Source organism: Janthinobacterium foliorum, from assembly GCF_978021625.1.
This window is the reverse complement of sequence record NZ_CDXDQE010000004.1, coordinates 56,483-112,598: the sequence shown is the minus strand read 5'-3', so window position 1 is coordinate 112,598 and position 56,116 is coordinate 56,483. Positions and strand designations below refer to the sequence as shown.

Genomic DNA, 56,116 nt, shown 5'->3' with positions numbered 1-56,116 from the left:
CCAGGCACGGCGCGACGGCAAGCGCGTGCTGTACCGTCTCGGCAGTGGCCCCATCGTGCAGTTGCTGGCCGCGCTGGACGTGTATGCGCAGCATCAGCGCAGCGAGCTGCAGGCGCTGAGCCGGGGCGATCACGTGGAAGCAATCTCGGGCGACGAGTTGCTCGCGCGCATGCACGAAGCCAGCATCACCGTGCTCGACGTGCGCCCGACGCAGGAGTTTGCCACTGGCCACTTGCCCGGCGCGCTCAATATTCCGCTGGACGACTTGCAGCGCCGCCTGGCGGAATTGCCCGTCAACCAGGAGATCGCCGCCTACTGCCGTGGTCCCTATTGCGTGCTGTCCGTGCAGGCCGTGGCGGCCCTGCGCCGGCACGGCTTGCCCGCGCGCCGTCTCGACAGCGGCTACGACCACTGGCAGGCGGCGGGCCGGCCAGTCGCGGGAGGGGCGTGATGGCCATCCCCGGCAGCAAGCAGGAATTGCTCGACGCCATCCACAGCAGCTACGCGAAGTTGACGCAGGAGCTGGCGCGCGTGCCGCCTTCCCTGGCGCGGGTCCCCGTGCTGGAAGGCCAGGTGCAGGGCACGCGCATGAGCGTGTGCGATCTGCTTGCGTATCTGCTGGGCTGGAATACGCTGGTCCTGCACTGGCACGCGCAGCTGCGCGATGGCAAACGCATCGAGGAGATCGCTTTTCCCGCCGAAGGTTTCACGTGGAACGCTCTGGGGAAACTGGCGCAGCGCTTCTATGCCGACTATGCTGAACTCAGCATGGACGACTTGCAGCAGCGTCTGGAGGTAGCCAAGAACCAGCTGCTGGCGCTGATCGACGCGCACGACGATGCGCAGTTGTATGGCCAGCCGTGGTACACGCATTACACGATGGGACGCATGATCCAGTTCAACACGGTCTCGCCGTATGCGAATGCGCGCGCGCGCCTGCGGAGCTGGCTGCGTACGCTGTAGCACACGGAGCGTCAGGCTCGCACGATTGCATCAGTGCGTTCAGGAACATTTCAGGCAGGATAGTGGTTTCAAGCGCAACCAACTGAAGGATCGCCATGCTGACCATCGCCCTCGCCCAGCTCAATCCCACCGTGGGCGACTTCGACGGCAATGTCGCCGCCATCGCCGCGCGCATGCAGCGCGCCAGCGAAGACGGCGCAGACTTGCTCGTGTGTCCGGAACTGTCGCTGTGCGCGTACTACCCGGGCGACCTGTTCGAGGATCCCGCCTTCTTGCGCCAGCTGCAGCGGGCGCTGGACGCCCTGCTGCAGGCGTCCACGCGCTGGCCGGCGCTGGTCACCGTGATCGGCACGGCGCGGCCCAATCCGGGCATCGGCAAGCCCCTGTACAACGCCCTGCTGGCGCTGCGCGACGGGCGCATCGTGGCCGAATACTACAAGCAGCTGCTGCCGACGTACGGCATCTTCGACGAGGGCCGGCATTTCGAGCCGGGACCGCCCGGCGCCTGCACCTTGACGATCGCCGGCAGCAAGGTGGGCTTCATGATTTGCGAGGACGGCTGGAATGACGATGGCCGCGCCTATGCCGTCAACCCCTTCGACACCCTGCAGGCGGCGCGGCCCGACCTGGTCGTCAGCATCAATGCCAGCCCGTCCGACATCGGCAAGCGCGCGCAGCGCCACGCCGTGTTTGGCGCCGCCTGCGCGCGCGTCAACTTGCCCCTGCTGTTCGTCAACCAGGTGGGCGGCCAGGATCAACTCGTGTTTGACGGCGCCTCGTTCGCCATCTCGCCGCGCCACGGCGTGCAGTTCGAGGCGGCCCGCTTCGTCGAGGATTATCAGCTGCTGCGCTTTGCCGATGGCGTTTTTCGCCGCAGCGACGGTGCCGCCTTTCCCGTGCCCGACCCGGACGGCATCCCCGCCGTGGAGTTTGCCCGGCGCCAGATCGTGCTGGGCTTGCGCGACTATGCGCGCCGCTGCGGTTTTACACAAGTCGTCATCGGCTGCTCGGGCGGCATCGATTCCGCGCTGACCCTGGCCCTGGCCGTGGAAGCACTCGGTGCGGATAACGTCGTGGCCATCACGATGCCGTCGGTGTTTTCCAGCGCCGGCTCCGTCACCGATTCCGTGGCCCTGTGCGCCAACCTGGGCATCGCCCTGCATACGCACCCGATCCGCGACATCGTGGCGCAGTACGAGTCCGGCTACGCGGCGGCCTTCGACGCCAGGCTGCAAGGCCTGCCGCTGGAAAACCTGCAGGCGCGCGTGCGCGGCACGATCCTGATGGAATACTCGAACGCCTTTGGCGCCCTGCTGCTCACCACCGGCAACAAGAGCGAAATCTCGGTGGGCTACTGCACCCTGTATGGCGACACGAACGGCGGCCTGGGACTGATCGGCGACTTGTACAAGACGGAGGTCTTCGCCCTGTCGCGCCACCTCAACGCCAGCGCCGCGCGCGAACTGATCCCCGCCGCCGTGCTCGACAAGCCGCCGTCGGCGGAACTGGCGCCGGGCCAGCGCGACACGGACAGCTTGCCGCCCTATCCCGTGCTCGATGAAATATTAAAGTGGCATATCGAGGGCCGGCGCCTGCCGGCCGCGGAGAGCGCGCAAGCGTCGGCCTTTGTCGCGCAGCTGCGCCAGGCGGACGAGGGCAAGCGGCTGGTCACGCGCATCCTCGGCATGGTGGCCCGCAACGAATACAAGCGGCGCCAGGCGGCGCCCATCATCCGCGTGCGTTCGCGCGCCTTTGGCAGCGGCCGTCAATTGCCGATCGCCGCCCACTACCCCACCGGAGACGACGCATGACACTCGCCTATCCAGCCGACGCGGCCATCCTGATCGGCCGCTTCCAGCCTTTTCACAATGGCCATGCGGGCTTGCTGCAAAAGGCGCTGGCCACCGCCGCGCAAGTGGTGGTGGTGCTCGGTTCCGCCTTCCATGCGCGCAGCCCGAAGAACCCGTTTACCTGGCAGGAGCGGGCCGCCATGATCGCCGCGACGCTGCCCCAGGCGCAGCGCGAGCGCGTGCACTATGTGGCCGTGCGCGACTACTACGATGACGGCCTGTGGGCCGACGCCGTGCGGCACGCCGTGGCGGGCGCCGTGCCGCGTGCCCAGCGCGTCACCCTGGTGGCCTGTTTCAAGGACGCCACCAGCTATTACCTGCACCACTTCCCCCACTGGCAGCTGCTGAATTTGGAGATCGATCCCGGCGCACCCATCGGCGCGACGGCGATCCGCAACGTGCTGTTCGAGGCGGAGGATGTCGACGTGTCGCTGAGCGCCGTGGCGCAGCTGCTGCCCGCCGCCGTCGGCCAGTATTTAAAGGCGTGGACCTTGCTGCCGTGGTACGCGCCGCTGGTGCAGGAATACCGCGCCATCGAAGCGTACAAGGCGCGCTGGCGCGTGGCGCCGTATCCGCCCATTTTCACCACCGTCGACGCGCTGGTGCAGACGGGCGGCCACGTGCTGCTGGTGCGCCGTGGCGGCTATCCCGGCAAGGGCCTGTGGGCGCTGCCCGGCGGCTTCCTGGAGCCGCGCGAACGCCTGCTGCAGGGCGCCATCCGCGAACTGGCGGAAGAAACGCAGCTGGGCGTGCTGGCGCCCACCCTGGTCGAGGCATTGATCGGGGTGGCCGTGTTCGACCATCCCGACCGCAGCCAGCGGGGGCGCACCATCACGCATGCGCATTATTTTGACTTGAAGACGCGCCAGTTGCCAGCCGTGACGGCGGCCGACGACGCGGCGCTGGCGCAATGGGTGCCGGTGTCCGCCCTGCCGGCCATGGAAGAGGAATTCTTCGAAGACCACTTCCACATCCTGAATCACTTCCTCAAGCTCACGCACGAGGGGCGCTGACGGGCGCCGCCGTCGAATCCAGGCTCAGGACGTGATGCGTTCCCAGCCATGCTTGACGGCCGCCTTGAAGTCGTCCCACGCCGACTGCGGATACGTGTGTTCCCAGTTGCTGCGCAGCTCGGCTTCCACCTGCTCCCAGCTTTGCCCCCGGTAGCTGGCGCTGCCCGCCATCGAATGGCCATAGCGGTAGGCGGGATCGTAATCCTCGAAGCGCGCGCCGCTGGCCGCGTACTGGCTGCTCCAGTGGTTGCGGTAGTACTGCTCTTCGTCGTAGCTGGCGCCGGGCAGGTTGTCGGCGCCGGGATAGCGGCGCACGGTGGCGCCCGCGCCGGACGATGGCATGCTGCCTGCAAACTGCTGCGATGCCGCCGCCTCGTGCAGCGTGCCGGCGCTGCCGGCGGACGTGCCCTGCTGCGATGGCGCGCCGGATGCCGACTGGATGCTGGCGCCGTGGCGCGGCGTTGTATCCTGCAGTGGCGCGCCTTGCCAGCCGCCGCTGCGCCAGTGCTCGGCGTGCGCGTCGATGTCGATGGGCGCATAGCGCTCGACGATGTCGGTGGCGCGCTGGATGTCGGCGTCGCTGGCGTCTTCCAGGGTCAGCACGATATGCCCGCGCCGCACGGCTTCAGCATACACGTGGCGGTCGGCATGGCTGCCGAACAGGTCGGAAAAGAAATGCTTGACGCTGTCGAGCAGGCTGTCGCCCTCGTCGCGGCGCGCCTCGTCCGCGACGGCGCCCGTGTCACTGCCAGCGTCGTGCAGGCGGATATTTGCGCTGGGAAAGCCTGCCGTGATCAGGTCCTGCCGCGCGTGCCCGGCCATGTCGCGCTGGGCGAAAACTGCTGCCAAAGTGTGTGCCATGATGGTCTCCAATCGATGAACAACGTCCTTGCAGTGTAGGCCGTGAAAAGCGAAATGGGCGCCCGTTTGCCCTTTGGAAATCATTGTCTCGACAACTGTTTACAGGGTGATATGGGCGCCATGGCGCCACGTGAAACCTCAGTCTGCCGTCCCCACGAAGGCGCGCAGGAAGTCGATGAAGGCGCGGACTTTTTCCGGGATATGCTGGGTGTTTGCATACACGGCATACACGCCCTGCCCGGGGAAGACGACGTGCGGCAGCAGGTGGTGCAGGCGTCCCGCGCGCACCTCGCCTTCGACCTGCCATTGCGGCAGCAGGGCCACGCCGCAGCCGCCCAGGGCAAAGCCCAGCAGGGCCGAGGCGGAGTCGGAATGGATGACGGCTTCGTCCTGCGCGGCGAAGACGGCCGGGCCATCGGGCGTCTGCACGTCCCAGCGCAGGGGAGAACTCAGGCGGCTGTGCGCCAGCCAGCGCGCCCGTTGCAGCTCGTCCAGGCTGGCGATGCCCTTGTGGGGCAGGCTGGCCAGGTAGGCGGGCGAGGCCACGGGCCAGATGGCGTACGGCTCGATCAGCGCGGCGCGGTAGCTCGAATCGTTGAGTGAACCCATGCGGATGGCCACGTCGTAGCGCCCGGCGATCAGGTCTTCATGCGAGGATGAGGACGAGTGCTGGACCCGCAGCTGCGGGTGGGCGGCGGCAAAGGCGATCAGCGCGGGGACCACCGTGCGGCTGCCGTATTCGACGGTGGTGGTCAGGCGCAAAGTGCCGCGCAAGCCCTGGTGGCCCTGGCGCGCCGTTTCGATGGCGCCATGCGCCTCGCTGAGCACGCGCTGGCAGTCTTCATAAAAGCGCCGCCCCACGTCCGTCAGCGCCAGGCTGCGCGTGCTGCGCGTCAGCAGCGACACGCCCAGCTCCGCTTCCAGCTGTTTCAGGTTGAAACTGACGACGGCCTTGCTCTGGCCCAGCACGGCGGCGGCGGCCGTCAGCGAGCCGGCGTCGACGATGGCGATGAAAATACCCAAACGGTCAAGACTGATCATAAATAAATATGAGGATACATGCGGGTTACGGGAGTTTGTCAAAATTTATTTGACAGTGTAATCGGGGCTGGCCCGTTACGCAAATGGCGTGTGGCGCTTAAGCTGGCCGTTTGCCATTCGGAGCACCATGGACTACCGCAAAAAGGTCGCCGCCATCTATCTGCTGGGGTTTTTCGTCGACCTGATCAACATGTTCATCACCAGCGTGGCCTACCCCGACATCGGCCATGGCTTGCACGCCTCGGTGGCGCAGCTGGCCTGGATCAGCACCGGCTACATCCTGGGCCTGACCATCGTCATCCCCGCCAGCGCCTGGCTTGCTGCCTATTATGGCAGCAAAACCGTGTTTATGGCCTCGTTGCTAACTTTTTTATTCGCCAGCGTGGGCGCCGGCCTGGCGCCGTCGATCGAGGCGCTGATCGCCTGGCGCTGCGTGCAGGGCCTGGGCGGCGGCTTGCTGATCCCGCTGGGCCAGAGCATGACCTACCAGCTGTATCCGCCCGCGGAGCGCCCCGGGCTGTCCTCCGTCATCATGCTGGTGGGCTTGCTGGCCCCTGCCCTGTCTCCCGCGCTGGGCGGCGTGATCGTCGACAGCCTGTCGTGGCGCTGGATTTTCTACCTGAACGTGCCCTTCGCCGCGCTGGCGCTGCTGCTGGCCGCCTGCTGGCTGCGTCCCGACCCGCCGCGTGCACACGTCCCCCCGCTCGACGCGGGCGGCCTGCTGGCGGGCTGCGTGGCCATCCTGCTGCTGTTGCTGGGCTTGACCATGCTGGGCACGCCAGGCGATGCCTGGGCCGGCGCCGGCGTGCTGGCGCTGGGCGGCGCCTGCGCCTGGGGCTATGTGCGCGGCGCGCTGCGCAAGTCCGCGCCGCTGCTCAACCTGCGCCTGGCCAGCGAGCCGCTGCTGCGCGTCTCCATGCTGATGTATCTGCTGGTGCCCGGCGTCTTCATGGGCGTGAGCCTGCTGGCCATGCTGTACCTGCAGGGCGTGCTGGGCATGTCCGCGTCGACGGCGGGAGCCCTGATGCTGCCGTGGGCTGTGGCCTCGTTTGCCGCCATTGCGCTGACGGGCAAAAGCTACCGCCGCGTGGGGCCGCAGCCCCTGTTCATCTGTGGTGCGCTGCTGCAGGCGGCGGGCATGCTGATGCTGCTGCGGGTGGATGCGGCGAACCAGTGGTTCTGGCTGGCCGGCGCGTACGCCGTGATGGGTTTCGGCGGCGGTTTATGCAGCAGCACGGCGCAAAGCACGGCCTTCCTGCGCACGCCCGATACGCAGCTGAGCCAGGCCAGCGCCGTGTGGAACATCAACCGCCAACTGGGCTTTTGCCTGGGCGTCGCCCTGCTCAGCGTACTGCTCAACAGCCTGCTGGCGGCGCATGGCGTTGCATCGCTGGACGACCCCGCCCAGCAGGCGCGCGCGGCACGGGTTTTTCACTGGTGTTTTGCCCTTGCCGCTTGCTCGTGCGTGCTGCCCTTGATGCTGTGCGCGCGCATCGACAACCGCGCCGTGCTGGCTCTTTTTTCTCACCCTCAGGAAGGTAAAAAATGAACGAAAACAAGCGTTATTTTGACGACGTGCTGTCCACCCATGTGCTGATCCGGCAATGGCTCGGCGGCGAGGCCACGGCACCCGCACATTGCGCCGATCTGCTGGCGCGTTTTTCCCCCGATTTCACCATGATTTCGCCCGGTGGCAAGCAACTCGACGCTGCCGGATTGACGGCCTTTTTTCAGTCCGCCGGTGGCAGCCGCCCGGGCTTGCAGATGCATATTTCCGACCTCGTGCTGGTCCAGGAAAGCGCCGCCGGCGCCAGCGTGACGTACCGCGAATGCCAGACGCTGCCCGGCGGCGCCAGTACGGAACGATTGTCCACCGTTGTGTATGACACCACGCCCGCCGGTACCCTGCTGTGGCGTCATTTGCATGAGACGTGGGTGGTGCCGGCGCCCGTGTAAAGCACCGTCGTGTGCGGCATGTTCCTACAGGCAGGCAATCCGTGCACCGGCTGTGGCGCCGGTGTTTTGGGCGCAAGATGGGTTTTTATCCACCGTTACCAGGAGAAGCGCGATGAACGATATTCCATCCACCGCCACGGACCAAGGCCGTAACAGCCGTATGGACAAGACCGATGCCGCGAAAGCGGACGGCGACGCCTACGCCAACCAGGGCGGCGGCAAGCCTGCCAGCGGCAATGTCGCCAGCGGACACTGGGCGAATAACGTGATCACGCCGCAGAATCCGCCCGACGCCGTGGAGCAGGAAAACCTGCCCACCCTGGGACAGCCGGAGCACCGGGAGCACGTCAAGGGAGTTGCCCAGCAGCCACACAGCGAAGCGGGCAAACTGGCCGACGACAGGCCGGGCCGCAACGAATCGAAAGACGTGCACCGGTCGCTCAATCAGCATGAATGAAGCGGCACGACAATCAGCACGAAATCAGGCAAAGAAAAGCACAAAGCAGGCTTAAAAACAGGCGCGGATCCGGCCTGCATAATCAGCTCAAATCGTGCAAGTCTTTTTGCAGCGCCGGGCCGATGGACAACTGCGAAAAGACCACCTCCAGGCCCCCGCGTTCCGGCGTGCAGCACATGGGTCCCGCCAGGTAGCGCGGGGCGACGGGAAACGGCGCCAGGCGCAGCAGCGGCCAGCGCAATCCATCGGTGGAATATTGCACGCGGATGGCGCCTTGCGCCACCGTCACGCGCAGCCAGAAGCCGTCCGGCATGGCGGGCGCGAGGCTGACGGCCCAGTCGGAGGCGCCCACCGTCAGCACGCTGCTGAGCAGCAGCTGGCCGTCGGAAAATTCGACGCCGCATTTGATCCAGTTTTCCGCATCGATACGCACCATCAATCCGGCCTGGTCATACAGCGATGCGTACTGCGCCGCCACGTGCAGCTGCGCCGTGAAATCGCCGGCGATGTCCGTGCCAAAAAAGTGGCCGCTGTCGCGGATAAAACCATACGAAGTCTTGCGCCAGAAATCCGTGTTGGCATCCGTCGTCACCCGCAATTGCGCGCCGTCGGCGGACCAGGTTTCCGGTGCATTCAGCCAGCTGCCTTGCGTGAACATCGCTTCTCCCTGTGATCGAAAAATGCTACATAGTGTGCCCCCATCCCAGCGCCTTGTACAGGGCGATCGCGTCGATGTAGGACGCCGTTTCTGCCTGCAGCGCTTCGCGCCGGATATCGAACAAGGCGCGCTGGTTTTCCAGCACCGCCTGGTAGCTGCCGGAGCCGCCCTGGTAGCGCGTGCTGGCGATGTCGAGCGCCGCGTTGCCATGGCGCGCCGACTGCAGCAGGGACGCCAGGCGCGCCTGGTTTTCCGCCAGCTGCGTGACGGCGTTTTCCACCTCTTCCTGCGCCACCAGCATCGCTTGTTCGTAGCGCGCCAGCGCGCCTTGCGCCTCGGCCTGCGTGCCGCGCCAGCGCGCCCGCACGCTGCCCAGGCGGAAGGCGGGATAACTGACGGATGGCGCCACGTCGAAGGCGCGCGCGCCGCCGTCAAACACGCCGCTGCCGCGCAGCGCAAAGAAGCCCAGGAAGCCACCGAGACTGAGGCGCGGATACAGGTCGGCCCTGGCGGCCCCCGCGTCTTCGCTGGAGGCGGCCAGCAGGCGCTCGGCGCGCACCACGTCGGGGCGTTGCTTGATCAGCCGGTTCACGTCGCCCAGCGGCAGCCGGCCCGCCAGCGGCGCCTGCTGCCATGGCGTGGCGGCCAGCCAGATGGCGCCCGCCGCGTCCGTGCCAGGTCGCTGGCCGCGCAGCACGTCGAGGCGGTACTGCGCCTGGCGCAGGCCCGCCTGCAGGCGTGGCAGCGCCGCCTCGCTGCGCGCCAGGTTGGCCAGCGCGTTATGGCGCTCTTCCGGCAAGCCGCTGCCGGCGCGGATGCGCGCGTCGATCAGGGCCACCGTGCCCTGCCAGCTATGCACCTGCGCCTGCGTCAGCGCCAGGTCTTGCTGGTAGCCCAGCGCCTCGTAGTAATTGCGCGCCACCTCGGCGGCGATCGTCAGCTGCACCTGCTGCAAATCCGCCTGCGCCGCGTCGGCGCGCGCCTGTGCGGCACGCGTGAGATGCGCCAGGCGGCCGAACAGGTCGATCTCCCATTGCGCGTCGAATCCCACCCGCGTTTGCGCAGTGGCGGCGCGGCTATTGGGCGTGTCTTGCTGGACGCTGCGTTGCCAGCCCGCCCGGCCCGTGACGGCCGGCAGTTCATCGAGGCGGCGCTCGTCGAAGATGGCGCGCGCGGCCAGCAGACTGGCCTGCGCCTGCGCGATATCGAGATTGTGTTCGAGCGCGCTGGCGATCAGCTGCGACAGGCGCGCATCGTCGAAAAACGTCCACCAGTCAGCCTGCGCAGACTGGGCGGCCACGCGGGCGAATTGCGCTTGCTGCGGGCTGGCCAAGGCGATGTCTGGCGTGCCCGGCGTGACATGGGCGGGACTGACGGCGCAGCCGGCCAGCACGGGGAAAAGAGCGACAAGATAGCGGTAATTTTTCATATGGATTCCTCCAGCGCCTGCGACAAGTCGCGCGCGCGCGGCGTGGCAGCATCGGCCGTGTGGCGGCGGGCCAAAAAGGTGTACACGGTGGGCAGCACGAACAGCGTGAAAAAGGTGCCGATCACCATGCCCGAGACGATCACCACGCCCAGGCCAAAGCGGCTGTTGGCGCCCGCGCCGGAAGCGAACAGCAGCGGCACCAGGCCCACCACCATGGCCGCCGTCGTCATCAGGATCGGCCGCAGGCGGATCTGCGCCGCCTTGCGGATGGCGCTGAGGCGGTCGAGCCGTTCATGCACCTGCAATTCATTGGCAAATTCCACCATTAGGATGCCGTGCTTGCTGATCAAGCCGATCAGCGTCACCAGGCCGATCTGCGTGTAGATATTCACGGTGGCGTAGCCCAGCGCCAGCGGGATCAGGGCGCCGCAGATGGACAGCGGCACCGTGATTAGGATGATCAGCGGGTCCGTCAGGCTTTCATATTGCGCCGCCAGCACCAGGTAGATCACGATGACGGCCGCGAGGAAGGCCAGCAGCAGGGCATTGCCTTCCGTGGCGAACTGGCGCGCATCGGATTGCCAGTCGTAGCTGAAGCCCGGCGGCAGGGTTTTCGCCACGCCGTCGAGGAAGGCGACGGCGTCGCCCAGGGTTACGCCGGGCGCCGGCACGCCCTGGAAGGTGGCGGCATTTTGCTGGTTGAACTGCGTCAGCATGTTCGGCTCGACCGCTTCGCTCACGGAGACGACGGCGGACAGGGGCAGCAGGCTGCCGTCGTCGGCGCGCACGTACTGCTGCGTCAGGGCTTGCGCCGTCAATCTCTGTTCGCGCGGGCTTTGCGCGATGACGTCATACGCGCGGCCATCCATGCCGAAGCGGTTCAGATAGTTTTCTCCCACCAGCACGGCCAGCGACTCGCCGATGTCCTGCATCTGGACGCCAAGGCTGTTCGCCTTGGAGCGGTCCACGCGCACCTTGACGACGGGGTTGTTGTAATCGAGGTCGCTGTCGACGACGGCGAACAGGCCGCTGGCGCGCGCCCGCTGCTTGACGTCTTCCATGGTGCGGAACAGGGTGGCGTAATCCTGCGCGCTGCGCAGCACCATCTGCACGGGCAAGCCGCCGCTCGACCCGGGCAAGGGCGCCAGCTGGAAGGCGAAGATGCTGGTGCCTTCCACGTCGCCCACGGCATGCTGCAACTCGGCCTGGATGACGGCCGCGTTGCGTGAACGCTCGGCCCACGGCGTGAGGTTGATGCCGCCGATGCTCGATGCCGGCCCTTCGCCGCCGTTGATGATCCAGCGCGAGGCCGTTTCGGGCACGTTTTTATAAATCTCATCGAGCTTGTACGAGAAGCGCTCCACGTAATCGAGGTTGGCATGCTGCGGCGCCTTGATCGCCGTCAAGACGCTGGCCTGGTCTTCCGACGGCGCCAGTTCGCGCTGCGGCAGCAGGTACAGGAACGGCAGGCTGACCATCACCAGCGCGGCGAAACCGGCACTGAGCCAGCGGTGGTGCAGGGAGCGGTCCAGCAGGCGCGCATAGCGGCTGGTGAGGCCCTCGAAGAAATGCTCGGCGGCGCGCGCCATGCGCCCTTCCGATTGTTTCGGCTGCAGCAGCAAGGAACTCATCACGGGCGACAAGGTCAAGGCCACCACGCCCGACACCACCACGGCGCCGGCCAGGGTCAGCGCGAATTCCTTGAACAGCGCGCCGGTGAGCCCCCCCATCATGCCGATGGGCGCATACACGGCGGCCAGGGTGATGGTCATGGCGATGACGGGGCCGGCCACTTCGCGCGCGCCCACCAGCGCGGCCGCCACGGGCGTCTTGCCTTCCTCGATATGCCGGTGCACGTTTTCCACCACGACGATGGCGTCATCGACCACCAGGCCCACGGCCAGCACCATCGCCAGCAAGGTGAGCAGATTGATGCTGAAGCCGAAGGCCAGCATCAGCGCCGCCGCGCCCAGCATCGACAACGGGATCGTCACCACGGGGATCAGCACGGAGCGCAGGGAACCCATGCACAGATAGATGACGATGACGACGATGAGCAGCGCTTCGAGCAGGGTATGCGCCACCTCGTCGATGGAAGACTGGATGAAGCGCGCCGTCTCGAATGCCAGTTCGACTTGCACGCCGGGCGGCAGAGTTTTCTGGATTTCCGGCAGCAGTTTTTTGATGCCGTCGACGATCACCAGCGGGTTGCCGCCGGGCGTGGGCGACAGGCCCAGGTACACGGCCGGCACGCCGTCCATGATGCCGCTCGTTTCCGTGGCCGCTGCCCCCAGTTCCACCGTGCCCACATCCTTCAAGCGCACGAGGGCGGCGCCGTCTTTCGCATCTGCGCCTTTGGTGATGACCATGTCGCGGAACTCCGCCACGCTGGTCAGGTCCGTGTTGACGCTGATGTTCGAGACGACGAATTGTCCCTTCACCTTGCCGGGCGCCGCCTGGTAGTTATTGCGCCGCACGCTATCGGCCACGTCGGCCGCCGTCAATCCGCGCGCCGCCAGCTTGGCCGGGTCGATCCACAAGCGCATGGCCAGCTGCTGGCCGCCATACACGTCGACCTTCGCCACGCCGTCGATGGTGGCGAACATGGGTTGCACCACGCGCGCCAGGTAGTCCGTCAGCGCGGGCGCGGACACGCGCTCGCTGGCAAATCCCACATACGCGACGGCCGAGGAATCGCCTGCCGCGCGCTCGATGACGGGGTCAAAAGCGCCTTCGGGCAGCTTGTAGCGCACCTGGTTGACCTTGGCCATGACTTCCGTCAGCGCCTGCGTGGAATCGCGGTTCAGTTCCATGCGCACGGTCACCGTGCTGCTGCCCTGCACGGACGACGATGTCAGGTAATCGATGCCTTCCACCGACGACACGGCTTGCGCGATCGGCTGCGTGACAAAGCCCTGCATCAGCTCCGCCGAGGCGCCCGGATACGTGGTCGTCACCGTGATGGTGGACGATTCGAGCATCGGATACTGGCGGATCGGCAGCTGCAGGATGGCGATCACGCCCAGCATCAGAATCAATGTGCTGATCACCAGCGCCAGCACGGGGCGGCGCACGAATAAATCGGTCAATTTCATGATGGAGGCCTTTCCTTACGAACCAGCTCTTGGCGTGGCGCGTTTCGCCTCGTCCAGGGTGTTTGCCACGGCTTGCACGGGCATGCCGTCGGCCAGTTTCAGCTGGCCGGAGGCCACCACGCGCTGGCCTTCGCGCAAGCCGTCGAGGATGGCCACCCTGCCCCCTGCCCGCTCGCCCAGTTTCACGCCCACGCGCCTGACGGTGAGCGGCTGTTTTCCCTCCTGCTGCGCGATGAACACCGTGTCGCCATACGCGCTGTAGGTGACCGCCGTTTCCGGCACCGTCAGCTGCTGCCCGGCTTCGCGCGCCACGCGCACGTTCGCGTACATGCCCGGCCTCAGGGCGCTGCGGGGATAGCCCAGCGCCGCCTGCACCTGCACCATGCGCGAGCGGGCGACCAGCGGGTCGATGGCGTTGATCTTCGCCGTGAAGATTTCATGCGGATAGGCGTCCACCAGCACTTGCACGGCCTGTCCCGGCGCCAGTTTGGCGCTGCTCTGTTCATCGAGGGCGAAGTTCACCAGCAGCGATCTGGTGTCGATCAGGCTGGCCACCGTGTCGCCCGCATTCAGGTACTGGCCCGCGTGCACCTTGCGGATGCCCAGCTGGCCCGCGAACGGGGCGCGGATGGTCTTTTGCGCGATCAGGGCCTGCGTCTGGCGCACGTCTCCCAGGGCCGCGTCGCGCGCGGCCAGCGCGCTATCCAATTGCTCCTGCGTGGCGGCTTTTTCCTTGACCATCTGCGCCGCGCGGGCATGGCTGATTTCCGCGTTTTTCAGCTGCGCGCGCTGGCGCAGCAGCACCGCCTGTTCCTGGGCGTCATTCAGCTGTACCAGCACGGCGCCGGCCGCCACGCGCTGGCCCGATGCGAAGCGGATCTGCGTGATGCGCCCGCCTGTTTCGGCCGCCACCTGCACCTGGCGCGCCGCCTCCAGTTCGCCCACGCCGGCGAAGTAGCGCTCCTGCGTACCCAGCACGACGGGCACCAGCGCCACCTTGGTGGCGGCAGAGGCGGCGGCATCGGTCGCATGGGCCGCGGCTTGTGAGTCGGCGCGCGGGTAGAGCATGGCGCCCGCGACGGCCAGGGTGATGGCCAGCGCGGAGGCGCCGACGATTTTCGTATGCATGATGAAGTCCTTTACAGCGGGGAAGAAGGGGCGCAGCGGAGGCTGATCAGGTCCGCTGCGCGTTGAAAAGAAGGAACAGGCCGATGGTCCACAGCAGCAGCACCAGGTGCGTCGTCTGCAAGCCTTCCTGCGCGATCCAGTAACCGAACCACAGGCCGCCCAGGTGCATCAGCAGCAAGAAGGCGGCCATGGCGCACAAGGCCAGGTTCAGCCAGGGCAGCGCCGCCGTCAGGGACGTGCCAAGGAACAGCGCCACGCCCGTCCAGGCGGCGAGGGCGGCCAGCAGCTGCAAGGCCAGCACCCCGCCCAGCGCGACGCGGTGCCAGGCCAGGGATGTGAGCGCGCGGCGCAGCAGCGGCGTCTGGATGGTCGGGTCCTGGCGCAGCGGGTCCATGCGCATGGTGTTGCCGACGGCCCAGACGGCGCCGTGGAAAGCGTGCAGGTTGTTGATGCTGGCCAGAGTCAGCCAGGTGGCCAGGCCGGTGGCGAGGATGGCGTGAAACAGCCAGATGGAATGCTGCAGCTGCATGGGAAATCCAGTCCAAAAGAGTGTCTTGCCGGCATGCGGACGTGGAAACTCCTCGACAGCAGGAAGCTACCGGCCTATTATGCAAGCAATTAGTTGGTTAACTGAGCCCATGATAGTTGAGTGAAATGAATTACACAAGTAAACGTTTGGATAATAACGAGGCGCCGCAAACGACGGAGCGCATCCTGTATTTCATCAAGACCAAGGGACCCGTCTCCACGGCCACCCTGGCCAAGACCCTGGACATGACGGGCGAGGCGGCGCGCCAGCAAGTGCAGAAGCTGGTGGCGGCGGGCCTCATCGAGGGGCGCCAGGAAGCGCAGGCGGGCGCCGGCCGGCCACGGCAGAACTGGGTCCTGACGGAGGCGGGCCATGCGCGCTTTCCCGACACGCACGCGCAGCTGACGATCAAGCTGATCGGCTCGGTGCGCCAGCTGTTCGGCGAGGCGGGCCTGGATAAACTGATTACCCAGCGCGAAGAGGAAAGCCGCAGCGCGTACGCCTTGGCGTGCTCGGCGCCGGACTTGCCCACGCGGCTGCAGCAACTGGCGGCCGTGCGCGACGAGGAGGGTTACATGGCGCGCGTGGAAGCGGACGGCGAGGACTGGCTGCTGATCGAGGACCACTGCCCCATCTGCGCCGCGGCGCGCACCTGCCAGGGCTTTTGCCGCTCCGAATTGCAGCTGTTCCAGGAAGTGGTGGGACCGGGCGCGAGCATCGTGCGCGAACAGCATTTATTGACGAACGCGATGCGCTGCATCTACCGCATTGCTCTTTTGCCCTAAGCTGTCGGAAACAGGGGCCGGGCAGCCAGTGCCACCAGCCCCGCCAGCCACCAGACCACGGGCCAGCTGCTGGCCGCCAGCAGGTGCGGGATGGCGATCGGCGTGAGGAACAGCCCCACGTACACGGCCGTGTTCGCCATGCCCAGGGCCGTGCCCGCGTTGGCGCCGCCCGCTTCCGTTGCCAGTTCCGTGTAGGCCACGCCATGCCAGGCGGACACGGCGATGCCGGCGACGATGACGGCGGCCATCAGGACCCAGCCCGGCGCGTCGCTAGCGGCGGCAATGCCCAGCAGCACGAACGATGCCAATGCCACCAGGGCCGAGCCGCGCAGGTAGGCGGGCCGGTTCGCGTGGCGGTCCGTGTGGCGCCCGCTCCAGATGCGCATCGCCATGGCGCCCGCCTGCAGGGCCACCATCACGGCCGTGATGGCGGCCAGGCCCAGGTGGCCGTCATCGTGCAGGAACACGGTGGCGTAGCTGAGCACGGCAAATTGCGGCACGCACAGCAGGCCGATGGCGGCCACCATGCGCCAGACTTTCCGGTTGCGTAACGGTGGCGGCGGCTTGACCTCAGACACGCCCGTGGACGCCTTGTGCGGGCCTGTGGCGGCCTCGGCAGAGAAATCGGGCTCATGCATCCAGCGCCACGTAAAAAACGCCGACAGCGCGCATACGAGGGCCAGGGCGCCAAACACGGGCATGAAGCCGTAGCGCGATGCCAGGCTGGGCAGGACGAGGGCGCCGAGCCCGCCGCCCAGTGGCACGGCCGTCTGGCGGATGCTCATGGCGAAACCCCGTTCGCCGGCGCCGAACCAGCGCATCACGGCACGCCCGCTGGCGCCGTTCACGCTGCCGCCCAGCACGCCCACCAGGGCCAGGCCCGCCGCCAGCGTCCACAGGGGCGGCACGGCGCCATCCTGCGGCGTGATCCACAGCAGCAGGGCCAGCAAGGCCAGCATGGTGCCCAGCAAGCCCGTCAGCAGCACGGGGCGGTCGCCCCAGCGGTCGGTGGCCATGCCCCACGGCAGTTCCGACAGGGCCACGCCCAGGCCCATGGCGCCCAGCGCCACCCCCAGTTGCGTATTGCTCAGGTGATAGCCGCTGCGCAGCCAGATGGCCGTGGTGGGCATGCCATTGGCGGCGGCGGAAAACGTGGCGTTGGCCGCCACGCCGACGGCCAGCACCTTCCAGCGGTGGCTGGCGTCGTGGCGGGGTGCGGCGAGGGGCGCGATGGCGGAGGGACAGAGGGTGGACATGGCAAGGTCGGGAAAGTGGTTGACCTTGCTAGTGTTGCGCAGTACGATCGTTCTGAATATCAGATAATTTAATGCAAACCATCCCATAAAACAGGACGATGCAAGCGCCGCCATGCATACACTCAATTTCGACATTTCCTTCCTGCGCAGCTATGTGGCAGGTATCGAGCTGGGCAGTTTCGTGCGCGCGGCCGACAAGGTGGGCCGCTCCACCTCGGCCGTCAGCGCGCAGCTGAAAAAACTCGAGGAGCAGGCGGGCGTGCCCCTGTTCCGCAAGGATGGCCGGGGCCTGGCGCTGACGCAGGCGGGCGAGGTACTGCTCGGCTATGCGCGCCGCCTGCTGGAATTGAACGACGAGGCGGCTGTCGCCCTGCGCGGCGTGGAACTGGAAGGCTGGATCAGGCTGGGCTTGCAGGAGGATTTTGGCGAGGCGCTGCTGCCCGAGGTGCTGGGACGCTTTGCGCGCGCCCATCCGAAAGTGCGCATCGAGGCGCACGTGGCCTGCAACACGGCCTTGCTGGAGCGCCTGTCCATGGACCAGCTGGACCTGGCCTTGCTGTGGGGCGGCGCGGGCATCGTCGGACTCGACGGCTATCCGCTGCACCAGCGCCAGCGCATTGCCGAACCCGTCATGCGCTGGATCGGCGCGTCCAGCGTGGCGTGGCAGCCGCAGGCGGGCGAACCTTTACCCCTGATCATGTTTGACCGCGAATGCCTGTTCCAGCGCTGCGCCACGCAGGCACTGGACCGCGCCGGCATCGCCTGGCGCATCGCGTTTACCAGCCCCAGCCTGGCTGGCCTGTGGGCGGCGGCGGCGGCGGGGCTGGGCGTGACGGTGCGCACCGGCCACGGCTTGCCGTCGTCCGTGCGCGCCCTGGACGAGGCCGAGGCGGGCTTGCCCGCCCTGCCCGCGCTATCGCTGGAATTGCTGCGCGCCGCGCCCCAGCCCCGGCCGCCAGTGGAGCGGCTGGCGGCCCTGATCATCGAGTCGCTGCAGGCCGCGCCGGCTTAAAACTCTTGCACCGTCGGGCGCAGCACGATTTCATTGATGTCCACGCCATCGGGCTGCTCGATCGCGTACGCCACGGCGCGCGCCACGGCATCGGCGGGAATGGCTTGCTTGTAGAACTCTTTCAAGCCGGCCGCGCTTTCCGCGTGGCTGCTGCCATCTGGCAATTCCGTCGCCACGGCGCCAGGCAGGATGGTGGTGGTGCGGATGGCGCCGCCCACTTCATGGCGCAAGCCTTCCGAGATGGCGCGCACGGCGAATTTGGTGCCGCTGTAGACGGTGCCGCCAGGGCTGAACACTTTCGCGCCCGCCACCGAGGAAATGTTGATGAAGTGGCCGCTGCCCTGGGCGCGGAAATGCGGCAAGGCCGCCGCGATACCGTACAGCACGCCCTTGATGTTGATGTCGATCATGCGTTCCCATTCATCGACCTTCAGCGCATCGATGGGCGCGATGGCCATCAGGCCCGCATTGTTGATCAGCACATCGACTTTGCCGAACACGGCCAGTGCCGTGTCGATCAGATTTTTTACGTCGGCGGCCTGCGTCACATCGGTCTGGGCGATGGCGGCCTGGCCTCCAGCCGCCGTGATTTCCTCGGCGATGGTGTTGAGCAGATCCATGCGCCGCGCACCGAGCACGACGGAGGCGCCCAGCGCCGCCAGATGACGCGCGGTGGCTTCGCCCAGGCCGCTGCTGGCACCGGTGATGACGACGACTTTCCCTGCAATTGCTAGACTCATGATGGTTTCCTTATGGAGGCAGCACGCTGCTGCGGATGACATCGGTGGTGGGTGCGAACGCCATGGAGCGTATCGCGCGCAGTGCGGCTGTGCTGGCGAGTCAGGCATTGTCAGGAAGCGGCCACGCGGCACGCATAGCTTAGCGTATTTGCTGCAATAATGATAATTATTAAGTGTGCGCGATCAGTACCTGCACGGGTGCCATGGGAAAATCGCTGGCGCTATAGTGCTGCACCTGCCGCCAGCCCGAATCGCGCAGCAATTGCGCCAATTCCCCCTGCCGCGTCACCGTGCGGCCCAGCATGCGCATCGGCAGATAGTAGGGCAGCACGCGCGATGCCTCGTCGGGCATGGGCGCAATTTCCGCCTGCACGCAGACGAGCACGCCACCGGGTTTCAGGGCCGCATGCATCTTGCGCAAGGCGGCCGCCATGTCGGGCACGAAGTGCAGCACGGACGAGCACCAGATGAGGTCGTAATCGCTGCCGATGTCGTCGCTGCCCAGGTCGCCGCCCAGGGTTTCCACGCGCTCAGATAATTGCGCGTGGGCGATGTTCGCGGCCGCCACGGCCACCGTTTCCGGCCAGTCGAATACGGTAGCTTGCAGACCCGCATGGGCTTGTGCCAGCGCCATGGCGACCCAGCCGGGACCGCCTCCCAGGTCCAGCAGGCGCAAGGGCGTGTTGCGCGCCGCGAATGGCGCCACGCGCTGCATGACGGACAGGGCCGCGCGCATGGTGACGGCGCGCTGTTCCTGGCCGATCTGCTGCTGCGCTGCGGCGGCCCAGTTGACGCCATTCGCCGCGCTGTACGGCGCCGCCTTGCCGCCCTCGCGCACCAGGCTGCTCAGCTGCGTGGCGAAATGGCGCAGCGCATGCAGCCGGTACAGCCAGGCATCGCCGCAAAAGGCGTCCGAATCGCGGCAGAAATATTGCAAGGTGGATGCCGCGCAGCGGTAGCGCTGCGTCTGCGCATCGGCGTCCGCCTCGGCCAGGTCGCGTTCCAGCACCTGCATGCTCCACAGCAGTTCCAACAGCAGCGCCGTGTGCGGCGCATGCAGCGTCAGGGTCTCGGCCAGCTGCGCCGGCGTGTGCGGCGTGGCCAGCACCTCGAAAATGCCCAGTTCCAGGGCGGCGGCCAGCGCATCGGCCTGGACGGGCGCGACGGCCAGGTCCCAATACGGTTGCAAGGCGTGTGATATGGAGAACGGCATGGTGCTTCCTTTCGGCGGTGTGGGCACGAGGTGTGCATGAGCGCTATTTTATGCAACAATGAGAATAATTATCATTTGCATTTGTATGCGAGGCGGCGCAATTCGTATGCGCGGCGGCGCGCCAGGACCAGGAGGAGCAATGATGGAACAGGACAGGGAAGCGGCGGGCTGGACGCGGCGCCAGCTGGCCCATGGGCTGGACGATTGCCGCGCCGAGCAGCGGCAGATCGATCAGGGCTTGTTGCTCGTGCACTCCGATTACCGGCCACGCCATGCGCTGGTCGAGCAGTCGAACCATGACGATGCGGGCGGCATGGTGATCACCATCGGCCTGGAAGGCGCATCCGGCTACACCACGCGCGATGGCGAGCAATTGCGCTTCCAGGGCGGCCACACGACGGTGACGGTGTTTCGCCACACGAGCGGCGAACGCCGCTTCGAGGCGCATCAACGGGCGGCCCAATTGCGCGTGCTGGTCGACGAGCAGGCGCTGGCGCGCTATTGGCAGCCGGGGCTGTCGTCCCTGCTGCCCGACGGCGGCGCGCGCCAGCTGGCGCATGCCGCCACCACGCGCGCCAGCACCCTGCAGGCGCGGGCTCTACTGCGCGCGACGGACCCGCTGGCCGTGCACATCGGCGTGCTCAGTTTGCTGGCGGAACAGTTGCGCGGGCTGCAGCCGGCGCCCGCGCCGCTGCCACGTTGGCGCGACGCTGACATCGCCAAACTGGAACGCGCGCATGCGCTGATGCAGGAGCAGATGGCGCAAGCACTGACGCTCGACTACCTGTGCGCGCAAGTGGGCTTGAGCCTGTTCAAGTTCAAGCAGGGCTGGCGCTACCGTTACGGCGACAGCCCGCAGCGCACCCTGCTGGCGCTGCGCATGCAGCGGGCAAAGTTGCTGCTGGAAAATGGTTGCCAGGTAGCCCAGGCGGGATGGCAAACGGGCTACCGCCACCCGCCCAATTTCAGCGCCGCCTTTACGCGCTATTTTGGCTATACGCCCAAGACGGTGGCGCGTGCGGGGCCATAAAAAGGCGGTGTAGAATCGGCGGGCAGCAATCACCCATACGACCCATAAGGAGACATGATGGCCCGCAAAATCTTCGTCAATCTGCCCGTCCAGTCGCTGGACCGTTCCGTAGCATTCTTCACGGCCCTGGGCTTCAGTTTCAATGCCCATTTCACGGATGAAACGGCGACCTGCATGATCGTCGCCGACGACATCTTCGTCATGCTGCTGACGCACGACAAATTCAAGCAGTTCACGCCCAAGCAATTGTGCGATACCACGGTGGCGACGGAAGTGCTGGTATGCCTGTCGGCCGAGAGCCGTGGCGAAGTCGATGAGCTGGTGGCGAAGGCCGTCAAGGCGGGCGGCAGCCTGTACAAGGAGCCGATCGATTTCGGCTTCATGTATGGCCACAGTTTCCAGGACCCGGACGGGCATCAGTGGGAGCTGATGTACATGGAACCAGGCGCCGTACCTGGCTGATAGGTGGTGGTGTCTGGTGGTGTCGGATTACGCGGCGTGCCGCCGCTAAGCCGACCTACGCGACAGATCGGGTAGGTCGGATCAGCGCGGCAACGCCGCGCGTAATCCGATGTCTCCGCCAGCTCAGGAAGCCAGCGCCAGCAGATCGACCACGTCCAGCCCGGCCAGGTCTTGCGTCGTGTTGCCCGCAAACGCGGCGCGGCTCGGCTGGCCATGTTTCAGCCAGGTGCGCGTCACGGCCTTGATCTGCGCCAGGGTGCAAGTCAGCACGCCCGTGCGGAACTGCTGGCGCACGGCTTCCGTCGTGCCCCGCTGCTGCATGTTCCACGCCGTCAGCGCTTCCGCGTACGGCGAATGCGGCTTGTCGAGGCCCTTGATGACGCAGATGATGGCTTCTTCCACCTGCTCTTGCGAGAAGTCGCCGTCGAGGATCTGGTCCAGCGTCGTGCCGAAGTCGGCAAAGGTGCCGGCCAGGCGCGGATCGCGGTAGGAACTGAGCGTGAACGTGCCGGCGCCGGCCGCGTAGCTGGCGCTGCCGCCATACGCGCCGCCCTTTTCGCGCAGGGCCGTATGCAGCACCTGGTTGGTCATCAGTTCGGCGGCCACGGCCAGGGCCGAGGCGTCCGGATTGTGCACGCCGGGCACGGCCCAGGAGACGAAGCAATGGTTGATCTGGCTCGTCGCATGCAGGGCCGTATTGGCCAGCGGCAAGGCTGCTGGCGCCGGTGTTTCTGCCGGCGCAGCGGCCTCCGTGCCGGCTGCCGGCAATGCCAGCAGGCGCGCCAGGATGATGCCATCCTGCTCCAGGCCCGCGCACAGTACGGTCGGCTGCTGGGCGATGATGTGCGCGTGCAGGGCGTCGAGTTCGCGGGCGATTTCCTGCAAGCCCGCCGACGTCTTGCTCAACTGCTGCAAGCGGCGGTAGAACGGCAGTGCGGCCGGGCCGCCGACGATGTCGTCGAAGCGCCGCGTGGGCGACAGCGGCGCCGTCGAGGCCAGCATGGCGTAGCGGTTGCCCGACTCGGCAAGGCTGGAGAGTTTGTCCTGCACCAGGCTTTCGATCAGGAAGGCCAAACGTTCTTCTTCATCGAAGCGGGGCTTGGCGATCCAGGCCGACAGCACGGCGGCGATGGCCGCGTGTTCCTCGCGCAGGCCGCTGGCCGAGAACGACAATTCCACGCGCATCGCCTGTTGCGGGCGGGGAATGGCTTCCAGGCCGATGTGGAACGACGGCACCATGCTCTGGCGCCAGGCGCTGGCGTCGTCGAAGGACATGTCGCCCACGCCCAGTTCCGGCGCCAGGTCCGTGTACAAACGCAGCCATGGCCACGACGCTTCCGGCAGGCTCGACACGTCGTACAGCACGTTGGCGTAGCTGATGCCGTTCGAGGCGATACTGAACGCCACGGCGCCATCGATGACGGGCGGAATCGGCAGTGCCGGGCGTGGCAGCGCGCTGACGTCGCCGGGGCGGATGCGCGGCAAGACTTCCGAATTCGACGGCAGCTGCTGGTGCGCTTCCAGCGCAGCGGACTCGGCGATGATGTGCTCGCGTTCGGCGTCCGTCAGGCTGGCCTGCAGGGCCGCCAGCTTGGCGTCTTCCTGCGCGGCGCGGTCCGTGAAGTAGGCGGCATCGGGCACCACGCGCGTGGTCAAACGGGTCGGGTTGGCGATCAGGTCGCGCACCAGCTGCTTGAAGAATTCCGGGTCCTCGATTTGCTGTTCCAGGGTTTCCAGGATGTCCGCATTGTCGAAGGCATCCATGACGTCGCCGCCATACATGGCCAGTGGCAAGGCGTGCAGCAAGCGGCCCAGGCCATACGGCATGCGGCCGCTGCTGATTTCGCGCTGGCTGTACTTGATGTCGCGCAAGGCGGCGTGCAGCACGGCGGCGGGGATGCCCTCTTGCGCCGTTTCTTCCAGGGCCGTCCAGATGCGCTGGTGCGCGTCGGCGATCTGTTCCTGCGTCAGGCCTTCCATGCCGATGTGGAACACCATCTGGCGGATGCCCGCGTCGCGGCCATTCATGTCCGACGGGCGGCCATAGCCGGCCGATTCCATGGCGCGCATGACGGGCGCCGACGATTCGCCCAGCAGGCCATGCGACAGCAGGTGCGCATGGTAGTAGGCGATGGGGTCGCTCGACTCGCCCATCAGCCAGGCGAATTGCAGGCCGAATTCATCGTCGCGCGCTTCCTGCGACGGAATGTTGACTTCGTTTTCCTGCGGCGCGCTCCAGGTGGGCGCCAGCTGCGGCAAGCGGCGCGGGCTAAAGCCGCTGAGCTTGGACAGCACGCGCTCGGCCACCTGTTCCTGCACGGCTGACGCTTCGATGTTGCCGGAAGTCATGATGACGGCTTGCGACGGGTGATAGTGGCTGGCGTGGAATTCCTTCAGCATTTCATGCGTCAGTTCCGGGATCACCAGGGGATCGCCACCCGATTCCACTTCGTACGTCGTGCCCTTGAGCAAGGTGCTGGCGATGCCGCTGTCCAGTGCGCGCATGGGGCTGTTGAAGGCGCCCTTCATTTCATTGAAGACGATGCCTTGGTACACCAGCTTGTCGCCTTCGAAGGCGTGGCGCCAGCCTTCCTGGCGGAAGTTCAGGTAATCGAGATTCGGGAAGAAGGCCGCGTCGAGGTACACGTCGAGCAGGTTGAAGAAATCCTTGCGGTCGGTGCTGGCGAACGGGTACACGGTGCGGTCCGGGTAGGTCATCGCATTCATGAAGGTAGCCGTCGAGCGGCGCAGCATCGAGAAGAAGGGGTCGCGCACCGGGTAGCGGGCCGAGCCGCACAGGGCCAGATGCTCGAGGATGTGCGCGCGGCCATCGCTGACTTCCGGCACAGTGGGAAAGGCCACCAGGAACACCATTTCAGCCTGCTCGGTATGCATGTGGATATGGCGCATGCCCGTTGCCGGGTCGACGTATTGCTCGATGGTCGCCTGCAAGACTGGAATGAAGTTGCTGCTGACTTTTTCAAATGTGCTCATGCGGTATGGGATCTCTGCGGTAGGTGATTCGGAAATTGGCGTGCGGTGGACGTGCATCACATCTGGGGACAAAGCGGCGAAATGCCAGGGCGGGGGCCACTTTGGTGCCTGTGTAAAATTTTTCCCTATTGTACTAGGAGTGTTGTCGCTGCGCCGCCAGGTGCTGCTTGGCTGCCGTCTGGCGGCCGGAAAAGCAACAGCGGACAGGAATATTGTAATATCGACCACTTTCAGGCAGGCGGCGACCCCGTCTGCAGGCTTAGCGTACCATGCGCCTTTTCCTCCTTGCTGACTGAACCGAAGGCCGTACCTTGTCCAGACTTTCCTTTCGCCAACTGTTATTCGCCGCCTTCATCCTGACGGCAGGCATCTTGACGGCCACGTCCGTGCAAGCCCTGCTGACCCTGGAACACCTGGCCCGGCTGGGACGCGAGACGGCGGCGCAGGCCATTACCCTGACGGAACAGTCGCAGCGCCTGTCCGAACGCACCCTGGCCATGGAACGCAGCGCGCGGCAATTTCTCGTGCTGGACGATCCCGTCTTCCGCGAACGCTATGCGGCGGCCCGCGCGGAGGCGCAGGCGGCCCTGCAAGTGCTGAACCGCGCCACGCCCGAGTTCGCTACGCAGCTGGCCGACGAGTGGACGGCGCAGGCGCAATCTGCATGGGAGGTATTGCAGGCCGGCAAGCGCCGCAAGCGCGATGGCCATGCCGTCGTGTACCGCGCGTTTGCCCGCATGACGCAGATCAATGACACCCTGGCGCGCGAGAGCAAGACGGAAATCGGCAGCCGCAACGACGACTTATTGGTGGAGCTGGAACGCCAGCGCGGCATGCTGGGGGCGCTGGTGGCCGGCGCCGTGCTGCTGGCGGCCGTGCTGGCCACCTGCTTCGGCTTCTTGTTGTCGCGGCCGCTGCGCCGCATCAAGACGGCCATCGAGCGCCTGGGCGAAAAACGCTACGACCAGCCCATCGTCGTCGGCGGCCCGGCCGACACGCGCCGCCTGGGCCAGCAGCTGGACTGGCTGCGCCAGCGCCTGGCCGACCTGGATGCCGACAAGGAACGTTTTTTGCGCCATATTTCGCATGAGCTGAAAACCCCGCTGGCGGCCCTGCGCGAAGGCGTGGCCCTGCTGGAAGACGAGGTGGCGGGCAAGCTTAGCGTTGGCCAGCGCGAAATCGCCGGCATCCTGCAGCAAAACACGGCCTCGCTGCAAACCCAGATCGAGGACTTGCTGCGCTACAATACCGCCGCTTTTGATGCCCAACACCTGGCGCACAGCAAGGTGGATTTGCTGGTCCTGCTGCAGGATGTGGTGGCGGGCCAGCGCCTGCAATGGCAGGCGCGCCGCCTGACGGTGGAGGTACAGGGCGCATCGCTGATCGTGCAGGCGGACCGCGACAAGCTGGCCACGGCCCTGGCAAATATCCTGTCGAACGCCGTGCGCTTCAGCCCGGAAGGCGGCACCGTGCGCTTCAGCCTGTCGTGCGAGGGGCGCCGCGCGCGCATCGACTGCACCGATGAGGGCGCTGGCGTGGCGCCCGAAGACGCCGAGCGCATCTTCGAGCCGTTTTACCAGGGCGTGCGCCAGGCGGCCGGCGCGCGCAACGGCAATGGCATCGGCCTGTCCATCGTGCGCGAATACATTGCCGCCCACGATGGCAGCGTCACTCTTTTACCGCGCCAGGCCGGCGCACATTTTCGGATAGAACTACCCTTATGATGACGAGAATTTCCGTGGCCGCCATGGCCGCCAGTGCGCTGCTACTGGGCGCGTGCGCCAGCAAGCCTCCGACACAGACAGCCGTGCTGGTGCAAACGCCGCCGCGCGTGGTGGTGGTGGCCGATCCGCAGCTGACCGAGCTGCTGGCGTACCAGAACGCCCTGCGCCTGATGACGCCGTCGGAACTGGTGAAGGCGCAGCTCGACCTGGCCAAGGCCGACAGCGCGCCGCAGAACACCATCCGCCGCGCCATGCTGCAGGCGGCCGTGCGCGGCACGGGCGACCTGGCCCGCGCCCAGGCGCTGCTGGAACCGTTGCTGACGGCAACAGGCAAGGAGGCGCAACTGCTGGCGCCGCTGGCGCAATTGCTCAGCAGCCAGTACGCGGAACTGCGCCGCCAGGAAGACAGCATCGACAAGCTCAACACGCAGCTGCGCGACGCCCAGCGGCGCATCGACCAGCTCAATGAAAAGCTCGAAGCGCTAAAGAACATCGAGCGCAGCCTGTCCGTGCGCCCCGCCGCAGGAGCGCCAAAATGAGTGAACAGGCCCACATTTTATTGGTCGACGACGATCCCGACCTGCTGCGCCTGCTGACCATCCGCTTGCAAGCGGGCAATTACCGTGTCACGGCCGTGGGCAGCGCGGAAGCGGCGCTGGCGCGCCTGGCCGTGGAATTGCCGGCCCTGGTCATTACGGACGTGCAATTGCCGGGCCGCGACGGCCTGGCCCTGTTCGATGAAATCCGCCGCCAGCATGCGGCCCTGCCCGTGATCCTCTTGACGGCGCACGGCACCATTCCCGACGCCGTCGACGCCACGGCGCGCGGCGCGTTTGCCTACCTGACGAAGCCGTTCGATGGCAAGTCGCTCATGGAAAAGGTGGCGTACGCCGTCAATCTCTCCACCGTGATGCCGGCGCCCGCAGCGGGCGACGAGAGCTGGCGCGCCGAGCTGATCAGCCGCAGCGCGCAGATGGCCGAGCTGCTGGCCGAAGCCAAGCTGGTGGCCGGCTCGGACGCCAGCATTTTGATCCGCGGCCCCAGCGGCACGGGCAAGGAATTGCTGGCGCGCGCCCTGCACAACGCCAGCCGCCGCGCCAAGGCGCCGTTTATCGCCGTCAACTGCGGCGCCATTCCCGAGCAGCTGCTGGAATCGGAACTGTTCGGCCACGTGAAGGGCTCATTTACGGGCGCCGTGGGCAACCGCGAAGGCTTGTTCCAGGCGGCCGATGGCGGCACCCTGTTTTTGGATGAGATCGGCGACATGCCGCTGCCGCTGCAGGTGAAACTGCTGAGGGTGCTGCAGGAACGGGCCGTGCGCCCCGTCGGCGCCGACCAGACGCGCCCGGTGGACGTGCGGCTGCTGTCGGCCACGCACCGCGACCTCGATGTGGCCATGACGGAAGGGCAATTCCGCGAAGACCTGTATTACCGCCTCAACGTCGTCACCTTGACCCTGCCGCCGCTGGCCGAGCGCCGCGAAGACATTGCCTTGCTGGCCAACCATTTCCTGCAGAAACTGGCGGCCAAGTACCAGAAGCCCCTGAACGGCTTCGCCCCCGATGCCCTCACGGCATTGGTGGCCGCGCCATGGCCCGGCAATGTGCGCCAGCTGGTCAATGTCGTCGAGCAAGTGTGCGCGCTGGCCACGGCGCCGCTGGTGCCCTTGAGCCTGGTGCAGCGGGCGCTGCGCGTGCCGTCGCTGGAAGCGCTCAGCTACAACGAAGCCAAGCAGCGCTTCGAGCGCGACTACCTGATTCAATTGCTGCGCCTGACGGACGGCAACGTTGCCGACGCGGCCCGCCTGGCCGACCGCAACCGCACGGAGTTCTACCGTCTATTGCAGAAATACGAGCTGACGCCGGCCCTGTTCCGGGCCGACAGCGACCCTGTCGCTGAATAGCGACAAAAATAAAGTCTTATGAATCAACGACTTATTTTAAAACATTGATATTGTTGCCATACCTTGTCGCTGTCAGGCGACAAAAAGCCCGGTTTTCCGGGGCGGATTGCCGGAAAAAGTGCGGAAAAAATCGGGAGTGAATATAAGTCGTTGATTTTAAATGAAAATTAAAAGCTGGCACGGTGCTTGCTGTATGGGTAGATGTGACGCTCCAAAGTGTTGCTTTAACCAAGTAAGAAGCTTTTAACTTCATTGAGAGGAACTACCATGCAAACATCGAAACTGTTCAATACCCTGGTTGCCGCTATCGTTCTGTCGGGCGCCTCGATCACCGCTTCGCATGCAGCTGACTCCGCACCAAAAGCACAAGCTCCTGCTGACACCGTCGTGGCCGCCAACGCTGCCGCAGCCGTCCCTGATGAAACCATCACTTCCTCGGCCAAGGCCGCCCTGAGCGCCGATGCGCAAGCCGCTGCCCTGCCAGTCAAGGTAGCAACCCAGCAAGGCGTCGTGGTCCTGTCGGGCGACGTGCCGAGCGCCGAAGCGGGTGACCGCGTCGTGCAGATCGTCGCTTCCGTGAGCGGCGTGAAAGAAATCAAGAACGAACTGAAAGTCAAAGCCGCCGGCTAATTGCCCTCGCGCTGTACTTTACTCCGGGTTGCCCTGTCTGCGGACAGGGCATTTTTTTGCCTGCTTCAGTTGGTCTTGACGGTTTCTACAGCTGCTTGCGGAGGCAGCGCTGGCACCGGAGCTGGAGCTGTGGCGATGTCCCGCATCTGGATTGTCGTCGTATTGGGATAATCAAATCCCGCGCCTGTGTTCCGGTCGACAATGTAGCCGATGCCGCCGCCCAGCAGAATATTGCCCCATACGGCGCCATTCGACTTCGATACCAGAGTCGAATTGCCAGAGAGATTGCCCTTCTTGCAGTCGACGATCATGTCGCCGGTGCTCTTGTGCACCATAACGCTGCCAGGGCTGACAACGAACCAGTTTCCTGCATCGTTACTGAGATTGCAGCCAATACCCGACACTTCCTTGCTCTCATGGATGGTCTGGATGGAAACAGGCTGAAATTTTTCGCCCGAGACGGAGGCGCAGCCAGTTAATGCCAGTGAAGCTAAAACAATAGATAACTTATGCATATGGACCCTAGATGTAGTTGTAATTTTTGGAACAAACTAGTGTAAATTGGCATTGTTTATTTATCTATGAAAATATTTTAATTGTGGAAATTTTGTTTCTTTTTAGATGAATTTCTGGAAGCGCGAATAATGCGGACAGTAAAGCCTCTTTCATTCCACACAATGATTTTTAGCGATGATGAATCGAGTTCAACGGTAGAATAGCCTGCACTGGCGCCGCTCCCGGCGCTGTTTGTCATCTCAGGCACAGCGTTGCAAGGCTGCGCCGTTACCAGGCTACCGCATGTCTTCTTTCTCTCCCGCCACCTTGTTGCGCAATCTGAAACCCGATAATTTCACCATCGCCCTGCTCGTAACCGTGGCATTGGCCAGCTTCCTGCCCTGCACGGGCCAGACGGCCGTGGTCTTCGGCAATATCACCACCATCGCCATCGGTGCCCTGTTCTTCCTGCATGGCGCCAAGCTGTCGCGCGAAGCCGTGGTGGCCGGCATCATGCACTGGCGCTTGCACCTGCTGGTACTGGCCAGCACCTTCGTCCTGTTTCCACTGCTGGGCCTGGCCCTGCGCCCGCTGGCGCTGACCTTCCTCACGCCCGAACTGTACGTGGGCATCCTGTTCCTGTGCGCCCTGCCCTCGACCGTGCAATCGTCGATCGCCTTGACGGCCATGGCGCGCGGCAATGTGCCCGCTGCCATCTGCAGCGCTTCGGCCTCGAATTTCATCGGCATCTTCCTCGCGCCGATTCTCGTCGGCTTGCTGGTGGCGAAAGGCGCGGAAAGCAAGTCCTCGGTCGATGCCGTGCTCTCCATCGTCATGCAGTTGCTGCTGCCTTTCCTCGCCGGCCAGTTCCTGCGCCGCTGGATCGGCCGCTGGGTGGACCGCCACAAGGCCATGCTGAAATTCGTCGACCAGGGTTCCATTTTGCTGGTGGTCTACACGGCCTTCAGCGAAGCCGTCAGCGAAGGCCTGTGGCACACGATTTCCGTGGAAACCCTGGTGGCGCTGGGCGTGTTCAGCATCCTGCTGCTGGCGCTCGTGCTGGGCCTGATGACATTCATCAGCCGCCGCCTGGGCTTTTCCAAGGAGGACGAGATCGCCATCGTTTTCTGCGGCTCGAAGAAAAGCCTGGCCAGCGGCGTGCCCATGGCCAAGGTGCTGTTTGCCACCCACTCGCTGGGCATGGTGATCCTGCCGCTGATGCTGTTCCACCAGATCCAGCTGATGATCTGCGCCGTGATCGCGCAGCGCTATGCGCGCCGGGATGAGGGGCAGGAAGTGCCCGTCTCGACATCCTGAGCGACGGCTCCGCTTCCCATACCGCGCCTGGCGCGGTATTTTTTTGCCTGTGCGCAGGGCGAAGCCTTGGATAGGCACGCCAGACCGTGGGAGAAACACTTCGGGACATTCAGTTCGATAAGGCAGTTACTTTTCAAGCATTTTTTGTGTTGTAATGTATCGGGCCGACATGCAATATTCAAGGTTGGAGATCGCCAGGAAGATGCACATGAACGATGAGAGTGCCAAGTCCGGGTTTGCTGTGCGAAAAGAGTTGCTTGATAAATTGCAATGCTAATCCGGGACGTGTTCATGAGGTCATTTGCAAGAATCATCGCCATTTTTTCCTTGGGTGGATCGATCATTCCATTGCTTTCTCGGCTCGTATGGCATTTTCTTGATTACAGTCCATATTTCGATATGCAGCTCATGGTGTTCAAGCTGCAGCTGCTGCTATGGCCGACGTGTGTCATGATGTTGGCAGCGGCTAACCCTCAGTCGGCACCGGGAATTTTTGTGTTTTCGATGGCCGCCAATGCGGGTTTGTATGCCCTTCTTGGCACGCTGGTGTGGCTCGGATTGCGCAAGCATGCTGCTTTTTTCCTTATCGCCGGCATAGGATGGGGCGTGATCTGGTGGAAACTGCTCTCGTTATGAGAGGCAAAGCAAGAAGTTTTTTTTGCTGGCTGAATATTGTTATTGAACAATATGGTCATGGTCATTTTCTGCCGCATGCGGGGCACAACGCACTTGCTAAATGGCGCCTGGCTTTGGTGTCGGCGATCGCCTTGTACGCCAGCGCGGGTGCCCATATGCCTGCGCGCTTGCCCACCAACCTTTTCTGCAGCATCCTCAGTTATCGACGGCCTCCACCGGCATATTGATGGCCACATTCAAACTCTCCACGATGCCATCGCGCGATGACTCGTCGTAGCCGCGGTACACATTCCGGATGCGGCCGTCGCGGCCGATGATGAGCAGATGCGGGATGCCCTGGACGCCATACAAGGTTGCGCTTTTCTTGCCCGGATCATAGGACATGCCGAGCGTCAGCTTGCTGAGCGCGCGGCTGACCTTGCGGAAGACATCGCGCTCTTCCGTGTTGATGGCGATGACTTGTACCTTGTCCGTGCCTGCCGTCTGCTGGATGCCTTCGAGAATGGGCAGCTCCTTCAAACAATACGGACACCAGGTGGCCCAGAATGACACCACCAGCACCTTGCCCCGATAGTGGCTGACGGCCAGTTCCTTGCCCTCCAGAGTCTTGCCCAGGTAGTCGGGGGCCATGTCGTCGGATGCTGGCGCCGTGGACGGTGCAGGCAAACAGCAGAAAGGTCAACAGCCGGCGCAGGGGCATATGCCTTGCGCGAAGTGAAGTGAGGAGCGAGCATAGCAAGCTGGCCAGGCTCGATACACACACATTGTCACGCAGGCGCCGTCAGCAAGCGATGTCGTTGCTTCTGGCTAGCCTTTCAGCAACGCCTGCGCCCGCCTCAAGCCCTCGACAATCACCTTGTAAGCCTGCCGCCGGCTCGCCGCATCGGGCGCGCGCAGCACGTATGACGGGTGGTACACGGCGACCAGCCAGCGGCCCTCATGCTGCACGGGCGTGCCGATCAGCGGCGCCATGCCCGCCGCGCCATCCTGCAAAACCGATTTCAACGCCGTGCTGCCCAGCGCCACGATCACTTGCGGTTTTACGCGCTGGATTTCCTCTTCCAGCCAGCCATGGCAGGCGAGGATTTCGCGCTGGGCCGGGGTCTTGTGCAGGCGGCGCTTGCCGCGTGGTTCCCACTTGAAATGCTTGACGGCGTTGGTCAGATACAGGCTGTCGCGCGCCATGCCTGCTTCCTGCAGGGCCTGGTCGAGCACCGCGCCGGCCGGGCCCACGAAGGGCACGCCCGCCAGGTCTTCCTGGTCGCCCGGCTGCTCGCCGACGAGCATGATGCGCGCCTGGGCCGGCCCCATGCCGGGCACGGCTTGCGTGGCGCTCTCCCACAGCGCGCAGCGGCGGCACTGGTCCAGCGTGGTGGGCAGGTCGCGCGCGGGCTGGGCGCGCTCGGCGGTGATGGGGATCATGGTGGCGCCACCGCGCTGGCCGACGCTGGCAGTCTGGCCCGTGCGGCGTTCGCCGTTGGCGGCGGCGCTCACCATGGCGGGCACGATGGCGCCTTCGGGCAGGTTTTTCCAGAAGCGCGCGGGGATATGGCTGTGCAGCAAATCCGCATTCACGCGGGCCGGGTTGAAGATGCTGCGGTAATAGGTCAGCCACAGGGCTTCGCCCGCATCGTCGATCTCGGCCGCGCCACGCAGCAGGGCCGGTCCCGCGTGCAGGGTGGCGCCATCCCACAGCATGCTGGCGTCGGGCGTGGCGATCATCCAGCTGGTCGATCCCATGCGGCGCGCAAAGTGGCGCGCCACTTGCGGCAGCACTTCGTGCGTGGGTTCGAACCAGGCGACAAAACGCGGTGCCCCTTGCGCTTCGCCGCGTTCGCGGAAGCGCACATACGCATGCATGTCGTGCTCTTCGCGCCGCACGGCCTTGGCCATGGCGTGCAGGCGCGCGCCGTCCGCGTCGGCCGGTGATAGTACGTCGTGCTGGCCCAGCTGCCAGCGCCAGAGCACCTGATACAGGAAGGCCCAGCGGTCATGCACATTGAAACAGGCGGCGGCCTGCAGCAGCTCCACCAGCTGGCGGGGCAGGCGCAGCATGGGGGCGCCGGTATCGGTCGCCTCTGGCGGGGAGGAAAACAGGTCGCCCTCGCCTGGCCGCGACTGCCATTGCACGCGTGTGGGCGGCACCTGGCGGGCGATCAGTTCGCGTGCCGCCGCGCGCCACGCGTCGAAGGACTGCGCCAGCCGGACAACAGCGTTCATGCCGCCTGCAGCTCCGGCCACAGAGGCATTTGCTGCGGCGCCTCCGCCATGGCGCGGCGCAGGTGCTCCGATGCCGTGGTGTCGCGCGCGGGAAAGTAGTCGGCCGTGATGATGAAGGGGGCGATTTTCTTCATGCTGCAGCGCAGGCGCGACAGGTCGGCGTAGCGCACCTGCCGCAAACGGCGCAGGTCGACGATGCGCTGCGCGTTGCGCAGGCCGATGCCGGGCACGCGCGCGATCATGTGCTGCGCCGCGCGGTTCAAGTCCAGCGGAAAATGTTCGCGGTGCGCCAGCGCCCAGGCCAGCTTGGGATCGATGTCCAGCGCCAGGTTGCCGCCTGCGGCGGGCAGCAGTTCGCTGGCCTGGAAGCCGTAGCTGCGCAGCAAAAAGTCGGCTTGGTAGAGCCGGTGTTCGCGCAGCATCGGCGGCGGCGCCAGCGGCACGCTTTTCGGGCTGTCGGGAATCGGGCTGAAGGCCGAGTAGTACACGCGCTTGAGTTTATAGCTGCCGTACAGGGTCTCGGCCGTCGAGAGGATTTGCTGGTCGTCGCTGGCATCGGCGCCGACGATCATCTGCGTGCTTTGCCCGGCGGGCGCGAAGCGGGGCGACTTCGGTTCCTCCGCCTTTTCGTCGAGCTTGCGGCGGATGGAACCCATGGCCAGCTTGATCGTGTGCACGCTCTTTTCCGGCGCCAGTTTCTGCACGCTGTCCTGCGTGGGCAATTCGATGTTGACGCTGAGGCGGTCGGCATAGCGGCCCGCCTGCGCGATCAGGGCCGGATCGGCATCGGGGATGGTTTTCAGGTGGATGTAGCCGCGGAACTGGTGCACCTCGCGCAACTCGCGCGCCACCTGCACCAGCTGCTCCATCGTGTAGTCGGCCGACTGGATGATGCCGGAGCTGAGGAACAGGCCGTCGATGTAGTTGCGCAGGTAAAAGTCGCTCGTCAGCTTGACCACTTCGGCCACCGTAAACCGCGCGCGCGGCACGTTCGAGCTGCGGCGGTTGACGCAGTACTGGCAATCGTACAGGCAGTAATTCGTCAGCAAGATCTTGAGCAGCGAGACGCAGCGCCCGTCCGGCGTATAGCTGTGGCAAATGCCCATGCCCGTGGTGGCCCCAAAGCCATCCTTGCCGATGGAATCGCGTTTGGGCGCGCCGCTGCTGGCGCAGGACGCATCGTACTTCGCCGCATCGGCGAGGATTTCCAGCTTGTCCGTCAATTCCATGGCTCATCTCGATATACTGTGTTTTTGTACAGTATAGCAGGAATGCCGTGAGATGCCAGTTGCCCCAGGCGGCGTTTTTGAGCGGAAAAGAATGCCCCTCGCACGGTAAGGACATTACATATAAGCAATGAATTTAAGTGCTAGGATGTCAATGTTAGCTGGATTTTCACAGTCTTTGAAAATCTTAGCCAAAAACACTCCGATCCATTCCCATGTTCAGCCTATTCCAGAAAAAACACGTTTTATTCTTCCTCATCCTTTTCTTCCAGAGTCCGTTCTCATACAGCTATACCATGCCGACGATCACCGTGACCGCCGAGCGGGAGCGGCAGGCTTATGAAGATTGCGTCGCCATGAGCGGTGTCTTTTGCCGCTGGCCTGGCGACATGTCCGACTTCTACGACCGTCCTTCGCGCGGCGCCGGCACGCCGGGTCCCGCCCATACCGATGCCGCGCCATCGAATGCCAATACGAATATCGACCGCTGCGGCGCCCTGACGGCGCACCCGGTGGTCATTGCCACCGGCGAGAAGATCAAGCCCGAGGTGGATTTCCAGTCCCTGGGCCTGTACGGCCTGGGGCTGAAGCGAACCTATCGCAGCAAGCACGCGGTCGGCACCTTGTTCGGACCACAGTGGCTGTCCAGCGTGGATGTGCCCAGGCTGAAGGAGCCGAATTGCGGCAACGCGGGAACGGGACGATGCATTCCCCGCTCCGTGACGGTGACCGCTCCCACCGGCAGCACGACCAATTATCAATTCGTCGGGGAGAACGAGTTCCCCTCGCCTCAGGATCCTCGTGCAAAATCTTATTTGTATCTTTCCGGAAAATCCGCGCGCAGTGGCGAAATGGTGTATACCCCCGGTGCCGGCTGGACCTTGTGGGCCAATGGCAATACCTATACCTATAACAAAGTGGGCGCCATTGTCTCGATCGTGGAGGGTGCCGGCGCGCAACTCAATTTTCAGTACGGCGCCAATCCCAGTCAGCTTGCCAGCGTCAGCAACAGCAGTGGCCAGCTGATCCAGTTTACCTGGGGCGGCAACGGCAAGGTGAGCCGCGTGCGTGATCCTGCGGGCAATGACTGGAACTATGAATACCATGCCAGCGGCATGCTCGCCAAGGTCACTGCGCCGGCCAGCCAGGAAGTGCGCGAGTATCACTACGAAACGGCCAATCCCGCTCTGTTGACGGGGATCAGCATCAATGGCCAGCGCCATGGCCGCTACGCGTATTTTGCCGATGGCCGGGTCAGCGAGAGCGGCCTGGAAGGTGGGGAGGAGCGCGAGACCTTTGTCTACGGCGCCAATCAAACGACGGTGACCGATGCGCGTCAACAAGCCACTACCTACAAGTTTGCCCTGATCGGTGGCGAGCTGAAGCCAACAGCGGTGTCCCGCGCCGGCACGGCGACGTGCGCCGCGGCGGCCGCCAGCACCGCGTATGACGCCAATGGCTATGTCGACTATACGCTGGACTGGAATGGCAACAAGACGGACTACAGCTATGATGCGGGCGGCCGCCTGTTGAGCAAAACGACGGCGGCTGGCACGAGCGCGGCGCAGACGGTCGTGCATAGCTGGATCGGGAATGAGATTGAAAAAACCGAATACCGCAATGCAGGCAACGTGGCCTACTTGCGCGTCAGCTACACCTACTACCATGCGTGGGCCCCGTCAGGAAAACTCGAGAGCGAAACGTGGGACGACCTGAAGACCGGCAAGCAAAAGAAATTCCTGCACACGTATGCGTTTTATCCGAACAGCACCATGTCGAGCTGGACAGTGTCGCGCAGCCTGCCCGGCGGCGCGGCAGTCACGCGCTATGACTACGACACGCGCGGCAACCTGACCGGCATGACGAATCCGCTTGGCCACCAGCAAGCGTGGGCAGGCCATGACGGCATGGGCCGCCCCGCGAGCTATACCGACAGCAATGGCGTCCCCAGTACCTATGCCTACGATGGCATGGGGCGCCTGCTGGCGGCCACGCTCAACGGCAGCCGGACGACGCAACTGGCCTATCATGCGGGCGACCTGGTGCGGTCCATCAGTTATCCGGACGGCAGCATGACGCAGTATCAATACACGGCGGGCGGCCGGGTCGAATACGTCGGCAATGCACTGGGGGAATTTACGCATATTGCCGTGAACGTCGCGGGTAACAGTGTCCGCAGCAGTTCCACCTTGCACAGCGCTGATGCCGGCGCCGCTGCGCCGGTGGCGGTTACGGTCGGGGAACGCAGCGCGATGACGGAATTCGACAGCCTGGGCCGCGCCTATGCCGAGGTCGGCAATCATGGCCAGCGCCTGGACAAGCGCTATGACCACAACGGCAACCTGGCCAGCGTCACCGATGCCGCCGGACGTGCCACCCGTTATGATTATGACGCTGCCGGCCACCTGCTCAGGAGCACGGCGCCCGATGGCGGCGTCACGCAAATGGAGTACGACGCCGACGGCATGCTGGCGGCGGTAACAGATCCGCGCCCGCTGCAAACGCGCTATGCATACAATGGCTTTGGACAGGTCCTTAGCCAGTCGAGTCCGGACACGGGCACGACCAGCTATGCCTACGATAGCGCGGGCCGGCTGGCGAGCAAGACGCTGGCCAACGGTAAAGTCATCCAGTACGCATGGGACAGCCTGGATCGCCTGATTTCGCGCGCCGGCAATGGCGTGACGGAAACTTTCCTTTATGACGAAGGCGCTTTTGGCAAGGGGCGCCTGACGCGTTTCAGCGATGCCACAGGCTATACGGCATACGCCTACAATGCGTTTGGCCAGATGACTTCACAGCTGAACAATATGTTCGGCACCGGCTTTACCACCAGCTGGAGCTATGATGAGATGGGCAGGCTGTCCAGCCTGAGCTATCCGACGGGCCTGGTCCTCCACTACCACTACGACAGTAGCGGCCGCATTGCCTCTGTCACCAGCCAGGGCGCCTGGCCGGTGATTGCTGATTCCTTCCTGTATCAGCCTGCCATGGAGCAGCGCTATGCCTGGCGCTTTGGCAATGGCGTGCCGCGGATCGCGCGCCTGGATGCCGATGGGCGTATTACACAACTACATGGCCATGGCGCGCACAATTCCGTATTTGAATTCAACAATGTAGACCTGATCAGTTCTGTCAGCGACTACCTGGACAATTCCCTGTCGCAGACCCTGGATTACGATCGCGCCAGCCGCCTGAAATACGTTGCGCGCAGTGGCGATTCGCAAGCCTTCAATTGGGACTTGGCGGGCAACCTGACGGATCATAGTCGCGAAGGCGCGGGATACATGCTGGCGGTGGAGCCGCACAGCAACCGCCTTGCCGCCTGGCGTGGCAATGGCCAGAGCCGCGCCTTCGCGTATGACGGCGCCGGCAATGTGGTGGGGGAAAACCGGCACGACGGGAATCGGACCTATGTTTACGATGGGCTCAACCGCATGAGCGGCATGGCGGTAAATGGCGTGCATCTGGCCAACTATCGCAATAATGCCTTGAACCAGCGTGTCTACCGCGAAGTTGGCGGCACGCATACTCCTGCAATTTATGGACCGCAAGGAGAACTGCTGGCCGAGTTCGGCCCGCAACCCACCAGCTATGTCTGGCTCGGTGGCGAACTGATGGGAATTGCCCGCGGCGGGCAGTTCTATGCCAGCCATAATGACCAGCTGGGCCGTCCCGAAGTGTTGACCAATGCCGCCGGCGCCATCGCCTGGCGCGCCGCCAACGCCGCGTTCGACCGCAAGGTGGTCGTCGACACCATAGGCGGCCTGAATGTCGGTTTCCCGGGCCAGTACTACGATGCCGAATCCGGCCTGTGGTACAACTGGCACCGCTACTACGATGCATCGCTGGGACGGTATCTGCAGAGCGATCCGATCGGACTGGCGGGTGGCATGAATACCTATGCCTATGTGGAAGGCAATCCGATTCGCTATATCGATCCCTTGGGCCTGCTGAAGTTTTCTCCGGCATTCCAGCAGGCATATCCGAAGTCGGCTGCACGCCTGAATCAAATGGGGGCGAAGGTCAATGCGAGGATGTATGCGGCATTCAGCAAGTATGGGCAAGCCTCGAAGTGCGATGTCGATGCCGCCTTGGCAAAAAACAGCGGGCCATCCGTGGTGGACAAAACGCTGCAAAAAATGGTGGCAGGGTATCAGCCCGGCACTTCTGAACTCATGATGGATCAACGATTCTTGAATGGTTTTGAACACGGTACCGTATCTGACAGGTTGTTTGACGCCACCGTTTTGCACGAACTGACGCATTATTTGGATTGGCGCGATGGTTCGCCATTCCCGACAGAGGCTGGGAAGAATTTTGAAGTCTATGTTTGGGGGGAGGTTATTAACAAATGATGAATTTAGTATGGAAAGTTTTTTTTCTGTCTGTTTTGTTCGCAGCTGAGGCTGTCGCGTCCACCAATGCCTGCGACAGGAAAATTGGCGCTTTGCAGATTGGTGTCGTGCTGGATAAGACGATCGCCGCCGCACACGAATCAGTTGGCGTGACCGTTATGGTGGCGAATACCGGCAGAGATACGCTGCATCTGCCGTCCTTCATGGAACTGGAGTCCTATTGGCTGCGTTTCGAGGTGGTCAATGAAAAAAATCAGCGGGTGCGCTGGTTGGGGCCAGAAATGAAAATACTGGAGACAGATGACAAGGTGTCCTTGGAACAAGGTTACCAATGGGGAAGAAAGTTCCACGACTTTGAGCGACGCTACGATATATCCAAGGCCGGCACATATCGCATCCGGGCCATTTATGGCATATCGCCAGAGGGCCGCTGTCCCTTTGGCCGCGTCGTCTCGGAAGTCGTCAGCTTGCGCATCCGCTAGCGCGCGGCGGCACACGCGGTCCGGCGAAGGATGAGCAATTGCGGCACGCTTCCCTCCTTGCCGTACCATGAAGCCGCGTCCAGCGCATGGCTGCGGCTTCCCCCTTTGCTCTTTGCCATTGCTTGACCCACGCAATGGCAGAACGTTATATATCGGTGTATATTACGGGCCTTGTTCTCTTCTCATTAAGGATACGACCATGCGCCTCACTTCCCTCGCCAAGCTCCTCGGCACCGCCCTGCTCGCCAGCGCCGCCTCGTCCGCCTTTGCCGGCGAAGTGGTGGTCTCGGCCGCGGCCAGCCTGACGAATGCGTTCAAGGATGCGGCGCAGGGCTATGAGGCGCAGTACCCGGGCAGCAAGGTGTCCCTGAACTTTGCCGCCTCGGGCGTGCTGCTGCAGCAGATCGTCAAGGGCGCGCCCGTGGACGTGTTTGCCTCGGCCGACCAGGAAACCATGGATGCGGCGCAAAAACAGGGCCTGGTATTGCCGGCCGACCGGCACGATTTCGTCGGCAACAGCCTGGTACTGATCGTGCCGCACGATAGCAAGCTGGGTATCAAGAGCCTGACAGACCTGACGCAGAAGGGCGTGACGCGCGTGGCCATTGCCAATCCGGCCAGCGTGCCCGTCGGCCGCTATTCGGAAGGCGCATTGAAAAAGGCGAAACTGTGGGACGCCGTGCAGCCGAAAGCCATCAGCACGCAGAACGTGCGCCAGTCGCTCGACTACGTGGCGCGCGGCGAAGTCGATGCGGGCTTCGTGTATGGCACCGACGCGGCCATCATGAAGGACAAGGTCAACGTGGTGCTGGAAGTGCCGCTGGAGGCGCCCGTGCTGTATCCGATCGCCACCATCAAGGATAGCGCCAACCAGGCCGAAGCGAAGCGTTTCGTCAGCTACCTGCAGACGGCGCCGGCGCAAGCCATCCTCGCCAAATACGGTTTCAAGAAGCCATAAAGCAAACGACGGCACATGGATATCGCCTGGACCGCGCTGGCCCTGTCGCTGAAGGTGGCGGCGTGGGCCACGGCGCTCAACTTGTTGCTTGGCATCGGTACGGGCTACCTGCTGGCGCGCACGCGCTTTCCCGGGCGCGAGCTGCTCGACGCCCTCCTGACTCTGCCGATGGTGATGCCGCCCACCGTGCTCGGCTATTACCTGCTGGTGTTGCTGGGCCGGCGCGGCACCCTCGGCATCTGGCTGCAGGAACACTTCGGCATCAACCTCATCTTTACCTGGCAGGGCGCCGTGATCGCTTCCACGGTGGTCGCCTTTCCCCTCGTTTTCAAACCGGCGCGCGCCGCCTTCGAAGCCGTCGATGGCCAGCTGGAACAGGCGGCCCGCGTGCTGGGCATCTCGGAAATGGCGATTTTCTTCCGCGTGACGTTACCGCTGGCATGGCGCGGCATCCTGGCCGGCGTCTTGCTGGGCTTCGTGCGCGCGCTGGGCGAGTTTGGCGCGACCCTGATGGTCGCTGGCAGCATTCCCGGCAAGACGCAGACCTTGTCCGTCGCCGTGTATGAAGCCGTGCAGGCGGGCCAGGACGACGTCGCCAACACTCTCGTGCTGATCACGTCCATCGTCTGCATCGTCGTGCTGCTGTCGGCCGGCCGCCTGGCGCCCGGACGCATCGTTCACAAATGACGCCCATGCAACTCGACCTCGACCTCCGCGCCACCTTGCGCTCCGGCAAACGCAGTTTTGAGCTGCAGGTGCAATGCACGTCCGGCAGCCAGCGCATCGCCATGTATGGCCCGTCCGGCGCCGGCAAGAGCATGACCCTGAAAGCCATTGCCGGCCTCTTCACCCCGGACGCAGGCCATATCCGTCTGAATGGCCGCACCCTGTTCGATTCGGCCGCCGGCATCAACCTGCCGCCGCAGCAGCGCAACGTGGCCTATCTGTTCCAGGATTACGCCCTGTTCCCGCACCTGACGGTGCGCCAGAACGTGGGGTTCGGCCTGGCAAAGGGCTGGCTCAATCCGCGCGCGCGCGACAAGCTGGCAAAAGTCGACCATTGGCTTGACGCGTTTCACTTGCAGGAACTGGCGCACCAGTTTCCCGACGAGTTGTCCGGCGGCCAGCGCCAAAGGGTGGCGCTGGCGAGGGCTCTGGTGGCCGACCCGGCGGCATTGCTGCTCGACGAGCCGTTTGCCGCCCTCGATCCCGCCCTGCGTGTCAAAATGCGTCTGGAACTGAGCCAGTGGCAGCAGCGCCTGGAAGTGCCCATGATCCTGATCACGCATGATCCGGAAGATGCGCGCATCCTGGGCGAACATGTGCTCTACTTGCGCGACGGACAGATCGACCGCATGGAAGACAACAGGGCATTGGACGACAGGGTACTGGATGAGCGAATCGGATAAATCGGCAGCAACGGAAATCGGCCTGCAAGGCTCGGTATGGATGACGGTGGGCGGCGAGAACCTGGGCGGCGCGGGCCGCGTGGAATTGCTGGGCGCCATCGGCGAGTGCGGGTCCATCACGCAGGCGGCCAAGCTCGTCAAGATGAGCTACAAGGCGGCCTGGGATGCCATCGACGCCATGAACAACCTGGCCGGCGAACCGCTGGTCGAGCGCCTGACGGGCGGCAAGGGCGGCGGCGGCACGCGGCTGACGCAGCGGGGACGCCAGCTGGTCGACAATTTCCGCATCATCGAGCGCGAACATGCGCGCTACCTGCGCCAGCTGGGCAGCCAGGCGGAAGGCATCGCCGACGATTTGCTGCTCATCCGCAGGATGGCCATGAAAACCACGGCGCGCAATCAATTCCTCGGCAAGGTGGCCGCGCTGAAGGCGGGCGCCGTCAACGATGAAGTGACCCTGGAATTGCCGGGCGGCCAGCACATCGTGGCCATCGTCACGCAGGGCAGCAGCGCAAGCCTGGGCCTGGTGCCGGGCGCCGAAGCGTTCGCGCTGGTCAAGGCGTCGTCCATCATCCTCGTGGCCGACAGCGTGGGCGCGCGCTTTTCCGCGCGCAACCAGCTGGCCGGCACCGTCACCCGCGTGCAGACGGGCGCCGTCAACACGGAAGTGGTGCTCGATCTGCCGCGCGGCGGCACGATTGCCGCCATCATCACGAATCAAAGCTGCAGCGGGATGGGCATCGCCATCGGCAGCAGCGTGACGGCGATGTTCAAGGCGTCGAGCGTGATTCTGGGCGTGCCCGCCTAAACCCCAAGCAAGGACCGGGGGCGTGCCCTGAGGGGACGACCCCGGCCTTTATCTCCTGGGTTCAAACGAGCTTAATCCTCCAGCCGGGACAACCATTCCGTCGCCGCCGCCAGCGCCTGTTCCAGTTCGGCTCCCACTGCTGCCAGCAGCGCCGGCACCGCGTCGTGGCGGCCCGCATCGATGGCTTCCTCGGTGGCAAAGGCGGCGCGGATCAGCCGTTTGGTGCCCAGCGTGCCGACGGAGCCGCGCAAGCCGTGCAGGATGCGCGCCACGTCGCTGTGATGGCCGGCCTGCAGCGCCATTTCGGCGTCGCGCAAGGGCGTCATGCCCTTGTTCAGCGCGTCTTCCACCATGCGCCGCAGCACGCCGCGACCCTTCGCATCGCGGCCCATCACGCGCATCAGCGGGGCCATGGAAAACACTTCTTCATCGACGCTGGGCGCCGCGCTGGCCAGCTGCACGGGCGGGCGTTTCGGCAAGTGCCGGCTGATCACTTCCATCATCTCTTCCACCACCACGGGCTTGGCGATGAAATCGGTGATGCCGGCCGACATGCAGCGTTCGCGCTCGGAAGCCAGCACGCCGGCCGTCATGGCGATCACGGGCAGGTTCAGCCGCAGTTCCGTGCGGATCAGCTGGGTGGCGCTGAAGCCATCCATGACGGGCATCTGCATGTCCATCAGCACGATGTCGTAGCGCAGCGCTTCCGTGCGCAGCCGTTCCACCGCCTGCAAGCCGTCGCCCACCACGTCCAGGGTGGCGCCCATGTGTTCGAGGATGCCGCGCGCCACGGCCTGGTTCAAATGATTGTCTTCCACCAGCAGGAAATGCACGCCGGCCAGTTCCGTGCCCAGCGGCTGGTGCAGCATGCGCTGCTCGCTGCCGTTTTCCTTGGCGATCAGCGCCTGGTGCAGGGCGTCGAACAGGCTGGAGCCGGTGATCGGCTTCATCAGGACGACATCCGCCTCGGCCGCGCTGGAAATTTCCTCCAGGTGATTACGGGCAAAGGCGTTGACCATCACCACGATGGGCTGGCGCTGGCCGGACGCCGCCTGGCGGATGGCCTTGGCCGTGGCCAGGCCATCCATGACGGGCATGTGCCAGTCGGCCAGCACGACGTCGTACGGTTGCTGCTGCGCCAGGCGCTCGCGGTACAGTTCGATGGCGGCGAAGCCCGAATCCACCTCGTCCGCATTCCAGCCCCAGGCGTGGATCAGCTTGACGATCAGTTCGCGCGTGGTGCGGTTGTCGTCGGCCACCAGCAGGCGCAGCGGCCCCAAGGTGGGCGTGCGGCGCGTTTCGGCCGGCTGCGCCAGCACCTCGAACGGCACGCTGAACCAGAAGCGGCTGCCCTTGCCTTCGCTGCTGGCAACGGCGATTTCGCCGCCCATCATGTGGATCAGGTGCTTGCTGATGGCCAGGCCCAGGCCCGTGCCGCCAAAGCGCCGCGTGATGCTTTGATCGCCCTGGGAAAAGGCCGTGAACAGCTGGGCTTGCTGCTGGGCCGTCATGCCGATGCCCGTGTCGCGCACTTCGAAGCGCAGCCAGGCCCGCTCGTGCTTGCTTTCCGCCACGCTGACGGCCACCACCACTTCGCCGCTCTCGGTGAACTTGATGGCGTTGCCGGCCAGGTTGACGAGAATCTGCTGCAGGCGCTGGGCGTCGCCCACGAGGCGGCGCGGCACGTCCGGTTCGACGGCGATCGCCAGTTCCAGCTCCTTCTCGCCCGCATTCATGGTCATCGTCGTGGCCAGGGTATTCATGACTTCATCGAGGTCGAATTCGACGGGCGACAAGTCCATGCGGCGCGCCTCGATCTTGGAAAAATCCAGCACGTCGTTGAGGATGCCCAGCAGCGATTGCCCCGCCACGCGCACCATGGTCAGGTATTTGCGCTGCTCGGTGTTGAGCTTGGTATTGCCCAGCAAATACACCATGCCCAGCACGGCGTTCAGGGGCGTGCGGATTTCATGGCTCATGTTGGCGACGAAATCGCTCTTCGCCCGATTCGCCGCCTCGGCGCGGTCGCGCTCCTCTTCCAGTTCGCTGGCGCGCGCCTCGACTTCCTGCTGCAAGCGGTCGCGCTCGCTCATCAGGCCATTGAACGCTTCCGTCAGCTCGCCGATCTCGTCGCGCTGCTGCACCGGCACGGGGGTAAAGCGGCTGCCCGACTTGCGCAGCGACAGCAGGGTGTCGCGCAGGCGCACCAGCGGCGACAGCAGGCGCACGGTGACCCAGCCCAGCACGGCAGCGGCCAGCAGCGAGGCGCAGATGCTCCACAGCACCAGGCGCGACAGCACGCCATTGAAGGGCTCGAACGCGTCCGCCACGGGCAGCGAGGCGGCCAGCAGCCAGTTCACGGAGTTCAAGCGCTTGAAGCTGTTGACGGCCGTGACGCCGCGGCTGTTGGTGCTGACCATGCTGCCCTCGCCGTCTTCCTTCAGCAGCTGGGTGGTGACCAGGTTGGCGTTCGGCGCGCGCGGGTGCAGCAAGCGGCTGGCATCGGGGTGCAGCACATAGCGCGGCACGGCTTCGCGCGTGAGGATGAAGTAATAGCCGCTCTTGCCCACCTTGGCCGTGCGCAAGTGGCCCAGCATATTGTCCTTGTACAGGCGCAGCACGCCGATGACGATGCCGGCCACCTCGCCGTTGTTGTCCAGCACGGGCGCGACCATCTGCACGATGGGCAGATGGCTGGTCTTGCCCAGCATCGGTTCCGTGATCATGGCCTTTTTGGTGCGCATCACCGTCTGGAAGTAGGCGCGGTCGGCCACGTCGACGCCGTTGCGTCCCTGCACCTCGGGCACGTTGGCCACCACCTTGCCTTGCGTGTCGAGCACCAGCACGTCGTCGAACAGGGCCAGCATGGCGCGCTGCGTGTAGTACTCGCGCAATTGGCCGGGGTCGGCCATCAGGGAGGGCGGCTGGTGGCGCGCCGTCTGGGTGATGATGTCGAGCAGCATGGCCAGCTTGTCGTCGAGCTCGTCCGCGGTGCGTTCGATCAGCGCCGTTTGCTGGCTCAGCAAAACCTGGGTGAAGTCGTCGCGCATGTGCTTGACCTGCACCATGGTCACCACGGCGATCATGGCGATCGAGGTCAGGCTGGTGGCCAGCGCGACTTTTGCTTTAATGCCGAGAGGCTTCATGATTTCCTTTTCAGTACCCGGAGGCACAGGCGGCAGATAATGCTGTCAGGAATTTTCCTATCAATACGTCAACTTGGCAAGCACGGGCCGTGGAAATGCGCGCCCGGGCATGAACTTGTATGGATGTTGCCATAAAATTAAATGCGGGAAGTCGTTTATTGAGCGAAATAAAGGGGAAATGCGGGGAAATTGGCACATGTGAGCGCACTATGCAGTAAACTTGTTGTTGCATTTTTCTAAAAGGGTCTGACATGACAGAAGCGCTACTCTCTCCAGCCTTGCCTGCCGTGAACGTGGAAGCGTTGCGTGCGCGCTGCTCGACGTGCAGCATGCATCAATTGTGCCTGCCGATGGGGCTTGACGTGGGCGACATGGACAGGCTGGACCAGATTATCGGCCGCCGCCGCAAGGTAGCGCGCGGCGCCTCGCTGTTCCGCATCGGCGACTCGTTCCAGAACCTGTATGCCATCCGCCTAGGCCACTTCAAGACTTACCAGATCAATCCGGGCGGCGAAGAGCAGGTGACGGGTTTCCAGATGGCGGGCGAATTGCTGGGCATGGACGCCATCAGCGCCGACCGCCACCACTGCAACGCCGTGGCGCTGGAAGACAGCGAAGTATGTGAAATCCCGTTTTCTAGCCTGGAACAATTGCTGGGCAATATGCCCACCCTGCTGCGCCATTTCCACCGCATGATGAGCCAGGAAATCACGCGCGAGCAAAGTGTCATGCTGTTGCTGGGTAATATGCAGGCGACGCAGCGTTTTGCCGCCTTCATCGTCAACCTGGCCTCGCGCTACGAGGCACGCGGCTATTCGGGCAGCAACTTCCAGCTGCGCATGTCGCGCGAGGAAATCGGCAATTACCTGGGCCTGACCATCGAGAGCGTCAGCCGGCTATTGTCGAAGTTCAAGAAGGAAGGCTGGTTGCGCGTGTCGAACCGCGAGATCGAGATCTTGCAGCCAGCCAAGCTGAAGGCGATTACGGCCGGCACGGACACCTGCAAATAGTTTTATAACTCTTCATCCGCATGCAGCGCGATGGCGCGCTGTGCCGGCCAGGTCCAGATGCCGGACAGGCGCCACTCGCGCGTATTGTTTTCCACCAGTACTTGCCAGCGGCTGCGCTCCAGCATGGGCAGGGCCACGGAGAAGTTGCCGGCCGCATCGGGCTGCACCAGCAGCTTGATGTCTTTTTCCGGCTGGGTGGCATGCGCCAGGTGCAGTTGCAGCGGCGCCTGGTAAGCCTTGCCGAAGCTGTGCACGGAACCCGTCAGGCGCGCCGCCGCCACGTCATATGCCAGGCTGGTCGACATGGCCAGGTTGCTGGCGGCCGTATCGCGCCGCAAGTCCTGGTTGATGGCCTTGCCCTGCTTGTAATAGTCGCCCACCACCAGCGCATCGGGCTGCGTAAACGCGATATAGCCCATGGTGCTGCCGACAACGACGGACAGGCCCGGGCCCACCATCAGCAGCCACGGCCAGCGGTGCTTGTACCAGGGATCGGCGGAGGCTTGCAGTTTTGCGGTCTTGGACATTTTAGATCTCCTTGGGGTCAGACCCTGCGGGACTCGGCGTCCCCGTCTGGCCCCAGTATTTGCTTCTGGGTTGAAATAAATAGCTGGTACCCCAACGGCGAAATGCGGGGGCCGGACCCGCAGGGTCCGGCCCCCGCATCACCGTTACCGCGGCACGATGAAGACCGCGTTTTCCCGCACATGCAGCGACGGGTCGTCCAGCGATTGCAGCTCGATGGCGATCTTGTTCGAGCCCTTCTCGCCCACGCCGTGCGGCACGCGCAGGCGGATGGGCCAGCCCAGGGTTTCCGTCGGCTGCAGGGTCACTTCGTCGCGCGTCAGCAAGGTCAGGCCCGGCAAGCCGGAGACGCTGATTTTAAAATGCTGGCTTTGCTCCGAGGTGTTCATGATCTGCAGACGGTAAACGTTCTCGATCATGCCATCTTCCACTTCGCGTCCCATCGAGCCGCGGTCGCGGATCACGTCCATTTTCAATGGCGTGCGCAGGGCCAGCGAGGTACACACGGCGATGATGATCAGGGCCAGGATGGACGTGTAGATCAGCACGCGCGGCCGCATGGCGCGCCGGCGGATCTGCTGCGAATTGAAGTTGTTCTCCATCGCATGGTCGGTACTGTAGCGTACCAGTCCGCGTGGCCGGTCGACCTTGTCCATCACGCTGTTGCAGGCATCCACGCAGGCGGCGCAGCCGATGCATTCATACTGCAGGCCATTGCGGATATCGATGCCGGTCGGACACACCTGCACGCACAAGGTACAGTCGATGCAGTCGCCCAGCTTGTCGTTGTTGCCGGCCTTCTTGCTCAGCGCGCCGCGCGGCTCGCCTCGCTTGGCATCGTAGGTGATGATCAGGGTGTCCTGGTCGAACATGGCGCTCTGGAAACGCGCGTAGGGGCACATGTATTTGCACACCTGCTCGCGCAGCCAGCCCGCGTTGCCATAGGTTGCCAGGCTGTAGAACAGGACCCAGAACCATTCCCAGGGACCGAAGTTCAGGGTGGTCACCGAATGCGCCAGTTCCTTGATCGGCGTGAAGTAGCCGACGAAGGTAAAGCCTGTCCACAGGGCGATGGCGCCCCACACCACGTGCTTTGCCGTCTTCTTGAAGGCCTTGCGCAGGGACGGGCCCTGCTTGTCGAGGGCCATGCGCGCGCTGCGCGTGCCCTCGATCTTGCGTTCGACCCACAGGAAGATTTCCGTGTACACCGTTTGCGGACAGGAAAAACCGCACCACACCCGCCCGGCAATGGCCGTGACGAGGAACAATAAATACGCACAGATGATCAGCAGGGCCGCCAGGTAGATGAAATCCTGGGGCCACAGCACGACGCCGAAAATGTAGAACTTGCGCGTGGTCAGATCGAACAGCAGGGCTTGCCTGCCATTCCATGTCAGCCACGGCAAGCCGTAGAACGCAAGCTGGGTAAGCCAGACGCATACCCATCGCCAGGTAGCGTAGCGTCCTTTGGCCTCGCGAGGGTAGATTTGCTCGCGGGCCGCATACATCTTGATGACTTGAGGTTCCATTGTTTACTTCGCGGGCGCCTGCGGATTCGACAGGCTCCAGACATACGCCGACAGCACGTGGACCTTCGATTCGCCGAGGAAGTCGCTGAAGGCCGGCATGGTGTTGCTGCGTCCCTTGCGGATGGTTTCCATGATGGTATCGGCGCTGCCGCCATACAGCCAGGTCTTGTCCGTCAGGTTCGGCGCACCGAGCATCTGGTTACCCTTGCCATCGGCGCCGTGGCAGGCCATGCAGGCGCCGAACTTGGCCTTGCCCAGCACCGACTTGACGGGGTCCGAGGTGGAACCGGACAGGCTCAGCACATAATGGGCCACGTTCTCGACATCCTTTTCCGAACCGAGCGCGGCGCCCATCGGCGGCATCTGGCCGTTACGGCCGTGCATGATGGTGGTCTTGATGATGTCGGGTTCGCCGCCATACAGCCAGTCCTTGTCCGTCAGGTTGGGGAAGCCCTTGTTGCCGCGCGCATCCGAACCGTGGCACTGCGCGCAGTAAGTCAGGAACAGACGCTGGCCGATGGCTTGCGCCTGCGGATCGGCGGCCACCGTTTTCAGGTCCTGGCCCAGGTACTTGTTGAACAGGGGGCCGTAGTCGGCTTCCGCCTTCTTCAGCTCTTCCTCGTACTGGCCCGTCGATTTCCAGCCCAGGCTGCCGGCATAGTTGCCCAGGCCCGGATACAGGAACAGATAGGCCAGCGCGAAGACGATGGTGATGTAGAACAGCCACATCCACCAGCGCGGCATCGGCGTATTGAGTTCCTTCAAGTCCTCGTCCCAGACGTGGCCCGTGGTGCCGTCGGCGGGGGCGCCGGCCGGCACTTTCACTTTCGATTGCGAGTACAGCAGCACGCCGCAGCCGATGATGCCCAGCAGGGACAGCACGATGATGTAGATATTCCAGAAGCCATTGGTAAAGTCAGCCATGGTTGTGCTCCTTCGCCAGGTTCATCTCGGCCTCGGCCGGATAGTCGAGCGCGTCGTCGGCGAACGGCAGGCGGGCCGCCGCGTCGAAGTCGCTATTGCTGCGGCTGAACGTCCACCACAGGATGCCCACGAACGTCGTAAAGGAAACCACCGTCATGACGCTGCTGGCGCTGTCAAACAGGTTGTCGATTGCCATGCTAATTCCTTGTTTTGATTAATGTACCGAGGCCTTGCAGATAGGCGACCAGGGCGTCTTCTTCCGTCTTGTCCTGCAGCTGCGCGGGGCCGGCGGCGATTTCTTCATCGCTGTACGGCTGGCCCAGGCGCTGCAGGGCGCGCATCTTCGGCATGATCTCGTCAGGCGCCAGCTTGGTCTTCGCCAGCCAGGGGTAGGCCGGCATGTTCGACTCGGGCACCACGTCGCGCGGGTTGTTCAAGTGCGTGCGGTGCCATTCGTCGCTGTAGCGCGCGCCCACGCGGGCCAGGTCGGGCCCCGTGCGCTTGGAACCCCACTGGAACGGCCGGTCGTAGACGAACTCGCCGGCGACGGAATAGTGGCCATAGCGTTCCGTTTCCGCGCGCAGCGGACGCACCATCTGCGAGTGGCAGTTGTAGCAGCCTTCGCGCACGTAGATGTCGCGGCCCGCCAGGCGCAGCGGCGAGTACGGCTTCAGGCCGGCGACGGGTTCCGTCGTGCTCTTCTGGAAGAACAGGGGGACGATCTCGACGGCGCCGCCGATGCTGATCACCACCGTGACCAGGGCGATCAGCAGCCAGGGGTTTTTCTCAATCCATGCATGTGAAAATTTCATTTGCTCTTGCTCCTATCAGGCGTGCGCCGCGTTCAGTTCCGGAATGCGGGCGACGGGGAGTTTGCTGCCGCGCAGGGTCATCCAGGTGTTGTAGCCCATGATGCACATACCCGACAGGTACAGCAGGCCACCGGCCACGCGCACCACGTAGTACGGATACGTGGCTTTCACGCTTTCCACGAAGGTGTAGGTCAGGGTGCCGTCCGGATTGACCGCGCGCCACATCAGGCCCTGCATCACGCCGGCGATCCACATGGCGGCGATGTACAGCACGATGCCGATGGTGGCCACCCAGAAGTGCACGTCGACCAGGCGCGTGCTGTGCATCTGCGTGCGGCCCGCCAGGCGCGGCAGCAGGTAGTAGATGGAACCCATGGTGATGAAGCCCACCCAGCCCAGGGCGCCCGCATGCACGTGGGCAACGGTCCAGTCGGTGTAGTGCGACAGCGAGTTGATGGTCTTGATCGACATCATCGGACCTTCGAAGGTGGCGATGCCGTAGAACGACAGCGAGACGATCATGAATTTCAGGATCGGATCGGTGCGCAGCTTGTGCCAGGCGCCCGACAGGGTCATGATGCCGTTGATCATGCCGCCCCAGCTTGGCGCCAGCAGGACCAGCGAGAAGACCATGCCGATCGATTGCGTCCAGTCAGGCAATGCCGTGTAGTGCAGGTGATGCGGGCCCGCCCACATGTAGGTGAAGATCAGCGCCCAGAAGTGGACGATGGACAAGCGGTACGAGTACACGGGGCGCTCGGCCTGTTTCGGGATGAAGTAATAGACCATGCCCAGGTAGCCGGCGGTCAGGATGAAGCCCACCGCGTTATGGCCGTACCACCACTGGATCATGGCGTCCTGCACGCCCGCATACGCGGAATACGATTTGGTAAACGAGGCTGGCATGACGGCGCCATTGACCACGTGCAAAATCGTCACGGCCAGGATGTAGGCGCCGAAGAACCAGTTGGCCACGTAGATGTGCTTGACCTTGCGCTTGATCAAGGTGCCGAAGAACACGATGGCGTAAGCGATCCAGACGACGGCGATGAGGATGGCGATAGGCCATTCCAGTTCCGCGTATTCCTTGCCGCGTGTCATGCCCATAGGCAGGGTGACGACGGCGCACAGGATCACCGCTTGCCAGCCCCAGAAGGTGAAGGCGGCCAGCTTGTCGGAAAACAGGCGCACCTGGCAGGTGCGTTGCACCACGTAGTACGAAGTGGCGAACAGGCCGCAGATGCCGAAGGCGAAAATCACCGCGTTCGTGTGCAGCGGACGCAGGCGTCCGTATGTCAGCCATGGTATGTCGAGGTTCAGGGCAGGCCAGGCCAGCTGAGCGGCGATGATAACGCCAACCAGCATGCCGATGATGCCCCATACCACAGTAGCGACCGCGAATTGCTTCACGATCTTGTAGTTATAGTTCAGCGATTGATCCACAAAGACTCTCCCTGGAATTACTATTTATGATGGTGGCCAGAGAGTAAGTGTTTGACCGCTAAAAAACTTTGATGTGGATCAAAATTCCCCAGATGAAATAAGCGTAGTTAACTGGCATCAAAATAAAACGCGATTCAGGTAAAAAAAGCCATGCAAGATCCCTGCAAGACGGGCCGGATGGGGGACAAAAAAACGCTGCCGGCGATGCCGCAACGGCGCTTGCCGGACTGGCAAAATCAAGGGGGCGGCGCGTCGCCGGGGGCCGGCTTGGCGGTCGCGTCATCGTCCTGCAGCACGCGCAGGCCCGGTCCTACCAGGTCGTCGAACTGGCCGCTGTCCGAGGCCGTGAAATACACCCACAGGGCGATGAAGACGACGATGACGCTCAAAGGGATGAGGAGGTAGAGGGCTTCCATTACATTTTCCGCAGGCGCAAGGCATTGGCGATGACGACGGCCGAACTGGCGGCCATGCCGACGCCGGACAGCCACGGGTTCAAATAGCCCAGCGCGGCGGCCGGGATGGCGGTCAGATTGTACAAGGTGGCCCAGCCCAGGTTTTCGCGGATGATGCGCATGCTGCGCGCCGCCGTCTTCGCCGTGTCCAGCACGGAAACCAGCTGGCTGGAGAGCAGCACCGTATCCGCATGCGCTTGCGCCAGCGCGGCGCCGGAGCCCATGGCGAAGGAGACGTCGGCCGCGCTCAGCACGGCCGCGTCGTTGATGCCGTCGCCCACCATCGCCACCACGGCGCCCGTCGCCTGCAATTGCTGCACGAAGTCGAGTTTTTCATCGGGCAGGCATTCGCCGCACGCCGTGGCGATGCCCACTTCCGCCGCCACGCTTTGCGTCAGCGCTTCCTGGTCGCCACTGAGCAGCACCACCTGCTTGCCGCGCCGGTGGAAATACGCGACCACGTCAGCCGCTTCCGGGCGCAGCGCATCGCTGAGCAGGAAGCGCGTCAGCCAGCGTCCCTGCGCGCCCAGGTACAGCGGCGTCATGCCCTGCATGCCGACGGCCGTGTCGCCCAGCGGCGGCCCGGCGATGGCGGCGACAAAGGCCGCATTGCCCAGGCGGTAGCGCACGCCGTCGACGACGCCTTCCAGACCCTGGCCCTGCACTTCCTGCAACTGCTGCGCATGCGCGCGCGCGCGGTCGCCTGCCGCCGCCAGGATCGCCTGCGCCAGCGGATGGGCGCTGCCCGCTTCCAGCGCGGCGGCCACTTGCAGGCAGGCGTCATCGTCCATGCTGCCCAGCGCTTCGGTTTGCCGCAGCACGGGCCGGCCCAGGGTCAATGTCCCCGTCTTGTCGAAGACGATATGGGTGGCGCGGTGCAGGGTTTCCAGCACGTGGGGCTGGACGATCAGCACGCCGCGCCGCAGCAGGCTGTCGGTGGCGGCGGCCAGCGCCGTCGGCGTCGCCAGGGAGAGTGCACAGGGGCACGAGACGACCAGCACGGCAATGGCCACGGGCCACGCCTGCGCGGGATCGTGCCAGCTCCAGAAGGCGAACACGGCGACGGCAAACAGCAGCAGGCCCAGCACGAACCAGGCGGCCACCTTGTCCGCCCATTGCGCGATCTGCGGCTTGCCGCTGCCGGCCCGCTCGATGAGTTTTAACAGGTCGGACAGGGTGCTTTCGCGCGCCGGTTTCAGCACGCGCAGGATGAGCGCCGCGCTGGCGTTGATGGCGCCGCCCGGCACGCGCTCGCCCGTTTTTCTGCGCTGCGCCGCGCTTTCGCCCGTCAGCAGTGATAAATCGAGCGCGCTCGTGCCCTCGATGATGACGCTGTCGGCAGCGATCGCCTCGCCCGGTTTGACGAGGATGATGTCGCCCACGGCCAGGCTGCCGGCCGGCACCAGGGTGGTGGCGCGGCTGTCCGGGAAGCCCGCCATCAGCGACGCCGAGGCGGGCAAGGCGTGCTGCAGGCGCTCCAGCGCGGAGGCGGCCTTGCGGCGGGCCTGCAGCTCGAAATAGCGGCTGCACAGCAAGAGGAAGATGAACATCGTGGCCGAGTCGTAATACACCTCGCCGCGGCCCGTGAACGTCGCCACCACGCTGCCGAAGAAGGCCGCGAGGATGCCCAGCGCGACGGGCACGTCCATGCCCAGGGTGCGCGCGCGCAGGCTGGTCCAGGCGCCCTGGAAGAAGGGCATGGCGGAATAGCAGATGGCAGGTAGCGTCAGCAGCAGGCTGGCCCAGCGCATCAGGCTGGCCATGCTGTCGTCCAGGGTGCCATCCTCGGCGGCCAGGTAGGACGGGGCCACGTACATCATCACCTGCATCATCGACAGGCCGGCCACGAACAGCTGGCGGCCCAGGGTCTTGCTGGCTTGTTGCAGGCGCTCGCCATGGCGCACGGCGTCATACGGATAGGCCGTGTAGCCGACTTGCCGCACGGCTTGCAGGATGTCGCCCGGCTCGCAGTCGGCGCGGCTCCAGCGCACGTACAGGCGCTCCGTGGCGACGTTCAGGCTGGCCGCCTGCACGCCGGGCAAACGCGTCAGCTGGCGCTCGATCAGCCAGACGCAGGCGGCGCAGCGGATGCCTTCGACGGACAGGGTTGCTTCGCAGCTGCTGGCGTCACGCGCGAATTGCGCATCGTCATTGCTGTACAGGCGCAATTCGGGCGGCACCATGGCGGCGCCGGCCGCGTTGACGGCGTATTCGTCGCGCTCGCGGTAATACGCGCTCTGGCCGATGTCGACGATGGTGTGCGCCACCGCTTCGCAGCCGGGGCAGCACATGGCGCGCGGCACGTCGTCGATGGTGACGTTCCAGCTGGAGCCTGAGGGCACGGGCAGGCCGCAATGGAAGCAGGCGGCTGGTTGTAGTACAGCATTCATAAGTTTGTTTTCATGCGTCTGTTCATGGATGGCCCGTGACGCACAGGGCGTCGAGCCAGCCCAGCGACACGCCATTGGCGGCGCGCAGCAAGCCCAGCACGCCAAAGCCCAGCACCAGCGCGCCGCTGGCGATGCGCACGGGACGGCGCTGCAGCTGCGCGCGCAGGCGCGTGCCCAGCAGCCCCATGCCGAACAGCATGGGCAAGGTGCCCAGGCCAAAGGCACCCATGGCGGCCGCGCCATGCAGGGCCGAGCCTTGCAGCATGGCCGTCAGCAGGGCGCTGTAGACCATGCCGCACGGCACCCAGCCCCACAGCCCGCCCACGGCCAGCGCCTTGAAGACGGTATCCATCGGCATCAGGGGTTTCAATAAAGGGCGCACGCGGCGCCAGATCACGTTGCCTGCCGCCTCCAGATGGGCCAGGCCGCGCCAGGCGTTCATCAGGTACAGGCCCAGGGCAACGAGCATCAGGTTGGCCAGCCAGTAGCCGGCCACTTGCAGGGTGGCGATTCTCAGCATGCCGGCGCCGGCGATGCCGCCCGCGACAGCACCGGCCAGCATGTAGCTGGCGATGCGCCCGCCGTTGTAGGCCAGCACGCGCAGCGCATTGGTCTGCACGCTTGTCTGCCATGCCGGGCGCGCCACGGCGATGGCGATCACGGGGCGCGCGGGCGCCGCTGGCGTGCCACCGCCCAGCGACAGGGCGCCGACGATGCCGCCGCACATGCCGATGCAGTGCACGCTGCCGGCCAGGCCGACCATGAACAGCGGCAGGAAGCTCAGGGCATTCATGGGGCGGTGCTACACGGTTTTCGAGTAGCGCAGCGGCTGCGGCGCGTCCGGCGTGGCGCTGGCGCGGGCCAGGGTCAGGTAGCGGTCGAAGACCATGCAGATATTGCGGATCAGCAAGCGCCCTTTCGGCGTGACCGTCAGCCAGTCTTCCTCGATCACCAGCAAGCCGTCGCGCGCCAGTTCGCGCAGCTTTTCCAGTTCGCTGGCGAAGTAGCTGCGGAACTGCACGGGGTGCGCCTGTTCGATGGTGGCGATCGATAATTCGAAATTACACATCAGCATCTGGATGATGATACGGCGTAGCAGATCGTCCGTATCGAGCTTGATGCCGCGCGCGATGGGCAGCACGCCTTCATCGAGTTTTTCATAGTAGGCGTCCAGCGTTTTTTCATTCTGGCTGTAGACGGCGCCGACGGAGCTGATGGCGGACACGCCGCAGGCGATCAGGTCC

At 64.5% G+C, this 56,116-nt stretch carries 50 protein-coding genes (2 of these 50 cut by a window edge); 24 read left to right on the top strand and 26 right to left on the bottom strand.

What is annotated here, in order from left to right; genetic code table 11:
* The 4 genes from ACZ92H_RS10765 to ACZ92H_RS10750 all read left to right on the top strand — a co-directional run.
* Window positions 1-451, top strand: the 3' portion of a protein-coding gene (locus ACZ92H_RS10765; RefSeq protein ID WP_465049331.1) for an ArsR/SmtB family transcription factor. Its footprint begins 194 nt before the window's first position; only the last 451 of its 645 coding nucleotides appear in the window; the start codon falls outside the window, past its left edge; its stop codon occupies window positions 449-451.
* Window positions 451-963 (top strand): ClbS/DfsB family four-helix bundle protein, encoded by a 513-nt coding sequence (locus ACZ92H_RS10760; RefSeq protein WP_465049549.1) that lies wholly within the window; start codon window positions 451-453, stop codon window positions 961-963. The genes ACZ92H_RS10765 and ACZ92H_RS10760 overlap by 1 nt, the downstream gene beginning before the upstream one ends.
* Window positions 964-1,058: 95 nt before the next feature.
* Complete coding sequence (locus tag ACZ92H_RS10755) at window positions 1,059-2,774, top strand: NAD+ synthase (RefSeq protein WP_465049330.1); 1,716 nt, start codon at window positions 1,059-1,061, stop codon at window positions 2,772-2,774.
* Window positions 2,771-3,826 carry a bifunctional nicotinamide-nucleotide adenylyltransferase/Nudix hydroxylase gene (locus ACZ92H_RS10750; protein ID WP_131374884.1) on the top strand — a complete coding sequence of 352 codons (1,056 nt, stop codon included), beginning with the start codon at window positions 2,771-2,773 and terminating at the stop codon, window positions 3,824-3,826. Before ACZ92H_RS10755 ends, ACZ92H_RS10750 begins: the two co-directional genes overlap by 4 nt.
* Window positions 3,827-3,850: 24 nt before the next feature.
* Here ACZ92H_RS10750 and ACZ92H_RS10745 read toward each other — a convergent pair whose 3' ends face one another.
* Complete coding sequence (locus ACZ92H_RS10745) at window positions 3,851-4,687, bottom strand: hypothetical protein (RefSeq protein ID WP_465049329.1); 837 nt, start codon at window positions 4,685-4,687, stop codon at window positions 3,851-3,853.
* Between the two features lie 138 nt (window positions 4,688-4,825).
* Window positions 4,826-5,728, bottom strand: a complete 903-nt coding sequence (locus ACZ92H_RS10740) for a LysR family transcriptional regulator (RefSeq protein WP_465049328.1) — start codon at window positions 5,726-5,728, stop codon at window positions 4,826-4,828.
* Window positions 5,729-5,855: 127 nt separating this feature from the next.
* Between ACZ92H_RS10740 and ACZ92H_RS10735 the strand changes: the two genes are divergently transcribed.
* From ACZ92H_RS10735 to ACZ92H_RS10725, 3 genes are all read left to right on the top strand, one after another.
* Window positions 5,856-7,277, top strand: coding sequence for an MFS transporter (locus ACZ92H_RS10735; RefSeq protein ID WP_465049326.1), 1,422 nt, complete (start codon window positions 5,856-5,858; stop codon window positions 7,275-7,277).
* Entirely contained in the window at window positions 7,274-7,684 is a 411-nt protein-coding gene (locus tag ACZ92H_RS10730) for a DUF4440 domain-containing protein (RefSeq protein WP_465049324.1), read from the top strand. The genes ACZ92H_RS10735 and ACZ92H_RS10730 overlap by 4 nt, the downstream gene beginning before the upstream one ends.
* Before the next feature lie 112 nt (window positions 7,685-7,796).
* On the top strand, window positions 7,797-8,141 hold the full coding sequence (locus ACZ92H_RS10725; protein ID WP_465049322.1) for a hypothetical protein: 345 nt from the start codon (window positions 7,797-7,799) through the stop codon (window positions 8,139-8,141).
* A gap of 82 nt (window positions 8,142-8,223) precedes the next feature.
* Here the strand turns inward: ACZ92H_RS10725 and ACZ92H_RS10720 are convergent, their stop codons facing one another.
* The 5 genes from ACZ92H_RS10720 to ACZ92H_RS10700 are packed head-to-tail and all read right to left on the bottom strand — an operon-like array spanning window position 8,224 to window position 14,980.
* Window positions 8,224-8,799, bottom strand: coding sequence for a DUF1349 domain-containing protein (locus tag ACZ92H_RS10720; protein ID WP_465049321.1), 576 nt, complete (start codon window positions 8,797-8,799; stop codon window positions 8,224-8,226).
* A 25-nt stretch (window positions 8,800-8,824) separates the two neighbouring features.
* A complete protein-coding gene (locus ACZ92H_RS10715) occupies window positions 8,825-10,228 on the bottom strand; it encodes an efflux transporter outer membrane subunit (RefSeq protein WP_465049320.1) in 1,404 nt (467 codons plus the stop codon).
* Complete coding sequence (locus ACZ92H_RS10710) at window positions 10,225-13,323, bottom strand: MexW/MexI family multidrug efflux RND transporter permease subunit (RefSeq protein ID WP_465049319.1); 3,099 nt, start codon at window positions 13,321-13,323, stop codon at window positions 10,225-10,227. The genes ACZ92H_RS10715 and ACZ92H_RS10710 overlap by 4 nt, the downstream gene beginning before the upstream one ends.
* 15 nt (window positions 13,324-13,338) lie before the next feature.
* Entirely contained in the window at window positions 13,339-14,451 is a 1,113-nt protein-coding gene (locus tag ACZ92H_RS10705) for an efflux RND transporter periplasmic adaptor subunit (protein WP_465049317.1), read from the bottom strand.
* A 46-nt stretch (window positions 14,452-14,497) separates the two neighbouring features.
* Complete coding sequence (locus ACZ92H_RS10700; RefSeq protein ID WP_465049316.1) at window positions 14,498-14,980, bottom strand: DUF2165 family protein; 483 nt, start codon at window positions 14,978-14,980, stop codon at window positions 14,498-14,500.
* 125 nt (window positions 14,981-15,105) lie between these two features.
* Here ACZ92H_RS10700 and ACZ92H_RS10695 point away from each other — a divergent pair, with 125 nt between their 5' ends.
* Complete coding sequence (locus ACZ92H_RS10695; RefSeq protein WP_465049315.1) at window positions 15,106-15,765, top strand: helix-turn-helix transcriptional regulator; 660 nt, start codon at window positions 15,106-15,108, stop codon at window positions 15,763-15,765.
* On the opposite strand, the gene ACZ92H_RS10690 is transcribed toward ACZ92H_RS10695, so the two are convergent.
* Window positions 15,762-17,021, bottom strand: coding sequence for an MFS transporter (locus ACZ92H_RS10690; protein ID WP_465049314.1), 1,260 nt, complete (start codon window positions 17,019-17,021; stop codon window positions 15,762-15,764). The genes ACZ92H_RS10695 and ACZ92H_RS10690 overlap by 4 nt on opposite strands.
* Before the next feature lie 112 nt (window positions 17,022-17,133).
* Here ACZ92H_RS10690 and ACZ92H_RS10685 point away from each other — a divergent pair, with 112 nt between their 5' ends.
* On the top strand, window positions 17,134-18,033 hold the full coding sequence (locus tag ACZ92H_RS10685; RefSeq protein ID WP_465049313.1) for a LysR substrate-binding domain-containing protein: 900 nt from the start codon (window positions 17,134-17,136) through the stop codon (window positions 18,031-18,033).
* Here the strand turns inward: ACZ92H_RS10685 and ACZ92H_RS10680 are convergent.
* Window positions 18,030-18,773, bottom strand: a complete 744-nt coding sequence (locus ACZ92H_RS10680; RefSeq protein WP_465049312.1) for an SDR family oxidoreductase — start codon at window positions 18,771-18,773, stop codon at window positions 18,030-18,032. The two genes, ACZ92H_RS10685 and ACZ92H_RS10680, sit on opposite strands and share 4 nt — an antisense overlap.
* A 169-nt stretch (window positions 18,774-18,942) precedes the next feature.
* The gene (locus ACZ92H_RS10675; RefSeq protein ID WP_465049311.1) at window positions 18,943-19,986 is read right to left on the bottom strand and encodes a class I SAM-dependent methyltransferase; all 1,044 of its coding nucleotides are present in this window, start codon (window positions 19,984-19,986) and stop codon (window positions 18,943-18,945) included.
* Window positions 19,987-20,125: 139 nt separating this feature from the next.
* Between ACZ92H_RS10675 and ACZ92H_RS10670 the strand changes: the two genes are divergently transcribed.
* Window positions 20,126-21,016, top strand: a complete 891-nt coding sequence (locus ACZ92H_RS10670) for a helix-turn-helix transcriptional regulator (RefSeq protein WP_131374915.1) — start codon at window positions 20,126-20,128, stop codon at window positions 21,014-21,016.
* A gap of 57 nt (window positions 21,017-21,073) precedes the next feature.
* Window positions 21,074-21,478 (top strand): VOC family protein, encoded by a 405-nt coding sequence (locus ACZ92H_RS10665; RefSeq protein ID WP_465049310.1) that lies wholly within the window; start codon window positions 21,074-21,076, stop codon window positions 21,476-21,478.
* Between the two features lie 123 nt (window positions 21,479-21,601).
* Here ACZ92H_RS10665 and ACZ92H_RS10660 read toward each other — a convergent pair whose 3' ends face one another.
* The gene (locus ACZ92H_RS10660) at window positions 21,602-24,472 is read right to left on the bottom strand and encodes an insulinase family protein (RefSeq protein ID WP_465049309.1); all 2,871 of its coding nucleotides are present in this window, start codon (window positions 24,470-24,472) and stop codon (window positions 21,602-21,604) included.
* A gap of 311 nt (window positions 24,473-24,783) precedes the next feature.
* Here ACZ92H_RS10660 and ACZ92H_RS10655 point away from each other — a divergent pair, with 311 nt between their 5' ends.
* The 4 genes from ACZ92H_RS10655 (at window position 24,784) to ACZ92H_RS10640 (ending at window position 28,729) form a co-directional block, all read left to right on the top strand.
* Window positions 24,784-26,196, top strand: coding sequence for a HAMP domain-containing sensor histidine kinase (locus tag ACZ92H_RS10655; protein ID WP_465049308.1), 1,413 nt, complete (start codon window positions 24,784-24,786; stop codon window positions 26,194-26,196).
* On the top strand, window positions 26,193-26,735 hold the full coding sequence (locus ACZ92H_RS10650) for a hypothetical protein (RefSeq protein ID WP_465049307.1): 543 nt from the start codon (window positions 26,193-26,195) through the stop codon (window positions 26,733-26,735). The genes ACZ92H_RS10655 and ACZ92H_RS10650 overlap by 4 nt, the downstream gene beginning before the upstream one ends.
* Window positions 26,732-28,099: a sigma 54-interacting transcriptional regulator gene (locus tag ACZ92H_RS10645; RefSeq protein ID WP_131374923.1), complete on the top strand. Its 1,368-nt coding sequence runs from the start codon at window positions 26,732-26,734 to the stop codon at window positions 28,097-28,099. The genes ACZ92H_RS10650 and ACZ92H_RS10645 overlap by 4 nt, the downstream gene beginning before the upstream one ends.
* A gap of 267 nt (window positions 28,100-28,366) precedes the next feature.
* A complete protein-coding gene (locus tag ACZ92H_RS10640; RefSeq protein ID WP_034752546.1) occupies window positions 28,367-28,729 on the top strand; it encodes a BON domain-containing protein in 363 nt (120 codons plus the stop codon).
* A 65-nt stretch (window positions 28,730-28,794) separates the two neighbouring features.
* Here the strand turns inward: ACZ92H_RS10640 and ACZ92H_RS10635 are convergent, their stop codons facing one another.
* Window positions 28,795-29,244 carry a hypothetical protein gene (locus ACZ92H_RS10635; protein WP_465049305.1) on the bottom strand — a complete coding sequence of 150 codons (450 nt, stop codon included), beginning with the start codon at window positions 29,242-29,244 and terminating at the stop codon, window positions 28,795-28,797.
* Window positions 29,245-29,527: 283 nt separating this feature from the next.
* On the opposite strand from ACZ92H_RS10635, the gene ACZ92H_RS10630 reads away from it, so the two are divergent.
* Both ACZ92H_RS10630 and ACZ92H_RS10625 read left to right on the top strand, forming a co-directional pair.
* The gene (locus tag ACZ92H_RS10630; RefSeq protein ID WP_465049303.1) at window positions 29,528-30,541 is read left to right on the top strand and encodes a bile acid:sodium symporter family protein; all 1,014 of its coding nucleotides are present in this window, start codon (window positions 29,528-29,530) and stop codon (window positions 30,539-30,541) included.
* 291 nt (window positions 30,542-30,832) lie between these two features.
* Window positions 30,833-31,177 carry a hypothetical protein gene (locus ACZ92H_RS10625; protein WP_465049302.1) on the top strand — a complete coding sequence of 115 codons (345 nt, stop codon included), beginning with the start codon at window positions 30,833-30,835 and terminating at the stop codon, window positions 31,175-31,177.
* 195 nt (window positions 31,178-31,372) lie between these two features.
* Here ACZ92H_RS10625 and ACZ92H_RS10620 read toward each other — a convergent pair whose 3' ends face one another.
* The 3 genes from ACZ92H_RS10620 to ACZ92H_RS10610 form a co-directional block, all read right to left on the bottom strand.
* Entirely contained in the window at window positions 31,373-31,807 is a 435-nt protein-coding gene (locus ACZ92H_RS10620; protein WP_465049301.1) for a TlpA disulfide reductase family protein, read from the bottom strand.
* 177 nt (window positions 31,808-31,984) lie between these two features.
* Complete coding sequence (locus tag ACZ92H_RS10615) at window positions 31,985-33,397, bottom strand: UdgX family uracil-DNA binding protein (RefSeq protein WP_465049300.1); 1,413 nt, start codon at window positions 33,395-33,397, stop codon at window positions 31,985-31,987.
* Entirely contained in the window at window positions 33,394-34,626 is a 1,233-nt protein-coding gene (locus ACZ92H_RS10610; RefSeq protein ID WP_465049299.1) for a putative DNA modification/repair radical SAM protein, read from the bottom strand. The genes ACZ92H_RS10615 and ACZ92H_RS10610 overlap by 4 nt, the downstream gene beginning before the upstream one ends.
* A gap of 293 nt (window positions 34,627-34,919) precedes the next feature.
* Between ACZ92H_RS10610 and ACZ92H_RS10605 the strand changes: the two genes are divergently transcribed.
* The 6 genes from ACZ92H_RS10605 to ACZ92H_RS10580 all read left to right on the top strand — a co-directional run bounded on the left by ACZ92H_RS10605 (window position 34,920) and on the right by ACZ92H_RS10580 (window position 42,638).
* Entirely contained in the window at window positions 34,920-38,981 is a 4,062-nt protein-coding gene (locus ACZ92H_RS10605) for an RHS repeat-associated core domain-containing protein (RefSeq protein ID WP_465049298.1), read from the top strand.
* Complete coding sequence (locus ACZ92H_RS10600) at window positions 38,978-39,463, top strand: hypothetical protein (protein ID WP_465049297.1); 486 nt, start codon at window positions 38,978-38,980, stop codon at window positions 39,461-39,463. The genes ACZ92H_RS10605 and ACZ92H_RS10600 overlap by 4 nt, the downstream gene beginning before the upstream one ends.
* A gap of 199 nt (window positions 39,464-39,662) precedes the next feature.
* Window positions 39,663-40,421, top strand: a complete 759-nt coding sequence (gene modA / locus ACZ92H_RS10595; RefSeq protein ID WP_131374931.1) for a molybdate ABC transporter substrate-binding protein — start codon at window positions 39,663-39,665, stop codon at window positions 40,419-40,421.
* A gap of 15 nt (window positions 40,422-40,436) precedes the next feature.
* A complete protein-coding gene (modB, locus tag ACZ92H_RS10590; protein WP_131374933.1) occupies window positions 40,437-41,108 on the top strand; it encodes a molybdate ABC transporter permease subunit in 672 nt (223 codons plus the stop codon).
* Between the two features lie 5 nt (window positions 41,109-41,113).
* Window positions 41,114-41,830, top strand: coding sequence for a sulfate/molybdate ABC transporter ATP-binding protein (locus ACZ92H_RS10585; protein ID WP_131374935.1), 717 nt, complete (start codon window positions 41,114-41,116; stop codon window positions 41,828-41,830).
* On the top strand, window positions 41,814-42,638 hold the full coding sequence (locus ACZ92H_RS10580; protein ID WP_465049295.1) for a TOBE domain-containing protein: 825 nt from the start codon (window positions 41,814-41,816) through the stop codon (window positions 42,636-42,638). Before ACZ92H_RS10585 ends, ACZ92H_RS10580 begins: the two co-directional genes overlap by 17 nt.
* Window positions 42,639-42,709: 71 nt before the next feature.
* Here ACZ92H_RS10580 and ACZ92H_RS10575 read toward each other — a convergent pair whose 3' ends face one another.
* Window positions 42,710-45,784, bottom strand: coding sequence for a response regulator (locus ACZ92H_RS10575; RefSeq protein ID WP_131374939.1), 3,075 nt, complete (start codon window positions 45,782-45,784; stop codon window positions 42,710-42,712).
* 251 nt (window positions 45,785-46,035) lie between these two features.
* Between ACZ92H_RS10575 and fnr the strand changes: the two genes are divergently transcribed.
* On the top strand, window positions 46,036-46,794 hold the full coding sequence (gene fnr / locus ACZ92H_RS10570; RefSeq protein WP_071325969.1) for a fumarate/nitrate reduction transcriptional regulator Fnr: 759 nt from the start codon (window positions 46,036-46,038) through the stop codon (window positions 46,792-46,794).
* 2 nt (window positions 46,795-46,796) lie between these two features.
* On the opposite strand, the gene ACZ92H_RS10565 is transcribed toward fnr, so the two are convergent.
* From ACZ92H_RS10565 to hemN, 10 genes are all read right to left on the bottom strand, one after another.
* A complete protein-coding gene (locus ACZ92H_RS10565) occupies window positions 46,797-47,321 on the bottom strand; it encodes a FixH family protein (RefSeq protein WP_465049294.1) in 525 nt (174 codons plus the stop codon).
* A 144-nt stretch (window positions 47,322-47,465) separates the two neighbouring features.
* The gene (gene ccoG / locus ACZ92H_RS10560; protein ID WP_131374943.1) at window positions 47,466-48,848 is read right to left on the bottom strand and encodes a cytochrome c oxidase accessory protein CcoG; all 1,383 of its coding nucleotides are present in this window, start codon (window positions 48,846-48,848) and stop codon (window positions 47,466-47,468) included.
* A 3-nt stretch (window positions 48,849-48,851) separates the two neighbouring features.
* Window positions 48,852-49,772: a cytochrome-c oxidase, cbb3-type subunit III gene (gene ccoP / locus ACZ92H_RS10555; protein ID WP_465049293.1), complete on the bottom strand. Its 921-nt coding sequence runs from the start codon at window positions 49,770-49,772 to the stop codon at window positions 48,852-48,854.
* Entirely contained in the window at window positions 49,765-49,968 is a 204-nt protein-coding gene (locus ACZ92H_RS10550) for a cbb3-type cytochrome oxidase subunit 3 (protein ID WP_131374947.1), read from the bottom strand. Before ACZ92H_RS10550 ends, ccoP begins: the two co-directional genes overlap by 8 nt.
* A 1-nt stretch (window position 49,969) precedes the next feature.
* A complete protein-coding gene (ccoO, locus tag ACZ92H_RS10545; protein ID WP_131374949.1) occupies window positions 49,970-50,584 on the bottom strand; it encodes a cytochrome-c oxidase, cbb3-type subunit II in 615 nt (204 codons plus the stop codon).
* Window positions 50,585-50,599: 15 nt separating this feature from the next.
* Window positions 50,600-52,027, bottom strand: coding sequence for a cytochrome-c oxidase, cbb3-type subunit I (ccoN, locus tag ACZ92H_RS10540; protein ID WP_034752511.1), 1,428 nt, complete (start codon window positions 52,025-52,027; stop codon window positions 50,600-50,602).
* A gap of 236 nt (window positions 52,028-52,263) precedes the next feature.
* Complete coding sequence (gene ccoS, locus ACZ92H_RS10535) at window positions 52,264-52,443, bottom strand: cbb3-type cytochrome oxidase assembly protein CcoS (RefSeq protein ID WP_131374951.1); 180 nt, start codon at window positions 52,441-52,443, stop codon at window positions 52,264-52,266.
* Window positions 52,443-54,872, bottom strand: a complete 2,430-nt coding sequence (locus ACZ92H_RS10530; protein WP_465049292.1) for a heavy metal translocating P-type ATPase — start codon at window positions 54,870-54,872, stop codon at window positions 52,443-52,445. Before ACZ92H_RS10530 ends, ccoS begins: the two co-directional genes overlap by 1 nt.
* 22 nt (window positions 54,873-54,894) lie before the next feature.
* Window positions 54,895-55,665, bottom strand: coding sequence for a sulfite exporter TauE/SafE family protein (locus tag ACZ92H_RS10525; protein WP_465049291.1), 771 nt, complete (start codon window positions 55,663-55,665; stop codon window positions 54,895-54,897).
* 9 nt (window positions 55,666-55,674) lie between these two features.
* On the bottom strand, window positions 55,675-56,116 hold the end of the coding sequence (gene hemN, locus ACZ92H_RS10520) for an oxygen-independent coproporphyrinogen III oxidase (RefSeq protein WP_465049290.1). 1,007 nt of this gene lie beyond the right edge of the window; the window shows 442 of its 1,449 coding nt (coding positions 1,008-1,449); its start codon lies off the right edge, out of view; it ends in the stop codon at window positions 55,675-55,677.

Excerpts from the sequence above, each read along its gene's own strand:
- ACZ92H_RS10525 (WP_465049291.1), bottom strand. The coding sequence starts at position 55,665 with ATGAATGCCCTGAGCTTCCTGCCGCTGTTCATGGTCGGCCTGGCCGGC.
- ACZ92H_RS10690 (WP_465049314.1), bottom strand. The coding sequence starts at position 17,021 with ATGTCCACCCTCTGTCCCTCCGCCATCGCGCCCCTCGCCGCACCCCGC.
- ACZ92H_RS10580 (WP_465049295.1), top strand. The coding sequence starts at position 41,814 with ATGAGCGAATCGGATAAATCGGCAGCAACGGAAATCGGCCTGCAAGGC.
- ccoP (WP_465049293.1), bottom strand. The coding sequence starts at position 49,772 with ATGGCTGACTTTACCAATGGCTTCTGGAATATCTACATCATCGTGCTG.
- ACZ92H_RS10665 (WP_465049310.1), top strand. The coding sequence starts at position 21,074 with ATGGCCCGCAAAATCTTCGTCAATCTGCCCGTCCAGTCGCTGGACCGT.
- modA (WP_131374931.1), top strand. The coding sequence starts at position 39,663 with ATGCGCCTCACTTCCCTCGCCAAGCTCCTCGGCACCGCCCTGCTCGCC.
- ACZ92H_RS10660 (WP_465049309.1), bottom strand. The coding sequence starts at position 24,472 with ATGAGCACATTTGAAAAAGTCAGCAGCAACTTCATTCCAGTCTTGCAG.
- ACZ92H_RS10760 (WP_465049549.1), top strand. The coding sequence starts at position 451 with ATGGCCATCCCCGGCAGCAAGCAGGAATTGCTCGACGCCATCCACAGC.
- ACZ92H_RS10620 (WP_465049301.1), bottom strand. The coding sequence starts at position 31,807 with ATGGCCCCCGACTACCTGGGCAAGACTCTGGAGGGCAAGGAACTGGCC.
- ACZ92H_RS10725 (WP_465049322.1), top strand. The coding sequence starts at position 7,797 with ATGAACGATATTCCATCCACCGCCACGGACCAAGGCCGTAACAGCCGT.
- ACZ92H_RS10670 (WP_131374915.1), top strand. The coding sequence starts at position 20,126 with ATGATGGAACAGGACAGGGAAGCGGCGGGCTGGACGCGGCGCCAGCTG.
- ACZ92H_RS10640 (WP_034752546.1), top strand. The coding sequence starts at position 28,367 with ATGCAAACATCGAAACTGTTCAATACCCTGGTTGCCGCTATCGTTCTG.
- ACZ92H_RS10625 (WP_465049302.1), top strand. The coding sequence starts at position 30,833 with ATGAGGTCATTTGCAAGAATCATCGCCATTTTTTCCTTGGGTGGATCG.
- ACZ92H_RS10600 (WP_465049297.1), top strand. The coding sequence starts at position 38,978 with ATGATGAATTTAGTATGGAAAGTTTTTTTTCTGTCTGTTTTGTTCGCA.
- ACZ92H_RS10695 (WP_465049315.1), top strand. The coding sequence starts at position 15,106 with ATGAATTACACAAGTAAACGTTTGGATAATAACGAGGCGCCGCAAACG.
- ACZ92H_RS10630 (WP_465049303.1), top strand. The coding sequence starts at position 29,528 with ATGTCTTCTTTCTCTCCCGCCACCTTGTTGCGCAATCTGAAACCCGAT.
- ACZ92H_RS10615 (WP_465049300.1), bottom strand. The coding sequence starts at position 33,397 with ATGAACGCTGTTGTCCGGCTGGCGCAGTCCTTCGACGCGTGGCGCGCG.
- ACZ92H_RS10730 (WP_465049324.1), top strand. The coding sequence starts at position 7,274 with ATGAACGAAAACAAGCGTTATTTTGACGACGTGCTGTCCACCCATGTG.
- ACZ92H_RS10745 (WP_465049329.1), bottom strand. The coding sequence starts at position 4,687 with ATGGCACACACTTTGGCAGCAGTTTTCGCCCAGCGCGACATGGCCGGG.
- ACZ92H_RS10700 (WP_465049316.1), bottom strand. The coding sequence starts at position 14,980 with ATGCAGCTGCAGCATTCCATCTGGCTGTTTCACGCCATCCTCGCCACC.
- ccoS (WP_131374951.1), bottom strand. The coding sequence starts at position 52,443 with ATGGAAGCCCTCTACCTCCTCATCCCTTTGAGCGTCATCGTCGTCTTC.
- ACZ92H_RS10605 (WP_465049298.1), top strand. The coding sequence starts at position 34,920 with ATGCCGACGATCACCGTGACCGCCGAGCGGGAGCGGCAGGCTTATGAA.
- ACZ92H_RS10705 (WP_465049317.1), bottom strand. The coding sequence starts at position 14,451 with ATGCATACGAAAATCGTCGGCGCCTCCGCGCTGGCCATCACCCTGGCC.
- ACZ92H_RS10645 (WP_131374923.1), top strand. The coding sequence starts at position 26,732 with ATGAGTGAACAGGCCCACATTTTATTGGTCGACGACGATCCCGACCTG.
- ACZ92H_RS10755 (WP_465049330.1), top strand. The coding sequence starts at position 1,059 with ATGCTGACCATCGCCCTCGCCCAGCTCAATCCCACCGTGGGCGACTTC.
- fnr (WP_071325969.1), top strand. The coding sequence starts at position 46,036 with ATGACAGAAGCGCTACTCTCTCCAGCCTTGCCTGCCGTGAACGTGGAA.
- ACZ92H_RS10550 (WP_131374947.1), bottom strand. The coding sequence starts at position 49,968 with ATGGCAATCGACAACCTGTTTGACAGCGCCAGCAGCGTCATGACGGTG.
- ACZ92H_RS10680 (WP_465049312.1), bottom strand. The coding sequence starts at position 18,773 with ATGAGTCTAGCAATTGCAGGGAAAGTCGTCGTCATCACCGGTGCCAGC.
- ACZ92H_RS10710 (WP_465049319.1), bottom strand. The coding sequence starts at position 13,323 with ATGAAATTGACCGATTTATTCGTGCGCCGCCCCGTGCTGGCGCTGGTG.
- ACZ92H_RS10675 (WP_465049311.1), bottom strand. The coding sequence starts at position 19,986 with ATGCCGTTCTCCATATCACACGCCTTGCAACCGTATTGGGACCTGGCC.
- ACZ92H_RS10575 (WP_131374939.1), bottom strand. The coding sequence starts at position 45,784 with ATGAAGCCTCTCGGCATTAAAGCAAAAGTCGCGCTGGCCACCAGCCTG.
- ACZ92H_RS10610 (WP_465049299.1), bottom strand. The coding sequence starts at position 34,626 with ATGGAATTGACGGACAAGCTGGAAATCCTCGCCGATGCGGCGAAGTAC.
- modB (WP_131374933.1), top strand. The coding sequence starts at position 40,437 with ATGGATATCGCCTGGACCGCGCTGGCCCTGTCGCTGAAGGTGGCGGCG.
- ccoG (WP_131374943.1), bottom strand. The coding sequence starts at position 48,848 with ATGGAACCTCAAGTCATCAAGATGTATGCGGCCCGCGAGCAAATCTAC.
- ACZ92H_RS10740 (WP_465049328.1), bottom strand. The coding sequence starts at position 5,728 with ATGATCAGTCTTGACCGTTTGGGTATTTTCATCGCCATCGTCGACGCC.
- ACZ92H_RS10720 (WP_465049321.1), bottom strand. The coding sequence starts at position 8,799 with ATGTTCACGCAAGGCAGCTGGCTGAATGCACCGGAAACCTGGTCCGCC.
- ACZ92H_RS10715 (WP_465049320.1), bottom strand. The coding sequence starts at position 10,228 with ATGAAAAATTACCGCTATCTTGTCGCTCTTTTCCCCGTGCTGGCCGGC.
- ACZ92H_RS10750 (WP_131374884.1), top strand. The coding sequence starts at position 2,771 with ATGACACTCGCCTATCCAGCCGACGCGGCCATCCTGATCGGCCGCTTC.
- ACZ92H_RS10530 (WP_465049292.1), bottom strand. The coding sequence starts at position 54,872 with ATGAATGCTGTACTACAACCAGCCGCCTGCTTCCATTGCGGCCTGCCC.
- ACZ92H_RS10585 (WP_131374935.1), top strand. The coding sequence starts at position 41,114 with ATGCAACTCGACCTCGACCTCCGCGCCACCTTGCGCTCCGGCAAACGC.
- ACZ92H_RS10635 (WP_465049305.1), bottom strand. The coding sequence starts at position 29,244 with ATGCATAAGTTATCTATTGTTTTAGCTTCACTGGCATTAACTGGCTGC.
- ACZ92H_RS10685 (WP_465049313.1), top strand. The coding sequence starts at position 17,134 with ATGCATACACTCAATTTCGACATTTCCTTCCTGCGCAGCTATGTGGCA.
- ccoO (WP_131374949.1), bottom strand. The coding sequence starts at position 50,584 with ATGAAATTTTCACATGCATGGATTGAGAAAAACCCCTGGCTGCTGATC.
- ACZ92H_RS10650 (WP_465049307.1), top strand. The coding sequence starts at position 26,193 with ATGATGACGAGAATTTCCGTGGCCGCCATGGCCGCCAGTGCGCTGCTA.
- ACZ92H_RS10735 (WP_465049326.1), top strand. The coding sequence starts at position 5,856 with ATGGACTACCGCAAAAAGGTCGCCGCCATCTATCTGCTGGGGTTTTTC.
- ACZ92H_RS10565 (WP_465049294.1), bottom strand. The coding sequence starts at position 47,321 with ATGTCCAAGACCGCAAAACTGCAAGCCTCCGCCGATCCCTGGTACAAG.